This is a genomic window from Paenibacillus sp. J22FR83, from assembly GCF_059691955.1.
In genome coordinates, this window is the sequence record NZ_JCAUAM010000014.1 from 1 (window position 1) to 57,671 (window position 57,671).

Annotated in this window: 43 protein-coding genes and 1 pseudogene (1 of these 44 running past the window's edge); 4 read left to right on the forward strand and 40 right to left on the reverse strand. The window is 43.1% G+C overall.

What is annotated here, in order from left to right; translation table 11 throughout:
- The 21 genes from AC58PV_RS23950 to AC58PV_RS24050 form a co-directional block, all read right to left on the reverse strand.
- Window positions 1–1,734, reverse strand: a 1,734-nt coding sequence (locus tag AC58PV_RS23950) for an InlB B-repeat-containing protein (protein ID WP_497435032.1), incomplete at its 3' end; no start/stop codon positions are given.
- 72 nt (window positions 1,735–1,806) lie between these two features.
- Window positions 1,807–2,325, reverse strand: coding sequence for a phage tail protein (locus AC58PV_RS23955; protein ID WP_497435033.1), 519 nt, complete (start codon window positions 2,323–2,325; stop codon window positions 1,807–1,809).
- Window positions 2,326–2,344: 19 nt separating this feature from the next.
- On the reverse strand, window positions 2,345–2,848 hold the full coding sequence (locus tag AC58PV_RS23960) for a phage tail protein (RefSeq protein WP_497435281.1): 504 nt from the start codon (window positions 2,846–2,848) through the stop codon (window positions 2,345–2,347).
- Between the two features lie 15 nt (window positions 2,849–2,863).
- A complete protein-coding gene (locus tag AC58PV_RS23965) occupies window positions 2,864–3,373 on the reverse strand; it encodes a phage tail protein (protein WP_497435035.1) in 510 nt (169 codons plus the stop codon).
- 37 nt (window positions 3,374–3,410) lie between these two features.
- Complete coding sequence (locus AC58PV_RS23970; RefSeq protein WP_497435036.1) at window positions 3,411–3,701, reverse strand: DUF6916 family protein; 291 nt, start codon at window positions 3,699–3,701, stop codon at window positions 3,411–3,413.
- Window positions 3,702–3,722: 21 nt separating this feature from the next.
- The gene (locus tag AC58PV_RS23975) at window positions 3,723–4,211 is read right to left on the reverse strand and encodes a GNAT family N-acetyltransferase (RefSeq protein ID WP_497435037.1); all 489 of its coding nucleotides are present in this window, start codon (window positions 4,209–4,211) and stop codon (window positions 3,723–3,725) included.
- Window positions 4,212–4,626: 415 nt separating this feature from the next.
- Complete coding sequence (locus AC58PV_RS23980; protein ID WP_497435038.1) at window positions 4,627–6,105, reverse strand: sensor histidine kinase; 1,479 nt, start codon at window positions 6,103–6,105, stop codon at window positions 4,627–4,629.
- Window positions 6,096–6,800 (reverse strand): response regulator transcription factor, encoded by a 705-nt coding sequence (locus AC58PV_RS23985; protein ID WP_497435039.1) that lies wholly within the window; start codon window positions 6,798–6,800, stop codon window positions 6,096–6,098. The genes AC58PV_RS23980 and AC58PV_RS23985 overlap by 10 nt, the downstream gene beginning before the upstream one ends.
- Window positions 6,801–7,043: 243 nt before the next feature.
- A complete protein-coding gene (locus tag AC58PV_RS23990) occupies window positions 7,044–7,925 on the reverse strand; it encodes a hypothetical protein (RefSeq protein WP_497435041.1) in 882 nt (293 codons plus the stop codon).
- Between the two features lie 35 nt (window positions 7,926–7,960).
- A complete protein-coding gene (locus AC58PV_RS23995; RefSeq protein ID WP_497435042.1) occupies window positions 7,961–9,247 on the reverse strand; it encodes a copper amine oxidase N-terminal domain-containing protein in 1,287 nt (428 codons plus the stop codon).
- Entirely contained in the window at window positions 9,228–10,586 is a 1,359-nt protein-coding gene (gene glmM / locus AC58PV_RS24000) for a phosphoglucosamine mutase (protein WP_497435043.1), read from the reverse strand. The genes AC58PV_RS23995 and glmM overlap by 20 nt, the downstream gene beginning before the upstream one ends.
- A 24-nt stretch (window positions 10,587–10,610) precedes the next feature.
- Complete coding sequence (locus AC58PV_RS24005) at window positions 10,611–11,372, reverse strand: sugar phosphate nucleotidyltransferase (RefSeq protein WP_497435044.1); 762 nt, start codon at window positions 11,370–11,372, stop codon at window positions 10,611–10,613.
- A gap of 28 nt (window positions 11,373–11,400) precedes the next feature.
- Window positions 11,401–13,230 (reverse strand): glutamine--fructose-6-phosphate transaminase (isomerizing), encoded by a 1,830-nt coding sequence (gene glmS / locus AC58PV_RS24010; RefSeq protein ID WP_497435045.1) that lies wholly within the window; start codon window positions 13,228–13,230, stop codon window positions 11,401–11,403.
- 32 nt (window positions 13,231–13,262) lie between these two features.
- Entirely contained in the window at window positions 13,263–14,618 is a 1,356-nt protein-coding gene (locus AC58PV_RS24015; RefSeq protein ID WP_497435047.1) for a nucleotide sugar dehydrogenase, read from the reverse strand.
- A 30-nt stretch (window positions 14,619–14,648) separates the two neighbouring features.
- Window positions 14,649–15,464: a response regulator transcription factor gene (locus AC58PV_RS24020; RefSeq protein WP_497435048.1), complete on the reverse strand. Its 816-nt coding sequence runs from the start codon at window positions 15,462–15,464 to the stop codon at window positions 14,649–14,651.
- Between the two features lie 33 nt (window positions 15,465–15,497).
- Window positions 15,498–16,946 carry a glycosyltransferase family 2 protein gene (locus tag AC58PV_RS24025; RefSeq protein WP_497435049.1) on the reverse strand — a complete coding sequence of 483 codons (1,449 nt, stop codon included), beginning with the start codon at window positions 16,944–16,946 and terminating at the stop codon, window positions 15,498–15,500.
- 15 nt (window positions 16,947–16,961) lie between these two features.
- On the reverse strand, window positions 16,962–18,131 hold the full coding sequence (locus AC58PV_RS24030; protein WP_497435050.1) for a HEAT repeat domain-containing protein: 1,170 nt from the start codon (window positions 18,129–18,131) through the stop codon (window positions 16,962–16,964).
- Window positions 18,132–18,150: 19 nt separating this feature from the next.
- On the reverse strand, window positions 18,151–20,388 hold the full coding sequence (locus AC58PV_RS24035; RefSeq protein WP_497435052.1) for a hypothetical protein: 2,238 nt from the start codon (window positions 20,386–20,388) through the stop codon (window positions 18,151–18,153).
- A 293-nt stretch (window positions 20,389–20,681) separates the two neighbouring features.
- A complete protein-coding gene (locus AC58PV_RS24040) occupies window positions 20,682–21,326 on the reverse strand; it encodes a peroxiredoxin-like family protein (RefSeq protein WP_497435053.1) in 645 nt (214 codons plus the stop codon).
- A 126-nt stretch (window positions 21,327–21,452) separates the two neighbouring features.
- A complete protein-coding gene (locus AC58PV_RS24045; protein WP_497435054.1) occupies window positions 21,453–22,145 on the reverse strand; it encodes a cytochrome c biogenesis CcdA family protein in 693 nt (230 codons plus the stop codon).
- A gap of 32 nt (window positions 22,146–22,177) precedes the next feature.
- Window positions 22,178–22,429: a thioredoxin family protein gene (locus AC58PV_RS24050; protein WP_497435056.1), complete on the reverse strand. Its 252-nt coding sequence runs from the start codon at window positions 22,427–22,429 to the stop codon at window positions 22,178–22,180.
- Between the two features lie 181 nt (window positions 22,430–22,610).
- Here AC58PV_RS24050 and AC58PV_RS24055 point away from each other — a divergent pair, with 181 nt between their 5' ends.
- Both AC58PV_RS24055 and AC58PV_RS24060 read left to right on the forward strand, forming a co-directional pair.
- Window positions 22,611–23,324: a response regulator transcription factor gene (locus AC58PV_RS24055; RefSeq protein ID WP_497435057.1), complete on the forward strand. Its 714-nt coding sequence runs from the start codon at window positions 22,611–22,613 to the stop codon at window positions 23,322–23,324.
- Window positions 23,321–24,355 carry a sensor histidine kinase gene (locus AC58PV_RS24060; protein WP_497435059.1) on the forward strand — a complete coding sequence of 345 codons (1,035 nt, stop codon included), beginning with the start codon at window positions 23,321–23,323 and terminating at the stop codon, window positions 24,353–24,355. The genes AC58PV_RS24055 and AC58PV_RS24060 overlap by 4 nt, the downstream gene beginning before the upstream one ends.
- A gap of 175 nt (window positions 24,356–24,530) precedes the next feature.
- Here the strand turns inward: AC58PV_RS24060 and AC58PV_RS24065 are convergent, their stop codons facing one another.
- Both AC58PV_RS24065 and AC58PV_RS24070 read right to left on the reverse strand, forming a co-directional pair.
- Window positions 24,531–27,803, reverse strand: a complete 3,273-nt coding sequence (locus tag AC58PV_RS24065; RefSeq protein ID WP_497435060.1) for a X2-like carbohydrate binding domain-containing protein — start codon at window positions 27,801–27,803, stop codon at window positions 24,531–24,533.
- 372 nt (window positions 27,804–28,175) lie between these two features.
- Entirely contained in the window at window positions 28,176–28,514 is a 339-nt protein-coding gene (locus AC58PV_RS24070) for a hypothetical protein (RefSeq protein WP_497435061.1), read from the reverse strand.
- 29 nt (window positions 28,515–28,543) lie between these two features.
- Here AC58PV_RS24070 and AC58PV_RS24075 point away from each other — a divergent pair, with 29 nt between their 5' ends.
- A complete protein-coding gene (locus AC58PV_RS24075; protein ID WP_497435062.1) occupies window positions 28,544–28,774 on the forward strand; it encodes a helix-turn-helix domain-containing protein in 231 nt (76 codons plus the stop codon).
- A 66-nt stretch (window positions 28,775–28,840) separates the two neighbouring features.
- Here AC58PV_RS24075 and AC58PV_RS24080 read toward each other — a convergent pair whose 3' ends face one another.
- From AC58PV_RS24080 to AC58PV_RS24155, 16 genes and pseudogenes are all read right to left on the reverse strand, one after another.
- Complete coding sequence (locus tag AC58PV_RS24080; RefSeq protein WP_497435064.1) at window positions 28,841–29,824, reverse strand: restriction endonuclease; 984 nt, start codon at window positions 29,822–29,824, stop codon at window positions 28,841–28,843.
- A 780-nt stretch (window positions 29,825–30,604) separates the two neighbouring features.
- A complete protein-coding gene (locus tag AC58PV_RS24085) occupies window positions 30,605–31,270 on the reverse strand; it encodes a hypothetical protein (protein WP_497435065.1) in 666 nt (221 codons plus the stop codon).
- Between the two features lie 227 nt (window positions 31,271–31,497).
- Window positions 31,498–32,034, reverse strand: a complete 537-nt coding sequence (locus AC58PV_RS24090; RefSeq protein ID WP_497435066.1) for a hypothetical protein — start codon at window positions 32,032–32,034, stop codon at window positions 31,498–31,500.
- A 2-nt stretch (window positions 32,035–32,036) separates the two neighbouring features.
- On the reverse strand, window positions 32,037–32,810 hold the full coding sequence (locus AC58PV_RS24095; protein WP_497435067.1) for a hypothetical protein: 774 nt from the start codon (window positions 32,808–32,810) through the stop codon (window positions 32,037–32,039).
- Window positions 32,811–33,001: 191 nt separating this feature from the next.
- Window positions 33,002–34,474 (reverse strand): DUF2357 domain-containing protein, encoded by a 1,473-nt coding sequence (locus AC58PV_RS24100; RefSeq protein WP_497435068.1) that lies wholly within the window; start codon window positions 34,472–34,474, stop codon window positions 33,002–33,004.
- 55 nt (window positions 34,475–34,529) lie between these two features.
- A pseudogene (locus tag AC58PV_RS24105) lies at window positions 34,530–37,514 on the reverse strand (McrB family protein); the annotation flags it as partial.
- Between the two features lie 318 nt (window positions 37,515–37,832).
- Window positions 37,833–38,117: a hypothetical protein gene (locus AC58PV_RS24110; protein ID WP_497435070.1), complete on the reverse strand. Its 285-nt coding sequence runs from the start codon at window positions 38,115–38,117 to the stop codon at window positions 37,833–37,835.
- Between the two features lie 267 nt (window positions 38,118–38,384).
- Entirely contained in the window at window positions 38,385–40,790 is a 2,406-nt protein-coding gene (locus AC58PV_RS24115; protein ID WP_497435071.1) for a DUF2357 domain-containing protein, read from the reverse strand.
- Complete coding sequence (locus tag AC58PV_RS24120) at window positions 40,762–43,290, reverse strand: MrcB family domain-containing protein (protein ID WP_497435072.1); 2,529 nt, start codon at window positions 43,288–43,290, stop codon at window positions 40,762–40,764. Before AC58PV_RS24120 ends, AC58PV_RS24115 begins: the two co-directional genes overlap by 29 nt.
- A 1,292-nt stretch (window positions 43,291–44,582) precedes the next feature.
- Window positions 44,583–45,374 (reverse strand): hypothetical protein, encoded by a 792-nt coding sequence (locus AC58PV_RS24125; RefSeq protein WP_497435074.1) that lies wholly within the window; start codon window positions 45,372–45,374, stop codon window positions 44,583–44,585.
- Window positions 45,361–46,869: an AAA family ATPase gene (locus AC58PV_RS24130; RefSeq protein ID WP_497435075.1), complete on the reverse strand. Its 1,509-nt coding sequence runs from the start codon at window positions 46,867–46,869 to the stop codon at window positions 45,361–45,363. The genes AC58PV_RS24125 and AC58PV_RS24130 overlap by 14 nt, the downstream gene beginning before the upstream one ends.
- Window positions 46,866–48,494 carry a restriction endonuclease subunit S gene (locus AC58PV_RS24135; RefSeq protein ID WP_497435076.1) on the reverse strand — a complete coding sequence of 543 codons (1,629 nt, stop codon included), beginning with the start codon at window positions 48,492–48,494 and terminating at the stop codon, window positions 46,866–46,868. Before AC58PV_RS24135 ends, AC58PV_RS24130 begins: the two co-directional genes overlap by 4 nt.
- Window positions 48,494–49,915: a class I SAM-dependent DNA methyltransferase gene (locus AC58PV_RS24140; RefSeq protein ID WP_497435077.1), complete on the reverse strand. Its 1,422-nt coding sequence runs from the start codon at window positions 49,913–49,915 to the stop codon at window positions 48,494–48,496. Before AC58PV_RS24140 ends, AC58PV_RS24135 begins: the two co-directional genes overlap by 1 nt.
- A 2-nt stretch (window positions 49,916–49,917) precedes the next feature.
- On the reverse strand, window positions 49,918–53,145 hold the full coding sequence (gene hsdR, locus AC58PV_RS24145; protein ID WP_497435078.1) for a type I restriction-modification system endonuclease: 3,228 nt from the start codon (window positions 53,143–53,145) through the stop codon (window positions 49,918–49,920).
- A 989-nt stretch (window positions 53,146–54,134) separates the two neighbouring features.
- The gene (locus tag AC58PV_RS24150; RefSeq protein WP_497435080.1) at window positions 54,135–55,661 is read right to left on the reverse strand and encodes a recombinase family protein; all 1,527 of its coding nucleotides are present in this window, start codon (window positions 55,659–55,661) and stop codon (window positions 54,135–54,137) included.
- Window positions 55,658–55,960 (reverse strand): hypothetical protein, encoded by a 303-nt coding sequence (locus tag AC58PV_RS24155; protein WP_497435081.1) that lies wholly within the window; start codon window positions 55,958–55,960, stop codon window positions 55,658–55,660. The genes AC58PV_RS24150 and AC58PV_RS24155 overlap by 4 nt, the downstream gene beginning before the upstream one ends.
- A gap of 355 nt (window positions 55,961–56,315) precedes the next feature.
- On the opposite strand from AC58PV_RS24155, the gene AC58PV_RS24160 reads away from it, so the two are divergent.
- A complete protein-coding gene (locus tag AC58PV_RS24160) occupies window positions 56,316–57,533 on the forward strand; it encodes a hypothetical protein (RefSeq protein ID WP_497435082.1) in 1,218 nt (405 codons plus the stop codon).
- A 17-nt stretch (window positions 57,534–57,550) separates the two neighbouring features.
- Here AC58PV_RS24160 and AC58PV_RS24165 read toward each other — a convergent pair whose 3' ends face one another.
- Window positions 57,551–57,671, reverse strand: partial view of a hypothetical protein gene (locus AC58PV_RS24165; protein ID WP_497435083.1) — the 3' portion only. 623 nt of this gene lie beyond the right edge of the window; the window shows 121 of its 744 coding nt (coding positions 624–744); the start codon falls outside the window, past its right edge — the gene reads right to left on this strand; it ends in the stop codon at window positions 57,551–57,553.

A 57,671-nucleotide genomic window follows, 5' to 3' on the forward strand; every position in this document is an offset into this window, starting at 1 on the left:
AACGGTCTGTGGCGTCGTACCTGTTATTGTCCCGTTCGCACCTGCCGTATACGTCAACGTGTACTCGTTAATGGCAAACGTAGCTGTTAGGTTTTTATTTGCCGTTACGTTAGTGTCCGTACGTGTTGCTGTGGTCTCACCGTCGCTCCAGTTCACAAAGTGATAGCCCGTATTCGGCACTGCGGTGACTGCCGTTCCATCTGCTCCACGATCGATCGTCTGCGACGGGGTGCCTGTCAATGTGCCATTCGCGCCTGCTGTGTAGGTCAAGGCATACGTGTCAATCGCAAAAGTAGCTGTCACGTTCAGTCCACCCTGCACATTCGTATCCATGCGAGTTGCCGTTGTTACATGGTCACTCCATTTGACAAAATGGTAGCCCGTTGCCGGAACTGCTGTGACTGCCGTCCCATCCGAACCATGATTAACGGTCTGTGGCGTCGTACCTGTTATTGTCCCGTTCGCACCTGCCGTATACGTCAACGTGTACTCGTTAATGGCAAACGTAGCTGTTAGGTTTTTATTTGCCGTTACGTTGGTGTCCGTACGTGTTGCTGTCGTTACACCGTCGCTCCAGTTCACGAAGCGATAGTTCGTATTCGGGACTGCGGTTACCGCGCTTCCGCTCAGATTGTAGCCAACTGTCTGTATCGCAGTACCCGTCAATGTGCCATTCGCTCCAGCAGCGTACGACAACGTGTACGTATCGAGCGCGAAATTCGCCGTCACATTCAGATCACTCTGTACGTTCGTATCCGTACGCGTAGCTGTCATCACATCGTCGCTCCAGTTCACGAAGTGGTAGTGAGCAGCCGGATTTGCCGTGACTGCCGTTCCATCCGAACCAGGATTAACCGTCTGTGGCGTCATACCTGTCAGCGTCCCGTTCGCACCTGCTGTATACGTCAAGGTGTACTCGTTAAGCGCAAACGTAGCCGTTAGGCTCTTATTTCCCGTTACGTTAGTGTCCGTACGCGTTGCCGTCGTCACACCGTCGCTCCAGTTCACGAAGCGGTAGTTCATATTCGGCACAGCTGTCACAGCTGTACCACTTCCACCGCTGGCTACCGTTTGCGAAAGCGTTCCAGTTAAAGTCCCACCAGAGCCTGCAGCGTACGTTAGTGTGTAATTTGTTATTGTTGGTGGAGCTGGAAAGCTATCAATAACAAAGTCTACGATTGAGGCATTACTGCCCACAAATTTTACAGCAGAGTTATCTGTAATCGTTATATCTACACTTTTCACCGAGGTAGGGGCAGAAAACGTAATTCGTTTATAATTGAAACCACCGGATGTTGAATCGTTACTACTACTATTACTAATAGTTATGGTTTCTACAGGACTACCTGTGTTATTAAAACGCACTTCAAAAGTAACGTTTTTCCCCACTTGTGCATTGACATAAATCGACCGAATCGTAAATTCATTGCTCGCATTCTTGGAATTAATATGAACTACTCCTGAAGCTCCGTTCGAAGGGTTACCATTACTACCCGTCAAGTAAATTCCGTCTTCATCGATCCCAATAGTATTATTACCCAAAGAGTCTCCACCAGTAAAAGTAAAATGACTGTCAGATAGACTTGCACCACTGCTATTAATTGCGCCAAACTGCGAGGAGCCATATGTAATCGAACTGCTAGCTGTAACCTCTACATTAGATGTTCCGACAAAGCTAGCAAATACTATAATGAGAGCTATCACCAATTTTAGACTTCTTGCCACAATAGACATAACTGTTCTTCCCTCCTAAAAAAATACCCCCGCCTTATCAGCAGAAGCAGGGGATTCGTCTATGCACTAGTTTTAAGGTTTCGGAGGATAATTACCTTCCAGAGAAATAATAAAACTCATTGCAACGAACGGTTGCATATTGTTGTGTGGAAGGCTGTTGCCTGTAACTCCTAAAGCCAACGGATTCATTGGCGTATCCAGATTCTTGGAATAAATGTTAGAACCCCGCTTTGCTGCAGTACTCGACCAAATCGTCTGCGTCGGTTCCGCTCCTGTCGGTATAAGTTCAGCATTAATCTCATGCGTATGATTTGGAATTTGCGTTTCTAACAGCGTGACATCGGGCTCTCCTCCTACCTCTCCAACAATCCGAGGCGTTAAGCCAGGGCCTGTACCTTGATGAATAGGAACGCTGCCCATCAGATTCGGTAATGCAAAGGTCGTTGTGCCATTTCCGCCATATAAACCGCCAATAATTGAATAAAGAGCTGAATTCTGCGAAACAGGCAGCACCGTACCGTCACAAAAAGCCCAGCCTGACGGCGCATAATTACCAGCAAAAATTCGAATTTCTCCTAAATACGGATCCATCTCGTTCAATCCTCCTTCATTATGAGCGTGGCGGGAAGATGCCCGTCAGCGCGATGCAAAAATTCACAACCGTGTAAGGCTGCATGTTGTTATGCGACTGACTGCCTCCGCTAAGCCCCAATGCATCGCTGTTCATCGTCACATTGGCTGTTGGCTGGTATATGTTATAGCCGTTAGAATTCGTTCCCCATGTAACACCAGTAGGTTTAAAAGATGTCGCTTCGTCACTTCCCCCAGTGACGTCATGCGTATGCATCGGCATCTCATTAATCGTCAGCGTATGTGCGGCCTCTCCCCCCGATGTACCGTAAGCGATGGAACTGCTGCGATGAAGCGGCGCTTTGCCCTGAAGATTAGGCAGCGCAAAGGTCGTTCGACCATCCCCACCGTAAGTTGTGCCCAGCAAAGAGAAAAGCGCAGTATTTTGTTGAATCGGCAATAATTGCCCATTACAGAACGCCCAGCCGCGCGGAGCGAAATTAAAAGAAAAAGCTCGAATTTCGGCCAAAAAAGGTTCCATGATCGTCCCTCCTTAAATTTAGTATTGACTAGGGAATACGCCTTCGGTTGCAATAATGAACGAAACCGTCACAAACGGCATCATATTGTCATGCGATTGATTTCCCCCAACAGAACTGATTGCCGCTGGGTTCATCGTCGTGTTCGGCGCAGTTGTCGAATAAGGTTGTACAGAAGCCGCAGAGCTGGTAGCCCAAACAGCATTAGCTGGGCTAGCACTAGTTCCTACAACGTTGGATGCGTTTGGAACATGCGTATGAGCAGGCAATTGCGTCTCATCTAGTGTTACCTGCTCGGTACCTGCCTTCTGACCCAGCACATACCCAGTACCCATATGAACAGGAACGCGTCCCCGTAAATCCGGCACTGCAAAAGTCGTACGTCCATCTCCCCCGTAGGTTGTGCCGATTAAAGTGTACAAGGCCTCATATTGACTGATACTTAGCACCTGACCATTGCACAGCAACCATCCGATCGGTGCATAGGTTCCGCTAAACATACGAATTTCTCCTACATATTGATCGCTCATTGTTCTGCCTCCTTCAAATTAAAATTGCTAGTTCACTCTAATTTTTCAACAAATTAAACACAGCCTCATAGATATAGCCATCCGCATCTCTAGCAACTGGAACGAGCATCCAATCTACAACACCTGCGATCTCATGCTCTAGCCGATAGATTCCCTGGATGAGAGGCACTTGCAGCGAGCCTTTCAACAACAAGGTGAATTGTTCAAAACGGTCGTTGCTGCCCCTGTCCTGCACTTCCGTTAATTTCAGCGTTAGCTGCACCCCATGTAAAGCGGCAAGATGGAAGTCACTGCCGTGCATAGAAGCTGCTTCTGCAAAGGATCGCATTCTCTTCCCTCCCGTCTCCAATTACCTGATTGGAAAATTTGCATGTACATCGTCATCCCATTCCATGGCTATGTAAGGAAATCGCTCAGCAGTTACTTGGAATCCCAGACGATGATAGAGCCGCGCTGCAGGACTCATCTGGAGGACATGGAGTCGAACTTTCTTGCCTTGCTGTTTGGCAGCATCTTGAAGTTCACGAATTAACTTCCCTCCAATACCCTGGCAGCGATGACTAGAAGTGATCGTAATATCTACTAGAAGGATAGCGTCTTCCGCGGAAGCTTTCGAAATTTGCCCTATCGCCTCTGAACCTAGGCACACGATATTTTGTTCGAAATCGGCGTATTGCATCCGATAGGAGCGCCTTTGTGCATCAAACTGCATGCGCATAAGGGCATTTCTCTGTGCATCGTCCCAATCTAGTACATGTAGTTCATCCGTTCTCGTTTTTGCGTATAAATCATACAAAAACCTATCATCTGCTGGCGATGCCTGTACAAGGTTAAACATAGAATCCCTCTTTACCTCAAAAATGTGAATATCTAAGATGAATGGAATATAGTTCTAATTTCCTATTTTATTATCACAGATCATAGCAAAATTTGTCAATTGTTGTATATAATCTATTAGTGCAAATGATTTTAGGAATTAACTGGAATTTCTACATCTATTTCCGGGAGAAACTAGCATTTGAGGACTATTACTGGATTTTCTACATCTATTTCACCTCAAAATGTCACAATCGGGGATGCTAACCTGAAATAGCAGGAGAAAATCCAGTTATTTTGCAAAATGATAGGATTTCGCTTGAATTAGCTACAGAAAATCCAGTTATTCACTTTGGCAGGATACCCCGTGGTTGGCTTCCCCAACGCCAAAAAGACCCCAGAAAAGGAACCTCCCTTCTCTGCGGTCTTTCTATAAACTAACTAACACCTGCCAAACTCACCATCGGCTGCACATACGGGCGGCTCTCATAAAGCGGAATTCTCACCTCGAAGGTGCTTCCGATCCCGAGCTCGCTTCTCACACGTATGCTTCCATTGTGAAGCTCGACAAGCTCTCGCACAATGGCGAGACCCAACCCGGATGAGCCTTTGTGCTTCACGGGTCTGCCTCTCTCCACTTTGAAGAAACGCTCCCAGATGAGTCCCTGATCCTCGGGTGATATACCAATTCCCGTATCGGTAACCGTGATGAGGACACATTCCTCCGATGGAATCACCATTGCCTTCAATTCGATCGTCCCGTTCTCGGTGAATTTAACAGCATTTTTGATCAAATTGTTTAAAATTTGTTCTAGCCGATCCGGATCAGCGTGAGCCTGTGGTGAGTTATCATCCTCATAGCAGTGAATGAACGTTCCACGGAGTTCCGCTTCCGGTTGGAATTTGAAGGCTAGCTTGGACAACATCGCCTGAACATCGACGGCCACCCACATCAGATCGATCTCTTTATTTTCCAACTTCATGAGATCCGTAATATCATCGACCAACCGATTCATATGTAAAGTTTCGTTATACAGGATTTCGTAATACCTTTCCCGCGCTCCTTCTTCAATCAGACCATCTTGAAGCGCCTCTAGAAAACCCCGCATCGCCGTAAGCGGCGTGCGCAACTCATGAGAAACATTAGCCAAAAAGTCGTGCCGCATCTGATTCAGCTGTCTCTTCTCCAGATCCACGCGCGCAATCTGCTCCACCATGTGATTAATGGTCGTCGCCAGTTCGCCGATCTCGTCTTTGGAATCGATTTGGATGCGTTCACTATAATCTCCGATGGCAATCTTGGCTGCTGCCTTGTCGATCTGTTGGATAGGCCGGGTAATGGACCAGGAAAAATAGGAGGATACACCAAATGAAAAGAAGATACCAAGCAGGGTTACCCAAAGGATGGTTTCTCGGAGCTGAGCGATCGTTTCATTCATCCCTTTAAGTGGCGAATGCAAGACGATTCCACCATATACATCGTTGTCTTTGCCCCAAGGGACGGCAACCGAAAGCATGCCTTCCTTAAATCCCTCGGACTGATTCCATACCGCGGGTTCACCACTCAAGACACCGTTGATCACTTCTGTGCTAACGACTTTACCTATGTTTACCTCATCCTTGGAAGAGGTCGTCACGATGTTTCCCTTTAAGTCAAATATCCAAATACGCGAATCGAAGGCTTGATCGAAAAAGCGCAGCTGTTCCTTAAATCTGTCACTCGGATCCGTTTGATCTTGAATGGCAAGATTCACCTGCTTAGCTTGGCGGATCATCTCATTACTTTTGGAATTAACGATATAATCCTTGGCAAAAAGCGAAATAACGAGCCCCACCGCGCATAGCCCGAGAAGCACCGTAACCATGGAGCTTGTCAGCATTTTGCGGAGAATGCTCTTATTTGGATTTAAGTACATGCGGCTACCTCAAATTTATAACCCACTCCCCAAACTGTATGAATGCACACATGATGACACGGGCTTAATCTTTCACGAAGTTTTTTAATATGGACATCCACCGTTCGCATATCACCTAAAAAATCATAACCCCACACCTGCTCCAGCAGCTGCTCTCTCGTAAACACGTCGCCTGGGGATTTCGCAAAAAATGCGAGCAATTCAAACTCCTTGGGACGCATGTCAATCTTCGTGCTCCCCGCGAGCACCTCTCGTCGAGTCACATGGATGACTAAATTATCAAACTCATATTGGACTGGTGCGTCCACCTCAATAACGGGCTGTCCCTTCTGCATCCTGCGAAAAATCGCTTTAATGCGCGCCACGAGCTCCCTCGGACTGAAAGGTTTGGTCATATAATCGTCGGCGCCCAGCTCAAGGCCTAGCACCCGATCGAATTCATCGTTCTTCGCTGTCAGCATAATAACTGGCACATCTTCATAACGCTTAGTAATCTCACGGCACGTTTCATACCCGTCAAGTCCGGGCATCATCACATCTAATATCACAATATCAGGCTTAACTTCCGCTAACATGTTCAGGGCCGCGACACCGTCAGGGGCTTCGATTAATTCAATGAGCTGCTGACGGAAATAGAGCCGGATGATTTCTCTCACATTCGGATCATCATCCGCAATCAACACTTTCCAAGGCACAAGCGGTCACACCTTTCTATGATCCTCCCATAGTTTTCTACAATCTTTTCCATTTTAAGGGGGTACCCTGGTTTGTATTCTTTATATGACACAAAAGGAATCACATGACACCGCTTACAAAAAATAGAAAATCTTCACTTCATGAACAAGCTTTACGCGTCTAATCCCGCGCCCCACAGGGCATCTCTCGCTTTACACTAAAAAAAGCCCTCTATGAGATAGAGGACTTTAAAAAAATTATTTTTACCACGAAGATAATGCCGTTCTCTTCCAGGTATTGGGTGCCACACACACATAAACAAATCCGTCATCCCACGCCATCTCGCCAACTTCTCCAGGAGCAGTAGCCGAGGCCGGCGTCATAGACTTCCTGATGCGAATGCTGTCATCATTGACGTCCAGCTTAGTCTTGGCGTCCGAGTTGCCAATTCCGATATTGCCGCTGCTGCGGTTAATCGATAACGGATTGTCCAAGGCTTTACCATCATCCGAATAGCGGATGATCTGCAGATTGGAACCGGCATTACCTCCCGTTTCCTCGGAGTTATCTGCACGCATGGCCCAGCGGGGCGTCGTCGCATTCCCGTCGTCAGCTTTGGCCCAAGTCAGATCGCGATTGACGCCAACGGTTCCAGCAACCCTCAGAACCCCGTCCATCACATTGAAATTAGAGGAATGGGTACGAATTTCAGCCACATCCTGATCGAACGGAATTTCCAGACGTGTGAACAGTTCATTCGGGTTTTTGCCGTCAGGTGCCATCGTCGTTTCGAACGACATATGGTTGTGATCGTGCTGCTCGGGGTTATTCGCTTTGGCATGCGCGATGATTGCCGCTTTGTCTTTGCCATTCTCATCCAGCCAAGCGATCGCCGGCTTCGCTCGGTCTTTCGTCCACTGCAGCCGGATAAGATCCGACAAGTGGCCTTCTGAGGAGATCCACTGCTTATCGGTAGAGAGATGAATTCGATCATTATGAGGGACCTCCAGGCCTCCCCCAGGTAAAGCCGATTCCTGAAAAGTACTGCCCGTGTTAGCTGCTTCATTGCCGCCTGCAAAGGCCATGCCTGAGACACCCAGCGCCGCACCAGCCAATAGCGAGATCACTAAACCAATTTTCTTCATCTTGCATCCTCCTCCTTCTTGTTCATCGAACCCGATTAACGATTAGCGTTCAATAGTTCGATCCATCTCACGTAATCATGGACAGCGATGCCGATATAGCTCGGATAAAGGGAGAGGCTTTCCTTGACCTGTTTCAGTTCCGACTCCATAAGCGAAGAATTTGACGTATAGAAGGTCGTATAATCGGCTTCCTTGCTAGGCACCGTATCCACAGCAATGACGGCCTGTTTCTTCAACGTTGCTGCCTCTAAAATAATGGACTTGGCTCTGGCAATAATGCCATTGCTGCCGAGTGCCTTATTCCGATAAGCCATTATGACGACACTATCCGCCTTCTCTATCAGCCATGCGCTAAAGGAGTAATTAGATCCGGGAACCTTACTGCTGTTGATCCAAAAAGGAATATCGAAAGCCATCGTCATGCTGCGATCCGAGCTCTTCACTTGAGACTCAATGAGCCTGATCGTATTCATCCACTGTTCGAGCACCAAGGTCTGATTGGTCTTCCACATCTCCAAGGTGTAGGGTTCAATATCAAAATGGAAGCCCTGGAAGCGCTCCAGAGCGCCTACCGAAGCGTTATATTGCGTAACCGCTGCGATCCACTGCCGGATATAGATATGGTTATACTCAAAAATCCAATCCGATTGGCCAGCCAGCGCCTCCACCTTGATGCCCAGCTCATTCGCTCTGCGGATGAAATTTCGGTAAACATCCAGACTTGGATACGTTTTTTCATAGCGTAGATACAGGGACGTCAGCTTCTGGTTCACCGCAAACTGGAGAACGCGCTCACCATCCGTCTCAATTAACTTGCTATCCCAGATCCAAGTGGATCTCTGCGCTTTGTCCACCGAAGTAATCAGCACCAAATTTCGTTCTCCCACCCAATCCACATCAGCTCCGAGGCTTTCACTGACCGCTCTCAGCGGAACCATGGTTCGGTCATTTCTCAGGACAGCCGGAGCGTCTATTTCCACCTGCTTGCCGTCCACCAACACAAATTTTTGACCAATGATCAATAATGATGTGGCATATTTACTGCGAAAAGTTACCTGTTCCAGGGAACGATTCCATCCCACTTCAGCACCCAACTTCTCAGCTATCTCCCTTACCGGCACCATTGTACTGCCTGTCGTCTCATCCATATAGGGCTGAGCATCGGCAAAGACGATCTTCTCCCCATTGACCTCCACGCCAAGCCCAGTGTCCAGCGAGTACACCGGGAAAAACAAAGGAATACTTACTATTATTTGAATAATAATCAAGCAGACAATCGTCTTTCTCAAAGAAACTAAAGGTTTATACCATGCTATATTCAAGCTCTTCCTTGACCACCTCTACAATGCCTTCCACATAACCGGACAATTCCCGTTCATCCGGTCCTTCTGCCATCACCCGCACCAGTGATTCCGTGCCGGAAGGCCGCACTAATACACGTCCGCGACCGGCCATCTCACTCTCCACCTGACGGATGACGGCATCAATACGACGATTGCCTTCTAGCTTGTATTTATTCATCACGCGTACATTCACAACCAGCTGAGGGAATTTGACGACAGGGGATACGAGTTCGGATAGTGGCTTGCCTTCTTGAATCATTACCTGCAACAACTGAAGGGCGGATAACAGACCGTCTCCAGTCGTGGAATGATCCAGCAGAATGATATGCCCGGACGACTCACCACCCAAGTTGTACCCGCCGCTGCGCATCGTTTCCATGACATGTCGGTCTCCTACCTTGCTTTTTAACGAGTCGAGGCCAATAGTATGCAGCGCTTGATGAAAGCCAAGGTTACTCATGACAGTAGAAACGACAGTGTTCTGACGCAGCCGTCCCTGCTTGGCCAGATGAGCGGCAAGGATATAGAGGATGTGATCCCCATCCAATATTTCACCCCGCTCATCAACTGCAATCAGCCGGTCCGCATCGCCGTCGAACGAAAGCCCCGCATGTGCCTGATGGTCCAGTACAGCCTTACGCAGATGCTCTGGATGCGTCGATCCGCAATCCAGATTAATATTTAAACCATCCGGGAGATGATGCATCAGAATGGTCTCCGCACCCAACTCAGCGAACAGCTGCGGAGCTAACACGGAGGCTGCCCCGTTGGCACAATCGAGCACAATTTTACAGCCTACCAGCGGCATCGAAGCTGTTGACTTCAAATAGCTCAAATAGTCTTGCGCACCCTGCGGATCATCACGCAGCGTACCAATCCCCGCTCCCGTAGGGCGGGAACTCCGATGCTCGTCACCCTGCAAGCGGCTCTCGACTTCCGCTTCCCAAGCATCCGGCATTTTGAAGCCGTCCCTTGCAAAAAATTTGATCCCATTATCCTCCACCGGATTATGAGAGGCAGAGATCATTACCCCTGCGTCCATGCCTGACTGTCGTGTGACATAAGCCACACCCGGCGTCGGTAGGACGCCTAGTCTTACGACATCCGCCCCGGCGGATAATAACCCAGCAGACAAAGCCGCTTCTAGCATATGCCCGGAGATGCGGGTATCCCGTCCAATGGCGACGGATGGCCGAATCCCCTCACAGCTGCGAATAAGCATATAGCCAACAATTAGCCCTAGTTCATAAGCCAGCTCTGGCGTTAACTCACGGTTGGCAACACCTCTGACGCCATCCGTACCGAAAATAGCTCCCATATCAACACTCCTCCCTATGGCTTGTTAGGCAAATATCCCCATGTGTTCATAAAAGATCCGATTCGCTTCCTCCAATTGTTCCGGGGTATTAATCCCCATCACCTCTGCCCCATCCTCGAGAATCATCGCATCAAAGCGCTTCTCGCCACTGGAAATACCCCTCTGCCGCATCACCTTCACGATATCGGTCAAGTAGTACTCTCCTTGCGCATTGTGATTAGTAATGCTAGGGAGTGCTTGGAACAAGCTGTCATTATCGAAACAGAAAATCCCTGTGTTAATCTCGTTAATGGCTCTCTGCTCAGGCGTCGCGTCTTTCTCTTCAACGATATCGACCACTTCGCCGCTTGCAGCATCTCGAATAATTCGGCCATAGCCGGTTGGATCCTTCACAATCGCAGTCAGCACCACACCCGCGCTTGCATGTGCCCGCTGAGCCGCCAGCAGCCGCTCGATGGTCGATTGCCGGATAAGCGGCGTATCGCCCGTCAGCACCAAGGTCGAGCCGCTGCGGTTATGTAGCAGCCGCTCTGCCTGGAGAACGGCGTGTGCCGTTCCCAGCTGATTCTCCTGCTGAGCGTAGGTAACCCGCGTTCCCAAGCACTTCTTCACCAGCTCTCCCCGATGGCCGATCACAGCCACAATTCGGGTGATCGGCATCGCTTCCAGCTTGTCCACCAAACGGCCGATCATCGGTATGCCGCCGATAGGATGAAGCACTTTGGGCAGCTCCGACTTCATCCGTGTGCCCTTCCCTGCTCCTAACAGAATAGCGAATGCTTCCATGTAAGTGATTCAGCTCCCTTCCGGTTCGTTATTCTACCGTCACGCTTTTGGCTAAGTTGCGCGGTTTATCAATATCGTTATCTAACGCCAGGGAGGCGTAGTAGGAAATTAACTGCAACGGTACCACGGCCAAAATCGGTGCCAAGAGCCCATGGGACGGTGGAATGAAGCAGATTTCATCAACTGCGTTGAGAAGCCCTACATTGCCTTCTACCGTAATTCCCATGACGTGCGCTCCGCGCGCCTTGACCTCTTTGATATTGCTCACCGTTTTCTCGTACAGATCCATCTGTGTAGCCAGCGCAATCACCGGCGTATCCTTCTCGATCAGCGCCAATGTGCCATGCTTAAGCTCTCCGGCTGCATAAGCCTCCGAATGGATGTAAGAGATCTCTTTCAGTTTGAGGGAACCCTCAAGCGCAACAGCGTAGTCCAAGCCTCTTCCGATAAAGAATAAGCTCTCCGCATCCTTGATCGATTCTGCATACAGCTTCACTTCGTTCGCATTCTCCAGCACCTTCTCCACCTGAACGGGAAGTGACTTCAAGCCTCTGATCAGCTCCGCATGAAGCTCGGCAGAGAGCGTCTGTCTTTCCTGGGCCAAGTAAATGCCGAACAAATAGAAAGCGAGCAACTGAGCGGTATATGCTTTGGTCGATGCTACCGCAATTTCCGGGCCGGCCTTCGTTGCAATGACATAGTCCGCATCTCGTGCAACAGAACTGGTTGGCACATTCGTAATAGCCAATACTTTGGCGCCTTGCCTTCTGCTCTCCTGCAGCGCAGCCAGCGTATCTGCCGTCTCCCCAGATTGGCTTACAACGATGACGAGCGTTCGTTCTGTAACGATGGGGTCCCGATATCGGAATTCCGATGCGATATCGCACTGCACGGGGATTCGCGTCAGCTTCTCCAGAACCGTGCTGCCGACAAGGCCGGCGTGATAGGCGGTACCGCAAGCCACGATGAAGATTTTGTCCACCTGTTGAAACGCTCCTGCTGCATGTGCCAATTCCGGGAAACTCACTTGGTCCGCATCGTTAATACGCCCAAGCATCGTACCCCGCAGCGTTAACGGCTGTTCGTGAATTTCCTTCAGCATGAAATGCTCGAACGGTCCCTTCTCCACCTGATCCGCGCTCCAATCGATATGCATCAGCTTACATGCCGCCGGCAGCCCTGTCTCGATCTTCGTAATAGAGATACCCTCATGTGTAAGGATGGCCAAATCGCCATCCTCCAGAATATAAACTTCACGCGTATGCTCAATAAGCGCAGAAATATCTGAAGCCATGAAGTATTCTCCTTGACCCACGCCAATAACTAGCGGACTTGCTTGTCTGACTGCGACAAGTTTATCCGGCTCATACTCGGTCATGACACCGAGGGAATAAGCCCCTTGCAGTCTCTGAATGACCGCAAGCATAGCGGTGTAAATATCGCCATCGTAATGCTCAGCAAGCAAGTGAGCAATCACCTCAGTGTCGGTCTCAGAAGTAAAGGTAACACCTTTATCCTCCAACTCTTGCTTGAGTTCCATATAGTTTTCCACGATGCCGTTATGCACGACCGTGAACTTACCCGACATATCCGTATGGGGATGGGAGTTAACATCCGACGGTCGGCCGTGCGTCGCCCAGCGCGTATGCCCGATACCGATCGATCCTTTCAACGGCTGCTTATCCAGCTGACCCGATAAATTAGCCAGACGTCCTTCCGCCTTGCTAACCTTGAGCCGATCCTGCACTAGGACCGCGATCCCCGCAGAATCATACCCTCTATACTCCAGCTTGCTTAAACCGTTCAACAGAATCGGCTGCACATCACGTTTTCCAATATATCCCACAATGCCACACATCGTTAGTTACTCCTCTCTCTTCTAAGCTAAGTCTATACGCCAACAGCGAGCCTTACTTCTTGCTGACGAATACCTGTTCCCAATTTATAAATATTATCCCTTTGAATGTCTACAAACGCGTTGCGTGTATCAATGATCGGCACATCAAGCTCTGCTAACTCACGATTATTGAAGATGCGGTGATTCGTGATTAATACCATGCAGTCATAATTAGCAAAAGTAGACAGATCATATTTCACAGAGTGTACTGTAGCCCCTTCTTTATCAAGGAAAGAAACCGCATGCGGATCGTAATAGTCCACTTGCGCTCCGCTCTCGCGAAGAAGCTCGTACAACTCTAGTCCTGGCGATTCACGGAGATCATCCACATCCGGCTTATACGCCATTCCTAGAATAAGAATTTTCGAATTCCGAATGGATTTGGCATACATATTAAGAACCTGCGAAGCTTTATACCGAACATATTCCGGCATATTATCATTGATGGATTGCGCCAGTTCGATAAATTTACTATAAAAACGGAATTCCTTGGCTTTCCACGATAAATACATCGGATCCAGCGGAATGCAGTGACCGCCGATACCAGGTCCCGGATGGAACGGCATGAAACCAAAAGGCTTCGTCGACGCCGCTTTAATAACCTCCCAGACGTCAATGTCCATTTTGTCGCACATCATGGCCATTTCGTTAATGAAAGCAATGTTAATACTGCGGAACGTATTTTCAAGCAGCTTGGACATCTCCGCTACTTTCGGCGAGGAAACAGGTACGACATCTTTCACGACATGGCTGTATAACGTAACGCCGAGATCGATGCACGATTCTGTTGTACCGCCGATTACCTTAGGCGTATTATAAGTGTTGAATTTGGGATTGCCTGGATCAACCCGCTCCGGCGAGAAGCAGAGGAAGAAATCCTTACCCACCTTAAGTCCTTGTGCTTCCAACTCAAACTGGATAAGCTCTTCCGTCGTTCCCGGATAGGTGGTGCTTTCCAGGATGATTAAAGCTCCGCGCTTGAGATTTTTCTTAATTTCCCGGACAACACTCTGAATATAAGAGGTATCGGGATCTTGGTTTTCACTAAGCGGCGTCGGTACGCAGATGGAGATCGCATCCAGCCTTTGAACCGTATGGTAGTCATCGGTCGGAATAAACCGCCCAGACTCGATCACTTTCGCCACTTCTTCGCTCGGAACGTCTTGAATGTACGATTGACCGTTTTGAAGCGACTCTACCTTCCGGAAATCGAGATCGATACCGTATACCGTAAACCCGCCTTTTGCCATCTCCATGCAGAGAGGCAGTCCTACATAACCGAGGCCGATGACCCCGATTTCTGCTGTTTTTGCCTGAAATTTATATTTTAATTGGTTATATGCATTCATGATGATTCTCCTCCTATGTTTCCAAGTGTATTAGCCGAGACGGGGAACTAGCTTCTTGATTCGCCACTCTAACTCCGAAATGGAGAAGGGCTTCGTCACATAATCGGATGCGCCTAATTCGAAGGCACGATCCATGCTTTTGGGCAGCTGTTTATCCGTAAGAACGATAACTTGTCCTTCGCCGCCATGCTCCCGCTGAATTTTGTCAATCAACTGGTAGCCGTCAAGAATGGGGAGGTTCAGCTCTGTAATCACCAAATCTGGCATTGATTTCTCGAATTTCTCAAGCGCTTCACTGCCATCCTTAGCCTCTTCTACCTTGTAACCATTGATCTCTAAGCGCAGCTTGACGAACTCTCTGCTCACCTCGTCCGGATCGGCAATAAGAATCGAAGTAATACCTTGTTGAGCCCCATGATTCATGAAAAGGTGAATATCTCTGCTCTCCCCTTTTCCTTGGAGTGTTGTATGAAGCATCTGTGACATCGACTGTTCCGTCAGCTCTCCGCTCTCAGGGAAACTGGCGACGACCATCTGACCTTCGAGCATATTCTGCTGTTCGAGGAACTCTTTGAGCACGAGCGATGCATAATGGGTGTTAATCAGTTTCTGCCCGGACAGAACAATTCCGATAAGTCCGCTGGCATCCAAGTAGAAGCACTGAAGGGGCATTTCTGGCTCAAAGCCGCTTACATAGGACTGCATTTGTTCCAATACCTTTGGGCCCACCGCTGCACATGGCACAAGGATCATCCCGTATGGAGCACCCTTTTTATACGAAGCCTGAACTTTTTCTGCTACCTGCAAAATTGCTTCTTGAATCGGATCATGCACTAATACAGCCATCTTCTCCACTCCTCTTGTCTTTGTTTAGAATTGCTATTTATTAAAGTTGGTACGGACCATCGTACCCCACGAGTTGTTATTCCGCAGGAATTGGACATGTCCGTTTAACCTCCACCAAACACCGATTTGCCGATACCCCGCAAACATTAAGAGCGAATACAAGATCATTTTGCTCAAGTCACTCAGCTTGGGATATCGGCTGAAGGCCGTCTCTTCAATAAACAGGGCCCCCAGGCTTAAGGCAAAGCAGGAAAATAAATTGACTAATGAAAAAATCACCACGGTGTGCCAATCTGTCATATTCAGCATCCAGTAGCCCAATATCGCCAACAGACCACTGAGACGGAAATACGGATTCAACGTTTCGAAAATAATGTTATAGGGAAGTGTCAGCATGCCGAAAATTTTGTATTTCGGGCGCATCACCATGTGAATCCCTTCCTCAATCATGTTCTTCAGATTCCCCCGCCCCCAGCGCTTGCGCTGGCTGCTCAAGATGCGGTACGAATCAGGGGCTTGCGTCCAACAAACCGCATCTGGGCAGAAGGCTACCCGGTACGGGATTTTATTCTCCAAACAGTGACGGTGAAGCTTAATGACAATGTTCATATCCTCACCGGGGTAGCCCCCACGGTAACCGCCGACGGCGATGACCATCCTCTTTTGAAACACGCCGAAGGCTCCTGAGATAATAATGAGGCCATTGACAGCGCTCCAGCCGATCCTGCCGCCTAGGAAAGCTTTCGTATATTCGACGTGTTGCAGTGCCGGCAGCAGCTTGCGAGGAAACTGAACATCCTTCACAATACCGTCTTCCACCTTGCAACTGTTTACGATACGAACATTGCCCCCAACGGCGATCGTCTCCTCAGGGTTCTCCATGTACACCCGGGCAATCCGCGTTAAGGCATCCTTTTCAAGCAAAGAGTCTGCATCAATCGTGGAAATTAACGCATAATGGGAGAGGTTAATGCCTGCGTTTAGCGAATCGGCCTTCCCGCCATTTACTTTATCTATAAAATATAGATTGGGATACTCGGGATTGTGGTACACGCCTCTGACTTTTCCGGTTTTAATCGAGCTGGAGAGCACCGGATGAATAAGTTCCATCTTGAATTCTTCAAGCATGCATTTCAATGTCCCATCTTGCGAACCGTCGTTGACGACGATCACCTCATATTCGGCATAATTGAGCGCGAGCAGCGACCTGACGTTCTCAATAATCGTTAACTCCTCGTTATAGGCCGGCACCAAGAGAGAAACCGGCGGGAGTTGACTGGAACTGGATAGCTTATTGATCCGATTGTACTGAATTCCCCGCTTAATCGAGAATATATGCCGAATCGAGAAGCCGAAGATAAAATAATAGAGCAATGTGACGAGAACAACATAAAAGAGCGCAGCATAGCTGTAATAGAGCAAAAACTCCCTTAATCCATTCAGAAATGAATCCCAAATTACTTGATATCCGAAAACCCACATGTTTACGCAACCCTCCTATACGACACGATAAATACGTTTTGATTTGCGAAATATTTTGTCATAGGTATACACCAGTGTGTTATATTGCATGAGCTTATTCCAATTGTGCAGCCCCATGGACAGATGCTTGATTTCATCCTCAATCAGCTGCATCATAAACTGACCGCGTTCTGTGCCTTGAATCGCTGCTGCACTTTCACAAAGCGCCACCATACCTTCTTCACCCATACGAAGCAGCCCCTTGCCTGACGCATGCACGATGCGTTGATCAGGGTCGTTCAGACTGAAAGTCATGAGTTCGACGTAAGCTGTGTTCTTCATATCAGCCAAAGCCTCTATCGTCAATTGGCGAATGCTCAGATTGGAATGATTCAGCAGCTTGCTAACGATATTTCTAGGCAGTAGACGGGAGCTTTTCAGGTACAAATCCACCGCTTTAAGCTGAATGTCTTCCTGCTCGGCATCCATGAGTCGGTAAACCGCAGAGGCCGCTGCCGGATCGGTGTAGACATTCAGTCCGATGAGCCCAATGCGAATGTAAGCTGGATTCTTATGACTCACATAGCTCGTGTACAAGGCACCGGCATCCACATCCGAATCGGCGATCATATTCACGATCAGCTCGTAGCATTTCTTATTGTGCCCCAGCACAGTCTCAACCATGGCTTGGAGCTCTTGCTGGCTGCGGGCACACTTAGCGACCGCTCGGGCGACGACAAACAGCGACGAATCGAGCGGGTGCTTCTGTAACATTTCTAATAATCCCGGGACTGCTTCCTTCACCCGCATGCATCCCAAATGATAGGCAGCGTCCAGCTTCACCCGATAAGATCGGCTGTTAAATCGCTCCTGATGGTGCTGCACAAGCCCCAGATCTAGGCAAAGCTGCACAAGCTTGTGCCGCTGTTCGCCGGAGAAGATTTCCATCATATCATTCAGCTTCTCCTGCATGGCTTCCCTTTCCACCGAATTCATCGTCCAGGGAGGAACCCTTAATGGCTCCACCCCATCCAGATTAGCTTGCACATACGTCAGATAATCCTTAAACTTCGTCTGGAATCGGTCATTCAGCCCTCTCCTTCTAATACTTCTCACCTTAATGGCATAAATGATAACCACACAGATGAGATTAAAAGCCAAAATAATATATAACGCTTGTATGGCTGCATTCAGATTGGTGTACACGCCTGCACTCTCCTTATTTTCAGCTCCCCGGTTGATCGTTAGTCGTTATGGGGCCATTGATCTTATGCAACGCCTCTTTCAGCATGTAGTAACTTTGTTTCGGCCGTTCCACGTAATTCACCTTATCCTCCCAGCCCTGCCAGGTGTATAGCGGCATAGCGGACACTGCTACTGGCTGCGCCGCAGCGGGGTTTTCCTGACCGACGACTTGGTTTTCCTTCACAATCCAAGGAACTAGGCGAACGCCTTTCACGTGCGTCATTTCAAATTTATTTTTGCTTGGCTGGGTGTAGTTGATCACACTAAGAGAGCTTGGGTCGCTGAATCCTAGCAGCATCCACGGGATGCGCATTTCGAGCACCTGTCCCTGAACCTGCCACATCGCCTTCGAATTGTATTCAGGACGCGCCGGATCACTGTAGCCTCTCTCTAAAATCCCAACCTCGACATCCCCGAAGGGGTGGTTCACCCGGGAGTCGGGATATTCCAGCAGATAATTGACCGCTAGCTTCCAAGGTTTGAAAATCCCCGAATCCTCCAGCTTCTCCTTCGGATCGACTGCCGGCAGTCCGGCACGCTCATAAAGCCGTGCATGAATATCGTAATTGGAAGCGATCGTTATACGGCTTCGAGTGTCATCTGACAGCCCAATTAATGTTTCTAATCCTTCATCAAGCACCATGCCGTGAAGCTCTGGTCCATGACGATTGCCACCGGGCAGCGTATCTACCCCGAAATTGATACTTTCCTTCGACGGGTCGAACGGCTCAGAGAGCTTGGCTTGCAAGTAAAGGTAGCCCTCGTCATGCGTGGCCCAGATTTCCTCAAAGCCAGGAGCTTGTATATCGAGCTTCGTCTTATCCTTCAATTTGTCCCAATCCGAGGCGTCCCCATCAATGTGAATTGCTTCATCCTTACCTGGGAACATGCCGACCACCCCGAAGAAAGACTCATTCGTCAGCGTGTTATACCAGTACGCCCTTCGATCCGCTTCATCGTAACGCTGCGTGTTCCACGTCTTCTTGAACCATTCGTCCTGCCATGTGAACAAAATCGCCCCGGCATAGCCAGTTTCGTGAATCTGCCCTAGCAATTCCGCATCGATCTCTCCCTGCGCCTTCTCACTATGACCACCTTGGTTCCGTCCAAGGGTGCCCACGTGGGCTACGCCTAAGGAAGCCGGTACGCCATATTCAGTGACCATCACCGGCATATTCGGATGCGCTGCTTTTAGCTTATTCAGGTAGGTGAGGTAACTATCTGGCTCCCCCTTGCTATTGGTCATTTCCTGGAACGACTTATCAAAAGCGAAGAAATCTGGATAGTACGGATAGATATGATACGAGGCAAAATAGCCCGCTTCCCAATTCACCGCCTCAATATGCGTCGGATCGACACTGACCATATCCTCTTCAACTAGAGGTTCCCCCGGATGTGCAATCGGATCTGTCGTTACCCAATTGGCGAAAGCCATCGGATGTTGCCAGCCATACTGAATCTCTGTTTGCGCCGCCGTGTCGACCATCAAGGCCAACCACTTCTCAAAAGCGTTCGCACCCGGTGTACTGCTGAAATATTTTCCCGCGTAGTCCGGGGTGTCCGCATGCAATTCATTGGTCCCCTTCACCATCTTCGGATCCCATTCCGTCCCAACAATCCAGCCCATGAGATACGGACCTGCATTATATTTATAGGCACCGCCCGCTTTGCCCGAGTGAGGTTCGGGTGTGAGGGTGGTTTTGCCATAAACCGCCGCAACTGCGTCTTTAATCTCTTGCTCGAATTTCTCCTTGATCTTGGGATCGAAGGCATCCTGCCCTTCAATTAGTTGTTCCTCGGGGCTCCATACGCCCTGAAGGAAGAATAGCGGGTCTTTCTGATGTTTCATGTTGTATTTGGCAAGCGCCTCGTAAAACTCGGGCATCATGATCGTATACACCCGAATCACATTCGCTCCCATGTCCTGAATCATGCCAAACCATCTCTCATATTCATCTTCGGAAATGGCCAGTTCACCAGGATAATGCCCGGGGATTGTCGCCCCCATATTAATTCCCTTGGCGAAATATGGCTGCCAGGCATCATTCGTGTATTCTTCAACATTCATTCCTTGTGTCTTAAACTTCACATGTATGCCGTCAGCCAGCGTCGTACTTTCAATTCTGACCAACAACGGACGCAGCCAATAATAAAAAGCTCCGGCTACAATTGCCATGACAAGACTTATTTTTAACAACAATTTGGGCCACTTGCGCATCCTATTCACCTTCGATAATTTGCTAATTTCATCTGTCTATTGCCATGGTACGACAGGAAAGTGCAATTGTCTGTTTTCAAAGTGTTAAACATTGTGAGCGAATTTAGGGCTTTGTGTTCGGGATTTGAATTGTGTGATTAGAGAGTTAAAAGATTATGATCAAAATGTTAAAAGGGGATAATTTTGTGTAAATGGGGGCATTTTGAGGGATATAAGGGGCATAAATCTTAACAGACGAAGACCCATGCGTCTTCATCGCATGGGTCTTTGCTTTAATTCGAGTCGATGGCAGTTCACAACTTTCTTAACTCAACCAGAATATCCTCTGGCTCCAAACGCTTCATAAAATCCGGGTTGACGTACGCGGAACGGATAATGCCGGACTCGTCGATCATGAATGTGGAAGGAATGGGGAGAATCCATCGCTCCGTTGCGTTATATTCTGCAAGATTCAGCTTGAACAGGTTCGTCATGATCTCCTGAATGTAAGGCGGTACGTCGTACAAAATATTGTAAAAGGCGGCCACTAGACCGTTCGTATCGCTCAGTACTTGGAACTGCAGCTCTTCCTTCTCCTGATGAGAAAGCGTGTTATCTGGGCTTTGCGGGCTAACGGCGATGAGCCTGGCACCTAACGCTTCAATCTCCGGCAGCACTCTCTGATATGCCCGGAGCTGCGAGTTGCAGTACGGGCACCAGCCACCACGGTAGAAGGTGAGAACGACAGGACCTTTGGCCAGTTCATCGTACAAGTGAATGGGGACGCCCATCGCGTTTTTCAGCGTAAAGTCCTTCGCCTTCTGCCCTTCCTGCAGGCCGTATTGTACTCCCGACTCCTGTTGTTCTCGGATCGAACGAAACATCGCAGCCTGAACTTCTGCTGGCGAATGGGCGATAAACTGTTGTTTCATTTCTTCTAGCGCTTTATTTAATGACATGAATAATTCTCCTCCTATTATATGTAATAATAAATTCTTCTGTACGCTCACTCATTCTTAGTTTTCCAATGTGGACACCTGTCTTGTTCCAAGTGTATCAGGACACGAAGCAGTTTTCCAAGGCAATTATTTAATAAACCCAATTACCAGAAAAGCAATACCAATTACGATTGATAGGTAGCCGGCAATTTTTTTTACAGGACCGCCCCATTTTGCCAATTTGCGTAGAATAGTAATGGAAAAGACTGCAACAGCTGCGAGTACCGCGCTCTTCCCTAACGTATAAGTAGTCATGAGCAACGCTCCGTGAAGCGGACTTCCCTGAAGTGCAATATAGCTAATCAGAGCAAAAAAGATTGGGATTGCACAGGGCGAAATGACAAGTCCATAAGGAATCCCTAGTCTGAAAGCAGCCACGGTGCCTTGTGGGCCTTCTGGGCGGCTCAAGGGCTTTTGGAAAGTAGGCATTGCGAATGAAATGACACCAAGCAACTGCAGACCAGCCAAAATGTCAAAGAGCGGCGGAACCCAGTTTAGCAAACGATATTTCTCAACAAAGGGCAGGAACTGTTGGCCAAGCAGCGCGAAGATCAAACCAGTTATCAGTGAAGTGACAACCATACCCAAGATAAAGTTGATGGATATCCGAATGGCTTTTCTTTTATCACCGGCTGCTCCTCTCTGGACATAATTCGCAAACATAGCAAGCACAGGCAAATAGCATGCCAAAACCGCGCTCACGATTCCGACGACGAACACAAGGATATAGGTAGAGCCGGAAATTCCGCCTGTGATCGTAAAATGATATAAATCTTCCATTAGTTTCTCCTTGGATTTAGTAGATTTTCTTCCTAATTGAGCAATTCGTATACACGATTACGAAGCTTAGGCAACGAAGGTAAAGAGCCAAATTCAGCTTTCCCATTGATGAGAATCGCTCCAGCACTGAAAATGTTCAATTCTTGGAGACGTTCAAACTGTTCGACCACATGTAACTCACGAGTCTCAACTTGCGGAAATTCTACCGCTACTAGCTTAACTAGCTTTAGCGCTTTTTGACAAATCGAACACCCCGGTCCAGCGGATACAACCTCAATTAACAAAGAAACTCCTCCTTCTTATCATTCTGTCCAACACCCTCCATGCAAAAGGAAGATATGCCTTGATTATAAGGGCCGAGCTGTTAAATCCTTGTTAAGTAAGCTACGAAAGATACGATTATTTTCCTCGCATCGCAAAAATGCGAGTGGTATGCTATTGTCATAAAAGGAAGGGAGTGGTATTATGCGAATCCTCATTGTTGAAGATGAGGAGGACCTTTCACGTGCATTAGCCAAGGGCTTAAAGCGAGAAGGTTATGCAGTGGACAGCGCTGTTGACGGGCTAACGGGATGGGAGTTGGCAGATACCAATGAATATGATGTGATTCTCCTCGACATCAACCTTCCGGAGCTGGATGGCATTTCACTTTGTCAACGAATTCGCCAGTCATCACACCATAACGATGTTTTTATCCTCATGTTGACAGCGCGCAGCCATCCGGACGAGGTGGAAGAAGGGCTCGATTCAGGTGCAGATGACTACCTCCGCAAACCCTTCGTGTTCAATGAATTGCTTGCCCGCATACGGGCGCTCCTTCGCCGGAGTTCTTCCGTGAAAAGCCCAGTCTTGCATTTCGAGCAGCTTACCCTTGATTCGAAAACGAAGCAAGTCTGGTTTGAGAATACGCTTATTTCATTGACGAAAAAAGAATTCGGTTTGCTCGAATATCTGATGCTGCATCCCGGCGAAGTCATTTCATCTGAAAAGCTACTTGAACACGTATGGGATATCCATGCGGACCCACTTACCTCAACGGTCCGGGTTCACATCAATTCCCTGCGCAGAAAGCTCTCGCACCATGATCCAGAGGCAGGAGAAAGGTATATTCAGACCGTTCAAGGTTATGGGTATAAATGGGCTATGCGCACAGCTGAAAAGAAAGAGGAAACGAAATGAGACGATGGAACCGTCTTTCACTGCGTTCAAGATTGACGCTGTTTGCTATTCTTTTTTTGGCGATAATGATTATTCTATATGCGTCCATAGAGTCTTTTTTCTCCGCATACAGGATTGTATCCGAGATACAAGGGCGAATCATAAGCTTGCTTGTAGCTTTAGCAGGCATGGTTCTCAGCGCGCAATGGCTCGCAGTGATTATCCTGAAGCCTGTGAAACAGATGAGTGAAACAGCTGCTGGTATAACGGCAACCACCCTGCACAACCGGTTAGAGATTGACCAACTACATGATGAATTGAAGAAGCTCGGGATCGCATTTAATACGATGCTGGATGGGCTGGAGCACTCTTTTAAACAGCAGGCTCGGTTTGTTTCCGCCGCCGCTCATGAATTAAGAACACCGCTTTCCATCCTGCGCACGAATCTTGAAGTGGCCGGAGACAGCTCTGGTATTGATCCAAGCGAATGGAGAGATTACAGGGAGACAACGGAGCGGACGCTTTCGCGACTAGAGTCATTAACGGAGGATTTGCTGCTGCTGGCTGACGGAACGTACGATCGGACGCATGATGCGCACAATGTTGTTGAGCTTGCAACCCTTCTCGCAGATGCAACTTCATTTATGGAACCGATGGCAGTCAAATACGGAGTGACGCTTCATCTGACGGAGCCCTTATCTGGTTTGGTTAAGGGAGAAGAAAGCTTCTTATTCCTGGTCTTTCGAAACCTGCTGGACAACGCCATCCGGTATAATCGGCCAAATGGGAGCGTTACGCTGCAGGTTTTGCATGAAGACGAACGGGTTGTGATTCGGGTTTCGGATACGGGGAGGGGAATATCTCCTACATCCAGGGAACTGGTTTTTGAGCGGTTTTATCGAATCGACTCATCACGGGCACGTAGGAATGGCGGGGCTGGTCTTGGCCTGTCGATAGTCCGCCATTTGCTTGCATTATTCCAGGGGACCGTTGAACTGGAGACAAGTTCCGAGTCAGGAAGTGTGTTTAAGGTCACGTTGATTCGGGGTTAAGAATACATAATTAGGGCTTGTTGTACAAGTCCCTTTTTCTGCTAGGGATCGTCTACGCGCTGCTTCAACTGTTCCAACACAATTTCATTAAAATATTCACTAATAAATAAGGGCTGCCCACCTATCGCCAGATGACGATAAATGGACAACCCAGGCTACAATTGCTTCATCTCATTCAGTTAATCAAGCCAGACATTTGCAGCAGACGCTGCACAAGCGTTGAAATCTCTGCTCGGGACACTGCATCTTTCGGCGCAAGGTTGCTGCCGTCGCGGCCGGTCACGAGTCCGGCTTTCAGCAGGTCCGTGACACTACTCGCTGCCCAATCCGCCAGCATGGCGCTGTCTGTGAAGTCGCTCACCGCTGGCGTCCAAGCGGTTGCAGGCTTCAGCTTCGTTATCTTCATCGCCTTGGCGATCACGACCATGGCCTGCTCGCGTGTAATGCTCTCTTGCGGACGGAACGTACCGTCCTCGAACCCGCTGATCAAGCCGTACGCATGTGCCGTCTGCACAGCTCCGCTGAACCAATCACTGCTCTTCACATCTTTGAACGGCGATGTAGCGCTGCTTTCCGGCTTCAAACCGAGCGCACGTACTATAGCTGCTGCGAATTCCACGCGAGTCATGCTTTGATCCGGGTTAAACAAGCCATTACCCACGCCGTTCACGATCATCCGCGAACCTAGATTATTTACGGCTTCCTTCGCCCAGTGCGTCTCTACATCTTTAAATGTAATCGGATGATAGATCAACGTATAAAGGCTGTTCGTCAAGCTGTTTACTTTAGCGTAAAATTTGCCATCGATCTGCACGACCTGCGTTGGCACATGGCGCGTTACGCCTTGCGGGTCTACGACAATCGCTGTCGTAATCTTCGATGCGTCAACATCATCTGGGATCGCGATCGTACGCTCCACATACGAGTCGAACTTGGAAATCTCAAATGAATTGCCGTTGTAGATACCGCGAACCGTAAACTTCAACGGTGGCAGCACGATGCTGAATTCTTCCGTTTTCGCTGCGTTCGGTACGATTGATTCTTCCAACGTTGAAGGTTTGGCGATCTCGATCTGGATTTTGATATCCGACAGCTTCACGTCTTGTCCATACTGTGCCAAGATGGCATCAATGTCGATCTGCTCAGCTGGAATCGTGTATGTGGCTCCATCGGTTTTGATCTCGAGGATCGCTTGCTTCTTCTCCAAATTGCTAAGCATTTGCCCAGTCAACTCACCCACCGCTACATCCGATGTTGTCGTGATCGGAACCGTAATGACTGCCTTTGGTCCGGCTGCATTCAGCCTCTCTTCCAACTTCACTGGGTCGATAGCGACCGTAGTGACCTTCTGCCCATCCACCGTCGTCATCGACGCTGAGCCAATTTGCTCGGCTTTGCCATTCACGAGTACGATTACACCGGTATTCGGCGTACTGCCGCTGCCACTGTCTGTCGAATTGTCGACAGGGCTAACTGGCCGAGCGCTCAGCTCATTCGATGCCAAGCTTTCACCCGAGCTGTTGGTCGCTTTCACGATGTAGTAATATGTGGTGTCGTTCGTTAATTCACTGAACGTATAGCTATACACCTCGCCCGATACAGTAATCGGCGTAGCGCTTTCGTACGTACCTGATGCTACTGTTTGGTACAAGTTGTATCCTGTCGCTCCGCTTACCGAGCTCCATCCCAAAGTCACTTGCCGGTTGGCCGGTACGGCCGACTGCAGCACTGGAGCGTCCGGAGCTGGAATAACGGTCGAATCGACCACCGTGATCGTATATGTCTGCGGCGCACCGGCACTAAAGTTGAACGTCAGCGTTTTCGTGCCGATCGGCAAACTCGCCAAATACGTGCTGTTCAGCGTGACCGTGCTGTCATTGATGCTGTACTGCACTCCCCCGACTAGAGGAGTCGAGCCATCAGCGATGCTCACCAGCGTATTTCCATAGGTAGCCATCCTTACATTCAACGGGGATTGCAGCGTCATGTTTTTATCAAATGTGCCGGATTCCGGCGTAATCTTGCTGTTTTGCGGGCCAGACGTATCGATAATCGATAGCGTCAGCGTCCGAGGCGGACTGATGCCAAAATTGAACGTCAGTGTCTTCGTTCCAAGCGGCAGCTGGTTCAAGTACGAGCTGTTAATCGTTACGATTTTGCCATTTAGTGTGTAATCCGCTCCCAATACAAGAGGCGTAGAATCATCCGTGATGCTTGTCAGTCCTAATCCGTTCGCCGATAACACTACTGCAACAGGCTCTGGCACATTTTTATCAAATTCTGCCGTAGTTGGGCTAATGGTTCGCAATTCTGACGAATAGAAATTCACAGAGACTCCCTTTCGATAGGCGATATACATCTCATTATTATAGAAGCCTATTTCAAATTGACCGTTAGGGATTGGCACTAAGTCACTTTCCGTTACCCATTCGGAACCTTCGTACCGCTTTAAGACGATCCCGTTATTCCCTTTCAAATAGGCCGCATACAATTTCCCATTCGAAACGGTCATGACCGGGTATAAATCACTTGGCCCGTTACTCAAGCCGGTATCTGCAGCATCCCAAGAGGATTCATTGTATCTTTTGGACTTAATTTGCCCAGAGTCTGTCCAGATCATAAAAAGCCCGCTATCCAGCGCTCGTAAGCTTGGATTCGCCAAGAGCGTTGCGCTAAGACCGCCATTATCGACAAACTGCCAACCGCTGCTATCCAAACGTTTGACTCGAACAAGCGTATTAGAATCCTGTTTCCAGCTTACATATAACGCATTATTATAAACATCGGCAGAAATCGAGGCGTGCAAGTAGCTCGGTGTGCTGCCCAGCGATGTACCGCCGTCCGCAGTTACCCAGGTACCGCCCACTAGCTTTTTGGCGCGAATTTGGGCACTGCCGGATTGCTCTTCAGTCCAAAATGCGTAGAGAACGCCGTTAAAACTTATCAAAAATGCGCCATCTGCGTATTCGTCGGGATTGTAGTTCAATCTGTCTCCGCCGTCCGCCCATGACCAACTGTTATTTTGGTACTTTTTCACCCGTAATTTTGATTCGAATTCTCTTTCTGACCAGTAGGCATATAAAGCGCCATCGTGTACAACCAATTTAGGGTGTGCATTAATAAAGAGATCTACGTTTTCTGAAGGTGATTGAATACCTGAGCCAGAGATATCGTCCCATGTCGATCCATTATACTTGTACACCTTTACGATGTCCCCATGTTCTCCTGCAGCTTTCACCGTTATATATAACTCGTTGTTGTATTCTATGATATCGGGTGGTAACACGCTACTAATCGGCCCTACGATACTCTCGAGCGGTGCGAATATGAACGAAGCCGACGCTTTCTGTCCCCCAAATGGAATGGTCAGCCCGAACGCCAAAATAACACATACTAGCAGTGAAACCCATCTTCCTCCAAATCGTGCAGCTTTCCCCTTCAATCCCATTGCCGACAACCATCCTCTGAAGTTATTTTTCAGTTTCTATAAACGTAACCCATGTAACCCCCCTCCTTAGGACTACATTTTCACCTAATATTATCCATCTATCGTTTTAATTCGACATATTTTGCGGAATTCCCTCCTGAAAAGTTACTAAAACTAAATGTTGTACCTTCGAGACATTTAATTCTAAGGTGAGTTTGGATTCACTTCTTGGTAGGGCAAACGGGGGAATGTATGGGTCGTAGTTGAAGATGGAGAATACAAAATAAAAACAGCCAAGGAAGGGTTTGTGAACCTTCGTTGGCTGTTAATCACGCTATCCATAGTCTCCCAGATGAGGATGAGAGTAGAATACACCTAATCTCTCCGAACAAGTTATGTTTGATGTGAATTAAACTTTCTTTCCAATAAACTCTTTTCTAACCTGACATGCAGTAATTCTGTATCTAGGTCCTGACCTATCTGATGAATCGCGGTTATAATATCTTCTGCCGTTAGAATATGAATAGGATCTACCTTATCAGATACATACTTTAAAATAACTTCAATACAGTCGTTACATACTCCGATTCTTTGAATGAGTGTATCTTCTTCTACAGCAAATCCATCGTATTTACTCTCTATATCTTGAATAACAATCCCCTCCTCATTGTTACTTATATGCGTACCAGTAATAGAAATATTATATGGTACGTTATTGCGTATAGTCAACATTAATTATGGTTCCTTAAAGGTGGCTCTACATGGCAAAAAAAATAGTAGTTAAAATTGCGAGTCTTACCAAACAACATAAGATATCCTTACGTGAATTATCTAGATTGTCTGATGTAAGACATGCAGCATTAAGTGAGTTATCCAATGGGAAAAGGGAAAATGTGAATTTCTCTCATATTGTTAGGATTGCTGAGGCTTTAAATATTGAGGATATACGGGAGATTATTGATCTTGTCGAGGATGATCAAGAAGATGGGTAGTACCGCGAACACAAAATAAGCCTACTTGAGTCTGACTGAACTCGAGTAGGCTTTGTTATTTTTATATTATTGAATCGACTTCGTCTGCCTACACTTAGGAAATGTGGAACAACCCAAGAACGGTTTCCCCTCCCTCCCTTTCCTAGTAACCATAGGAGCGCCACAGGTACATATTGTTTCTTTGGAAGCTGAGACTTGCGCTTGAGATCTTTGCACTTCGTTTTGAACTGTATCGTTCACTGGTTGTGCCTTTTGCTTCTTATTCGTTGGTTGCCATTTTCCCCATGATTTTAATTTCTGCTCTACAACCGCCCCATGCCAATAATCAACTTTGAACTGCTCAGCTTCTTTCTTCGCAGGTTCCGTTAAATCCGAAGTAGTAATTAGTAACGATAAAATACAATCATGATTCCTTTTAGCTCCAACCAATTCGCGCACAGTTTGTACACCAATAGTGTTATGGTTTGCGTAGCACTTGGCTTGTACGGCTGTTTTCTCACCACGTTGGTCAATAATGACAAGATCCACGCCACCATCCTTACCACCTATACCAACTTCCTTAACCTCATAGCCTTTATCTCGAAAATACAACGCAAGCAATCGTTCGAACTCCGCTCCCGATAAGCTTTCCAGCGAACTACTTAGAATTTCTTGATCCGATCTATTTTGTGTAGAAGAGTGTGGTCGTTGCACTTTGCTGCTGCTAGATTTCACTTTCGTTTTTCTGACTTTCCCCTTTTTCTTACTAGGAAGTAGGGCAACTACAACACCCAGTACGACAGCAGAGCTTATCATCCCTATAATCATGCCTGTAACAGTCCAGTCTTTAACGAAAACCTTTATTTCATTAAATTTCTCGGAGCTTGTAAATAGAATAAAGACAGCTCCAATGAACCAGACTAGTGTCGCAAGCTTCTCATGTAACCACTTACTTAAGAAACGATAATAAAATAATGCTCCTATAAATGTAAATAATGCAATACACATAGCAATGAAATAAAACGGGGCAGCAAAGCTTTGAATTGCCAATTGAGATAGTTCGTTATTCATAGGTAGTAATTCCTTTCCAATCTTCAGTAGGTTAACAGTCCTTTTAAATGGATAAATTCGACAATAAGTTACATAAATCCTTCCAATTTGTAATATAGAAAAACACCCTGAAATTGGGTGCTTCTGAGCTCCTCGGAAATAATCTCATCCAAGAACTTATCCAATATAGGCCACATAGCCAAAAACACTTATTGAATGCAAAAAGCGCTGGCACTTCCCTGGCCAACGCTTCTCACTTATTTTCTTCTATAGAATTTCTCCCAATTTCTAAGTATTCTTTCTTTCGAAAATCTTGACTGAAGTTTTGCATTCGTTTCCCACTCGAGAATGGCTTTTTCATTTGTCTGGTAAAAAACTCAGCAATAAAATAGCAGACAGATTTATTGCAGTCTTTGAGCAGTACGGCCTCATTCTTATCGCCGTTTGAAATTACTTCTAAAATGCATTACCTTCAGTCTCCAACCGAGATCTCTCTACCTAACTTATTCCAGTTTAAGTATGTTTTCAATTCTAAATTAATTAAAAATAGTACATAGTCTGGTTGTGTTACAAAACCCTTAAATTTAGGTACGCTAACCTTAGAAATAGAACTAACTAAGTAATGAAGAACGTAAAGCTTATACAGAGTTTATTTGATGACATTAAGATTATTAGAATCGAAATATATAGTGAATTAAGGAACAAAATTTAATATTTTGTGTTGTTGAACCATGCAAAAACACTATAAATAGTTTCTAGCTTAACTAAATCTAAAGATGCACTGTATAAGTACTTGCTTGCCTATTGTTGGCCTTCCTTTGTAAATTGAGCCTCTCTGACTCTCCTGCACTCGTCAAATAAATCAGTGAATATATCTCGAAGTTCTCCATAGGTGATAATGGCGACTTGATCCTTCGTTGTACCTTTATTTGCGTAAAGCGTTTTTAGACCTTCGTTAACTAGCCATACAGGAACATGTACATCTCCATCATAAATGTTGTTATCTAGGTGCTTAATATTATTGTCAAACTTATTTAAACGGTCGAAAATAGATCCATCACCACTATCAAAAAAATTTTTAAACCCCTTTACTCCGAGGTTTAATGTTCTATATGACTGGTATAATAATGAAAGAGAAAGCTCAAAGTAGTTTAATGCCCTTACATATTGCAGAAATTTTTTCTCTGTTCTAAAAAATTCATCTAGCTCTTCTTTGCCATTCTTATATTGGGAATAGGCTTGATCTGCTCGGCGTAAGAAGTTGAATATTTTAAAATCAAGATCTTTATTATTTCCCACTCTAAAAATAGTTTCGAGTATATAGCTGACCTCTTGGTGCTCTTTTATTACTTCTTCTCTCAAGGAAAAGGTTTGATTTTCGGTAAGAGATGAAAACTCTGGAGCGAAATACTTATCCTTAGAATATGCACCTGTTATTAATGTGACTGACGGTTCGTCTTTATTCATATTGAATATACCTCCATACTTTAGTTGTTATTAAAGGGAATTCATAATTTGGTGTTCACAAAAAAAGAGCTAGATAAATAACAACTTGGATTCGAAGAATCTACTATCGTTTCCGCGCTTTTATTCTTAATGTTATTACCCCGGGCAATAAATTTTATAGTTAATTATAAAGGAAGTCCTAGATATCATTTGATTAGGGGAAATATGTTATCAAAATAACATTTAATTTATTTCGATTCCTTCTCATAAATCTTATCTGTTAGGATACGTAATAGTTTTTTTATTTGATCTCGGTATTCATGGCTTATAATTACTTTATTAGTGTAAATTTTCCCTTCAATAGTTCCAAGGCTTGTGAAATGAAAATAACCCATTATATGAGATAATGTAAAGTTGTACTGAATCTCAAGAAACTCGTTTATTTCCTTAGTGTCCAAAGTAAAATTTGAAGATTTGACATTGAAAGGCTTCCAATTAAATGGAGGTATAACTCTTGCCCTTAATTTTATGATCATTAAATCACTACGATAAATCACTCCAGACACTGACTTAAATTTAAAAAGACTGAATACGTCTTTATCTATCGAATCTAGTGTTAAAATTTCTGTATTATTAATTGCTTGATTTAGTTGGTTCATAATAAGAAAATCATGGTTCTCATGTTCTAAAATACTTAAGAAATAATTTTTACTCTCCTTACAATTTTCGTAATCAAGGGACCATTGGGATAATAAATGATTATTTAAATCAAATAAAATGTTCATACTTATAAGAATAACCTCCCAGTTGCCTCAAGAATTATTTGTTGTTTTGACTTTCTAATTTTTGCATTCTTGAATGTATCTTTTTTAATTAAGTTATTACTATAGGCTATTTTTCTAAAAAGCTTTAGATTAAATGGTTTTCTTCTTGGTATAAATAAATAAAAGCGAATTGTTCCAGGTTCTAAATTAACTCTAGCAATTATACCATACCCTTTTAAATCCTCAGGGCATTGACTCCAATAGCTCTCTAGCTGTTGAAGCGCTTCAAATGGATAGTAATTATCTGACTCAAGACAGGTTTTTACTTCCACTGGCATATCAGGAGCTATTCGAGTCAAAAGAGATACTAATGGTGAAGGCCACAATGATGATAGCTCAGTAGAGGTCAAAGATACTCTGTAGTCTGGGCATTTATTTACTGATTTAATTCTATGAAACGGAATATTAGCCATACTTGTTCTTAAGTTTGCTGCAATAGCAGGTATTATTATTACTTCTCCAATATTGCCTGAAATGACCTGTGCCTTGTGCTTGTTATCTTGCATTTCAATAGTTCCTACTTTTACTCCCCAACTAGTTTTATATACTTCCCATAGGTTTGGAAATGAAGAAGAATTAATATATGGATTGAAATGTTGACCTAAATGTTTAACTAGATTACTTGAGAATAGTTGTCCAAAACTTCCTATGAGAGTTGTCGATATATTAAATGTGTCATCATTAATACTATGTACTAGATCCGAAGCAACATAGTAGCGAGTTTGGAATGTTGGCATCCGTTTATCCTTCCATAATCATTTAATAGGATTAACAATAGATTGAATAAGAAATTCGAAAGCAGCATAAGCCTCTTTAACCACGGACTCAAGCATATAAGATTATTAACAGCGTAGCAAAATCCGACTGAACCGAGATAGTCTCCCAACTCATAATCGTTTAAAGTAAGAATAACCACTTTAGAAGGTTCCTATATATTTTTCATAAACCCATTAATGACCCTTTCCAAAGCTGGATTACTAGGTTCCCCAGGAACCATTACTATAGCCCCCATACGATACTGATCATGAAACCACTCCTGAAAGTATCGTGGTTCTTCCTCTCCCTTTGAAGGAGTAAGAATAAATACATTCTTTACTGCAGGAATCTCTAAATCTTTTACAAGAATCCCATCTCGATATTTATGCATTTCTCCTAAAGCTGTGCTCAAATTAGTTGGAATACGATACTTAGGATCAAAAATGAGAATTCCTTCATTACTCTCCAAAGTAATATCCGGTTCCATTCGTTGTGTGAACGAATAAAAAGGATGAGAATTATATTGAAAAACTCTTTGATAATATAGATGATGGCCGTTAGCAAGCGATACATGACTTTCTTTATGTTTAGCAAGCGATAAAAAGAAACGATCCAATGTAGACTTATAAAGATTTGCAGAATTCTTAATCAAACTCTTTTCCCTCAACAATCTTAATACCTGCATGTAACACCATATTTCATACAAAGCAAACGTATCCTTAAGTGGGAAGGGATACTCGAATCCAATTCGCTCGTTACCATGTTGATATAAACGATCAAACCACCTGTAACATAAACGATAAATAGGATGCTTACGAAAAATTGTAGAGACCTGTATAGGTCCCTGATACGAAGTAATCTCTTGGAAAATGCCCTGTCTCAACCAATATCTCACCAGATCCCCGTACTTTGCAGCCTTCTTTGAAACATCGCTTAAACTGCAGTGTATATATGTAACTAAAAGGCTTTGAAGATCTAAAAGATATCTTTTTATGACCCTATTTTCATACATTTCGTAAGTGTCTATTCGAACATGTGTTAATACGTTAGCTGGAATTACACTCGAAGGATCTTTAGCATAATGTCTTTCTAGCCATTGCGATGTTCTGTTCGTAACGACTTTCATTTGTTCCCGCTTCAGTAAAGTATCTTTCTGAGACAGTCGCTTTAACGGATGTTCCAAAAAACGCCGAATATAGGAAGCAAGATCCTTAAACCCATGATCGATATAACTCCATTGTGCCCATGAGACATCCCTTGCTCTGTCCTGAGTGCTAATTGGAATCGTAAGCCCTGCATGATCAAAGCATACCGCTGCTTCATCCAAAATTTCAAGAAGCATAATGTCATATTGCTCTGCAGTCATTTTTCGATCATCTGGGTATACGTAGGTCTCGTATGCCTGATGTTCTAATGTAAAAGTCAACTGCCCACTTTGAAATGGAGTCATAAAATGACCTGTAACTCCACCATCTACTTTCCGATAAGTTAGAGGAATACCCTGCATCAGCAAAATAGAAATGTCTATATGTTCCCATTGCCATTCAAATTCTGTTGCCTCGGTTAAATAAGCTTTTTCAATCGGGAGCCATTCACCGCCTCTTGAACGGACTAAAAAGCTATCTCCAAAACTGAGCGGCTCCATATCGCGCAATCTCCTTTTCCATCCGCTCTACGATACTTAAGGCAGCAGAATCCGATCCGAACTCTGCTTCAAAAACCTGATGAAGTTTAGTTAACATTTCTGAAATGGAGTCATCGCCGCGAACTTTAGGGAGCACTTTTTCAATAATGACCTTTTCAAGAGCCTCCATTTCATTCATTTGAATATTAGCTTCCAGGTCTTTATTATGTGATAATTTTTGGAGCATCTCATTCATAGAACGATAACCAAAATGAAGATAATAGGGCTTTAGAATATTATGTACTTGTTTCAAAAAGTCAAACTCTATCTGAAGCTTAACCCTTACATTCTCAGCGGATCTTTTCCAGAACGTATCGAAATCCACTTCACTTAGCGTCATAACAAATGCACGGTCCAAGACTTTATCAGAAATTGAATGAGTCGTCTCGTCTACATTTACCGTCCCAATTACATACAAGTTCGGTGGAATTGTAACAGTCTTTGGAATATCAATAAGATCAGCTCGGTTATGTAAAGGAATTTCCTTCCTCGACTCCACGCCGCTCAAGTAATCACTAAGATAATATTCCACTCTCGCCAAATTCATTTCATCGAAGACCACAAAATGCGGTTTCTCACGTTCTTGATGAGCTTTCAACACCATTCTCAAAAACTCAGGAATGACATACCGATTTTCGAATGAGCTGTAATAACCGAATAAAGAACTAGAATCCGTCCAATCAGGCCGTACTGGAATAACAGACATGTAAGGGTTGTCCGCCTCATATTCCATACCGTATACCGCGTTAGCATATAGCCGTGCCAGTTGAGTTTTCCCAGTACCAGATATGCCGCTCAAAATTACAAAATGCTTATCGTCTAGTGCCGTTAAATTTAAATGAAGATCCCGAATGATTTCTTTTGCAAAAGTAAAGCTGCTATTTGCGATTAGCTCCAGAATGGACGTAAGTTGGAAACTCGCGGTGTATTCTTCTTCCTCTGAGTCTCCTCCTTGTTCATCAGCCTCATCAATAATAGGCCCCATATCATCTACAGTTGGAAGCTGTAGCTTCTCACTAGCATGAGCAAATAGTAGTGCTGCAGTGATCAGCCTTTTTTTGACAACATCCACAGCCTCTGTAAAGGCTTCAGAGACATTGTCATAAGTACCTGCGAGATATTCGCTCTCTTTAACTTCCAAACCGTGTTGCCTTAATAAAGACTTTCCCGTTTCCAGCACCTCAGCATTATTCAAAGACTGCGTGGCAAACAGCTTACGAATCCACCAATCCTTCGTTCCTCTACCGAGCAGGTTGCGAACGTTTGTATATATGTGGCTATGTCCATCTAATTTAACTGCCAAGACTTGGTGCGGCGATTGTTTTTCCTGAAATTGATAATAAACTACGTAACCCTTTACAATCAGCTGCTCTTGATCTTTCAAAGAAAATTGCTGCCTGCAGACACCCGATTTTACTTGCTCAACGGAACCGTACTGCAGTTGATACGATCTGTGGAACAAAGTCATTTCCTGGTTTGCATCTTCAACCTGCACAAGTGTTAAAATATGTGCTGCTTGGATACTGACTTTCTTCTCTTCCTGCAAATAATTACGAATAGGTTCTAAGTAATGCCATGCTTCTTTCAATTCATCAAGAAGTTTTTCTACAGACCATTCGCCTTCTAGCGAAATACATTTGGCAAAATACAGCCATGGTCTTTTCCTAGGCTTAATACAAGACTTAATAAAATCCTCTAGCTCTTGTCGTTTAAGAAGTTCTCGAATTGTTGATTCCTTGGATTGGCTCGAAACAAGTACATCTACAACGGGATTCAGCTCATTGACAATACCATTAATCCTATTCAGTCGGACTGCTTCCCAAATCGGATAAAAATTCGTTTCAACTGAAAGTAAGACTTTCCTCTCCATCCCATTAAACTCAAGCGTAAGTGCATTTACCTCAGAATCCCCGATTTTCTTCATGATCTGAATAAAATACTTTCGACCGATATTGCTTTCTTTTCTTTGTTCAGCATATTTAGGATTCAATGCATCGTGATAAGTAGTTGTTAAGGTGACACCATATGTATGGAGGTATAGACTAGGATCGTTAAGGCTATCCATAAATTGTTGCACGATTGGCTTTAAGGGAGCTTCAATTTGATCAAGAACTTGCTTACAACGTTCGTGTGTGATGTCGTGGTTGAAGATTGTTTGATATTCATTAAGATTTATCTTGGTTGTTACTCCTCTTAGAGAATGAGTATTGCCAAGTTCATCAATAGAATTTTGCTTCGCTTGTAATTTACTTATTATTTCTTGATATATTTCTTTCACTTCTTCACTTGTGTCCTTCACCCACGGCTTATCGCCATTACGATCAGCCTTATAGTGTACCATCATAGAATGATTGAAGTCAGCGGAAGGATACCGATTAAGAAGCATACTTATTCCCTCAATTTTTGCTCCACGAAGCCTGTTGCTCACTACCCTTTTCTCATGAAGTAACTCATCTTCCATAAATCGAACTTCGTAGTGATCGACATCTCTTTTAACTGTCAACAGATAAAATTTCGTTGGTTCGCCAATTATATATTCTTTATTAGCAATACTTCTCTCTAGTTGTATATCTTCAATGCTTTGGACTTGTAGAGTTTCAGACTGTTTATATTGATCAATTTGCTTTTCATATTTGGGATTAAAATTAAATGCCTTTACTCTCTCTCTTCCAATATTCCATGGAAATTCCAATAGATCTTTTAAACTAAAAATGAAACAACATGTTCTTCCATTTTTAGGTGCCAGAATTGCAAAGTATGCCTCACATTTATATTTTGCTTTTAACTGTTCGATCAATTCTAGTTTGTCATCGTTATCAATAATATTGATTTCAGGCTGTTCACTTTGTCGCGTTATAACATTAATAAAAAGATGTTCACCTAATTGATTGCGCCCGAAAACCCACTTACTTTTGCTATCTTCTGTTTGAATTGTTGTATAACCCTGAGAATTCAACCAATTAATTATCCTAACATCTAACTCATTAAATTGAAGTGTCATCTTTAATCCATCCTGACTAATTATTAGATTCGTAGTATCTCAAAGTATATAATCTCTAATTTAAACTCCGTTTAAAAGTAATAATAAGTCACATCATTTGCCCACGTTATTAAGTCTTTAAATGGATAATTTCGACAAAACACAACATAATCCTTCCATTTTGTAATATAAAAAAAACACTTTGTAATCTAATGTCTCCTAGACCCGCAGGAATAGCTGTCTTAATCTAATCCAAGAATTTCTCCATTATAGCCACTGGGTTAAAATTGCTTATTAAACACAAAAAGCGCTGGCACTTCCCTGGCCAACGCTTCTCACTTATTTTCTTCTATAGAAGTTCTCCCAATTTCTAAGTATTCTTTCTTTCGAAAATCTTGACTGAAGTTTTGCATTCGTTTCCCACTCGAGAATGGCTTTTTCTTTTGTCTGATAAGACCTATAATCACAAATATTCCAGGAACAAAATACCTTTCTGTAAGATCTGCCATTTTCGATAATCCCGTCATGTCGTCTTACAGCTTTAGCAGCTTGACGTTTAGCCCACCTGGTTCCTGGTGAAGTATGATCGGTACATATTGGTGATTTTTTGTAACTTCTGCTCATTGGTCTAACCTCCTTGGGGGAAGTTAGAGGCCGTCCAGCTTCTTCATCTGCTCACCACTTTCATTTTCATGTTTTAACTATTTATATATACTGAGTTACTGCGAAATATGTTTCTTAATATGTCCTAATAATTTTGGAATAGCTCCAGTGCTTGCACCGGGGGGGGGGACTATTATCTTAATCCATTAATTTGGGTGTATTATCCAATTACGATCTCATTTAAGCTTCCATATCAGGACAATAGCATCCATATCGTTATCCTCCATCCTACTCCACCTCAATCCCCACAACCAAACTCCCTTGATCCACATGCTCCCGATCCAGCTTCACGCGAACCTTACCAACACGCCTTTTCTCTCGCCAATCGCGCAGCTGCTCTTCCGTTTCCAAACGTAACTCCGACACTTCCTTAGCCCTATTAAATATATAATCCGTCGTATATAAAATCCGATAAATCCCATGCCCCGCGGGAACAATAGCCGTCTCTCTTTGGAGCCACTTGTCCACTTCAAAAACAACATAAAGCTCATCCGTCGCACCCCGACTTGAGGGAATCGCTGTTATGGCAGAACGTGGAACAACCTTCCAACCCATCACTTTTCCATACCAAGAGATACCCGCTGCTTCTGTACCAAACAATCGAATGGACTGATACAACGCCACGTACTCTATGTGAGTCAATACCTTATGGTCTGTAATGTTCCGCAAAGGGGTATGATAAAATCCATGCTCCAAAGCAGCCTCCAGCTGAGGCTTTTTACTCAAAGCACCAACCAAGACATTCTTACCAGACATTTTATGCTTGTAATACTCCTTCGTGCCTCTCGGTCTAGTCGTCCGTTCATATGCTTTCTCTGGGCTATCCATAATAATCTCATCCAAGAACTTTTCCATCAAGCTCGTTGAATTCGGCAAAAAGGGAAAAGCCCCAATGTTGATAAGCTCTACACTTTTATAAAACTTATGCTGCTGGAACTGCTCTTCATCATGATAGGGAAACAACACATAAGCCCCGAACATGCTCCGCTCGTACTCTTGGCCTTGCCCCTCCGAATACACAATTGCATCCCGATAACGATGCATCGTGTTAATATCATCTTCTTCCGGTCCCGGCATCCGGTACCTTTCAAAATACGGAGTCCCCTCATATGCCGGATTAATCCGGTATTTCGCATCGAAAATATATTTATACTCTGCCGCGGCATCGTTCTTCTTCAAAGTCAGGACATTATCTGGCCGCTGAGAAAGCGTCGGACTCTTATCTCCCTTAGGCAGCGCATTATAAAATAGTGTGAAAAGCTCACCATTAACAGGATTCCTATACTCCATCTTAGCCTGCTGCGACTTATCAAGTGTGACGAATAGCCCACTCCGATTAAGTTTAATAATATCTTGTTTCAGTAGTTCATATTTTTTGCTTAAAAGGTGGTGAATCTTCAAGAAGCACCAATATTCATAGAGTTGAGCCAAATCTTTCATCGATAGTCGAAATAGATCATTCTGGATCGACAAACCTTTTAATAGCATTAAGTAATATCGATACACCTCTCGGTACCCTGAAGCCATCTGTAATACTAAGGAAATCGACAGTTGCCTCATCTCACCTACATTCAGAAAATCATGCTGCAACAACCGTTGTACATGACTTTGCATTAAATTCAGTTTCCTTGTAAGTTCAGGATCTTCCACGCGGCTTTTCTGTGCCAAACGTGTTTTAATGTCCTTAAGCTTTTGCCCAATACGTAAAAGAACCCATTTTACAAAACGGTTCTCAGCCGTATCATAATTTACATGACGCCTGCTCTCTAGCAAGTGAGTCGGGGTATATCGCTCTCCATTTACTGAAATAACCCCGTTCGTCGAATCTTTCATTAATAGATGAGGACGTTTTGTTAGAAAGCTAATGTTCTCTTTGCCAGCTCTTTTGACACGTGCAGCGTCTACCAGGCGATTCTCGCTCTGCAGCTTGGAATGAGGTGAGAGCTTAATGCGTTCAACAGCTTGAACAAGCTGCGTAAAGATATGCTGAAGGATCGTAAAATACTCCGTCAAACTCTGATGGTTCGTCTCTTTCAACCCGGTCATGTTAAACGTTTTGCGCAGAAAATCAAAAGATAGATTATAAATCTGAGCATTAACGTCGTTAAGAATCATTTGATAGTCGTTCTTATAATCAATTTTGGCCGGAAATATCTCCAGTTGAAGACGGAAAATAGCCTCCCCATTCAAACGAAGCTCCAGTTCGGACTGACCCACTTCATTTTGAAAATTAAGGATCCCAGACAAAATCATCTTCCCTAGCGGCTTAACCGCTTGCCTCAAATGAATATTCTCATGGAAAAAGGATAAAGAAACATCCTCCTTCTTTTCGATCACCAGCTCATACGCCTGCGTCTCATAAAAAGTTGGCGCACACACATCCCCCGAGCTCCAACTCTTTACAGCCCCTTGCTCATGGGAGAAAACAGCAATCGTCTCAATTGTTAGTGTATCCGCAAGCGGAGCAGCATAAAAATGTGCATCCACCCACTCCTGATCCACGTTACGATGAAGATTCAAAGTCTCAACAGTAGGATGGAACGGCTTGCCCTGTATATAGAGATTAAACAGATTCGTCTCAATCCGCAGCAATTCCCTGCTCTGATTAAGAGATCCAGTATGAGGTAAATCCATCTTCTTCTAACCTCCGTAGCATGAAGGCAATTTTCCGTGCACTATGTGGATATTTGGACGCTGCCAATGTCTCCAGCGAAAGATAAAGCTTAGAAGCATCTTCTCTGTATTCCGAAAGAGGTAGGGTGCGATCCTGAGCCACTTGCATTAATTGTAGCAAAGTATTTTTCACAGAAGAATTACTACCTTGTATACGAGGCAAAATCTTCTGAAGCAACTGCATATCAAATGCGGATTCCTTGCTTAGCAGTCCAAATCGTTCGTTATAAACCATATAGAAACATACAGCATCCCGAATACGAAATCCTACATGTGAATGGATCTGCTCCAAAATCCCATTAATTTTAACCAATATCTCCGTCGTATCTTCCGTTAGCTGCTTATAGTCCCTATACACATCTACAAGCTGCAAATACTCGCTCCGTAATAAAGAATTAGGAGGCATAGGAATATCCGTACGATCTGCGAGATCCTCCAACGACGGATATTGACCAAGCTCAATATAATTGAACTCGATTGTGTTCGCACGGTCTAATACCTTTTTGCTAAAAGGATGCGTCGTCTCATCCATATTTACCGTTCCTACGATGTACACATTGTCTGGCAAATAGAGATTGCCGTACATCTGTTTATCTGACTCATTTTGTAAGGAGTCTATATGTATAAGCGGCGTTGTCACAATCCTTTGGTTATTCCACTCCTGTGTCTCAAGCACGCTCAATAGATCACTAAAATAATGCTCAACCCTAGCCAAATTCATCTCATCCAAGCAGATAAAATAAGGCTTATGCTGGTTACCCAGCTTTGAAGCTTTAACCAGTATCTCCGTTAACTTCCCAGGGCGAAAAGTCCCCGATAAATCCTTGTACCCCAACAGATCCGAAGGATCGCTCCAATCTGGTCTGACAGGAACTAGTGAAAATTGGCCGTTACTCGCCGTGGCTCCAACAGCCTCAGCGAACAGCTTCACTAGCTTCGTTTTCCCTGTGCCTGACACCCCTGCAAGGATGACGAATGGTTTTGTTTTTAGAGATAAAAAGAAGTTCTCGATCCAATGGTCAGGATACATAAAGCCTTTATTAGCAATGAAATTCTTGATTGTGGCTACTCGTTCAATTACCGTTAGTGAATCCACCAGAGGTGTCTCCTCCCACTCCGTATACGTGTACTGCTGGCTTGATTTATCAACAAACTTCAATATTTCTAACCAGTTAAGCATGAAAATAGAGCGTTGCTTCTGGGTGACTTCTCCCCAAGTCTCCAGTGTGCCAAGTGCTTCGTTAAATTTTCGGGAGAATTGGTCTAATGTGAAGGACGCTAGTTCTTTGCATATTTGGATAGCTCTATTGATGCTTTTAATAAGAGTGGTTTGGAGATCAGCGTCGGTTAAATTGCTTCGAATCAGCCTGACTTGTGTTTCACTGAGGATCCACTTATTTTCATTAAAATGGTTTGCGTATTCCTGACCTAGCTCAGTTAATGAGAATTGGTTCTCATTTATTGTGATTAAACCTAGATCTCGCAAAGCTTGTCCCAGATGCTTAACTCTCTCCTTGGGGTGCTTTACATCATCTCCAGAAAGAAGAACTGTAGCTTGATTGGCTGTTAAAGTGTCTAACGAGATCGGGGTTGGTCCGTGGTCGTGAAGGTATTTTATAATGCCTTGTCCAGCATACAAATGACTGATCGTATAGTTAAAGCTGATTGACTGCTCAGGTTGCTCAGTCGGATTGACGACTCTACGAACGTATTCGTTGTAGTTGGTGACAGCATTGTTTAAGTCTGCGATCAGCTGCTCATCATCAGGTAACTGATCCAATTCGTAGCGATAATAAGCTATCGTGGATACTTGATAGTCTTGACCTAGACCGCCAGATGTTAGATAAATAGCATCATCCTTGATCATGCCTTCCAAGGGAAGCATGTTTCTAATTTCTTTTACTTTTTGTTTGAAATATTGATAGGCTGCTGGTTTACCTTTCTCAGCAACTGGGATCGTAACCCCTTGCATGAATGTAAGATAAACAGACTGCATATCTTCTGCGAAAAGGTACACAAGATACTCGCCTTGGCGAGTAGTCTCTGTAATACGCTTATCCATAATCGAGATCCATGGGATAGTTGCCCAGTTTCCTTGTCCAACAGATCCTTGGATCTTTAATTCAGAGTGAATAAATGGGAGTTTCCTTAGCGCTAAGGGGATTTCTTGGCGTACAAGATTGCCAAGTCTGTGTCCTGCAAAGGTTTCTCTCTTTGCGGTTAAGTAGGTGGAAAGGATATCAGAAAGGGCTTCTTTTAGGGAGAAAGTATCGTTATTTTGCTGATTATAGTAGTTTGTTAGTTCCGATTGTGCATACTCATAAAGCTCACTTTGTACTTCAATGGACCATGATTCCAATAACTCTTCCTTGAAGCTAATTGAATCGTCTCTTTGGTTCAGAATAGCGGAAAGTGCTGCAATTGGTGTGGATATAACTGATTGAACGTTGTTTACAGTCATGCTGTTCCAGCTAGATCCAGCTTTCTCAGGTGGTTGGTCAACAATAAGACCGTTAGACTCTCTTTCTTGGAGTAGGGAGAGAAAACGTCGTTTTAAATTAAGTAGAGATACAAGCCTTGACCCACTTGATTGCATCTCGGTTAAGAGCGCTAAGATGAGGACCATTTTGTAGGATTTTTGTTTGTTTGAGAATATATTTTGGAGCACTACAGGTAGAGACACATACATCACCTATTTCATACAAGAGTTTATAGAGAATTTCGCCAAATTGTATAGATATTCGTTCTATCTATTCGACAATCAGAATACCCTACCTTCTTTTGAAATGATTATAAAGGTGATAAGGAGCGAAACCAATTACTAATGTCCCCCTATTAATTATTATTGAAATACATATACCCAGTTCTGTATTTTGATGATATCCTTTGCTATGCCTTACTTCTTTCGCCATGGTAGGTAGTATACTTCACATTGTCTGTAATTTTCCCCGACACTATATCCCGTATCGGCGACACGCGTCCTAGGCAGACTACTACGCTCAGAATATATTTTTTAGATATGGGATTGAACAGCCCGTATCTATAGGCTTCTATAGACTGTAGGTGGTACCACTCTGCACATTATACACCAGTATTAGCTGACTGTTTCGCCTGTGCTCTTCTTTCATCAGTTATATATTTAACGTCTTCTGTCATTCTTATTGTGGCCATTTTATTTTCCTAAAATATTATTATGAGATACATATTATTTGGGTAAGGGAGCAAGCCTTTACGGAGATCATACACTTTTCCTTCAGCGACTGTCCTTTTGGAATTTTCTTCAATATTTTATAGTTGTCACTTTACATTTTTAAACTCAAACGCTTCAACGAGCTCATTTCGATTTCACCGAAATATGTACGCTCTTTCTTGATCCTTAAATAATTGCAAACAGCGTAGGCAGTTTCCTTGGAGCTTAACCTTATGTTCTACAACCACTTTACCCAATTAATCGTAGTATTTGCTTCAACTATGGTATCCTCTACAAATCTATGAACGAGTTGAAAGTATTTTTAAAGACCTGTTATTGAAGAACAATAGTAAATACCGTCTCTAGTTCTTCCTTCATTAGTTCGGAACAAAGCCGAGGATTGTACGGAAATTCGGGTGTAATGCTACCCGCGGAGGCTGTTAGGAGTCATAACCGTTACAAACTTTTGAAATGAACTATCCTCTTATTTACTAAAATAGATGCAAAGAAAAGCATATTTTAGGGGAAAGAACTAAAAACGACACTCATGTGAGTGCCGTAAATCATCTTGATAATCTTCTCCTCAAATCAAAGTGCATGTTACTCATGATGTAACATTGTTTCATATTCATATAGCTGCTATCTTTAAACACTAAATCCTTTACAGACTCTACAATAATTTCCATTCCAAGTACATTGCCCGTCTTATAAGCATTAATATAGAATCCGTTTAATTTCTTTAATTGATCTAGGATAATTGCTCTTGCTTGACATAGGTCAATATCACTGTTGAGCCCAAATATATTTATAGTTGTATTTACTCTGGTTTGATCTAAACTGTTTGGTGTTAAACACATAGCCAACGCTACATCATTATAACCTATAATACTAACATCTTTTTCTTTAGTAGGATCTAGAATCATTGGTTGTTCTATTGTTATGTTCCTCTTATTGGATTCTGTCGCCCGATCTGACTCGGGATTTGCTAGTGGGAATTTAGCTCTCTTACCCGCCTTTTTATTTGGGCTATTACAATACGTACAGCTAAGTCTATAATTTTTATGATCATATGCTAACCACCAGTACCCTGTATGGTTACTGTTCTCATTCACTTTACCCTTAGGTCTATAATGATCCATATCACCATGTTGCCTTGCAATTTTACTCTCACAATACCAACATTTATTCTCAGATAATTCTTTATATTGCTCTTTCAGTTCTTTCCAAATGGAAATTCCTGATTTATCAAAATATTCCTTTTTTATTCGGAATTTAAAAAGTTCTTTCATCTTCTCCTTTCTTTTCGTTCTCCATTTTTTAGTTATAACAACCCTATTAATGTCAATGTAGATCATAAGTATCACTCATTAATAATTTTTTCAACAATATAACATCATCTTCTTCGATCGCTCTGTTTGTTAATTTTGTCCTTGCATTGACAAACTTATTATATAACGGATCCCTCAAACTTACTGTTAAGTCGATCTCACCTAAAACATCATTTAACTTTTCTAATCTTATTTCTTCTTCAGAAGTAAGATTGTTTTTAATAACTAACTTTCTTTTCTCTTCCAAGTAGCCTTGCATTTCTTTTCCAAGCAAACTATCTAAGCCAAAAAAATCTTCATTCACTAAAACACCAGCTATGCCCAATCGCCGTGGCTCTTCTTCTATCTCTCTGGAATGTCCCTTCTGTTCTAAGACAATTACATTGTTTGCGCTTTGATTTGCAACAAATATTGGGTCATGAGTGTTTATTAATACTTGCGTATTACTATTTAAATTTACAATATTATCAACAAGTTGAAAGTAATTTGACTTCCATTTAGGATTTAGGTGTGTATCGGGTTCGTCCAATAAAAACAAAGTATCTTCAGAATTCGTAAATTTCATTAAGCCTAAAACTGTAAGAAGTTGTTGTTCTCCTTCACTCAATTCGGAAAATACCAGTTTATTACCATCCTGAGTTTGTACAGTTATTCTAATTTCATGAACTAGATCGGAGATATAAGTACTCTCCAAAATTCTAAAAAAACTAAGGTTATCTTTATATTTTTTTGCTAACTTTTGTAATGTCTTATCATCTTTCAAGAATAAGTATAACAATTCAACTTTTTTTGTTTCGTTATACCCAATATTAATTAATTCTTCTCTCTCTATTGGAGCCAATGAATGTTCTTGAAGGTCATAGAGAAAATCCTTCACTATACCTTCGGCACCCCAAAATTTCTTGTTTTTATGAATTTTGGGTTTATACCACTTAGGTTTTTTTAGTATAAATAACACAGAATCTAGTTTTTTTATTCTAAAGTATCTATTGATAAGTATTTTTGTCATTTCAATTTGCTTATCAATGAACGAGAATAAAGATAACATAATAAATTGACTATGAAAGTTTTCAGTATAAAACAATTTGCGCATTTCCAATTGCTCATTATTTACGCCTGGTTTAATTATTTTGTTGTAGTAATTTTGCTTGTGTTTATCAAATATTCTCATTAATCTATCATTATTTCCTGAATAGTAGGCTACGATATATTTTGGAAGATAAGCATTAAACATTTTTTTCGAGATGTTCTCGTCATCTTTTTTAAATTCATACTTACCTGAGAGACTATCCCCCATAATTTCCAATAAACTATTCTTTAAGAGGTAAATAATTTTAAATGAAAACAATGGAACTTCGTCTAAATGTACATTTCTAAAAAGTAAAGATATCGCTTCAAGTAAGTTAGACTTACCAGTACCGTTATCACCGATAACTATAAACCAGCTAGTATGATCATTAAAACTGATAGAAGAATTTTCTAAATTCTTGTATTTCTCAATATATAGCGATATTATTTTCATTTGACATACACCAAAATTGCATCACTTAGATCTTTCGAATTGTCCCCTGTTTGTCTCACCTTACCCTGTAATTCCAATATTTTAAGTTCTGAAAAAAAATGATTGATATCAAGACCTGATTCAACTAATAGTTTTGATGCAGGAATAGATCTATACATTTTTAATAGGGAATGCAAATCATTATTATGCATAGTATTGGTGGTAGGAACATTCTTCACAGATTTTGTTGATTTTACTTTCGGTATTTGAGTAGCTTCACTAATAATATTTTCAATTAAATTTAATGAACTTACTTCTTCTGGGTCATTAGTGCCAAGCTCACCACGAAAGGCACGGGCTAGGATTGACTTTTTCATAATTTCAATCTTACTGATTACATCAGTAAGATTCTTTGCTCTTTTTTCTTTGCTAAGAGTCCTATTTAAGATTCGTGCTATCTCTTGTTGTTCTTCAAGTGAAGGAACAGGAAGTTCAAAGGCTGCTATTTTTTTTGCATTTATGTTAGATTGGTTAACTCCATCACTCTTTACAGCATTACAGTAATCTTTAGCTTGGACTGAGTTCATAACAAAATTAAGGTATTCACCACTAATCTGGCTATTGTACTTTAATCTAATAATGTAACCTGCAAAAATAGCAGGGTGTTCCCCTCTATAAATCGATGTTTTTCCAACTAACTCCGGGCTGTTCGTTCTATTAAAAAGAACATCTCCAGGTTGAAGTAAATACTTATCAATATCCACTTCATCATCTGTATAGGCCAAACTATCCCACACAATCTCCCCATCCTGTAAATTCCCCATCCGTACTACTATCGCTTTCCCCCTATTAGAAGATTTCTTTGATGTACCGTACTGTAAAGATACACAAACTTCACCAACTGTCTTTATACTCCAACTATCTATTCCTATCTCATGTTGTTTACGCCAATTAGCAGTAAGTTCACCTGTAAGAGCTTTTTGTAGAATAGCTGCTTTTCGTTTCCCAAAATTGTCTACAGCATTTTGCACTAATTGTTTTGCCTTGTCAAGTTTAGTAAATAATCTTTCAATACGATCAACAATACGTTGTTGTTCAGTAAGAGGAGGAAGTGGAATTTTGGTTTCATTGGCATTTATGATGGTATAAGTATCAACCGTTGTTCCTGAAGAAAAATTCTGCAATTGATTTTTCATAAAGAAACTTTTGAAAAGATAAAAGATATATTTGGCGATAAACAAACCTTTGTTTTGAAACCAAATGATATTACCATCTTTAAAGTAAATTTGATCGGTACTTTCTATAACAAATGGAATCCCGATTGTCCCTACTCCACTTATAAGTAGATCACTTACTTTGGGAACACCGTAAGTTGTTCTAAATTCCTCGTACATATCTTTACTAATAAAGAGTTCGTTATTTACAACTCCTTTTTCTGACAGAACCACTAATTCTCTTGTTCGATAGAATGGAACACCTTCACTTTTCCAATCTTCTTTAAGAACACGTTTACTCGAAGTTACATCAAATCCGACTTTAACTTTTGTCCATACCCAATTAACTGGAATCTCATATGGCTGTTCTTCTTCGGGTAATACCACCTGTTCTAAGTATTCATCCGTCGCTATATTTTGCTTTTTAGCCATCAACGGCTACCCTCCAATGACTTCAGTTCCTTCACGACACTCATAATCAAATCAACCGCTTCTTCAAGCTGTGCTACTACTTCTTCACCGCTCTCGATAGGATCAGGCAAATCTTCAAAAATTGACTGGGATTCATCTTTAAGCCATGTTAAGTCTAAATTGTCTTCTCTTGCCTTTAACTTTTCCCTCGAAAAGTATCGGAACCTACCCTCTTCACCCTGGTCTACTCGGGGAGAGTTACCGTTAGGATCTCCTCCATATAATCTCTGGAACTCGGAAAAATGCTCTCTTAATAAGGGAGTCCTTTTTCCAAACTTCGGCATATTTGACCTCATATCATAGACCCAAACACCTTCAGTAGGTTTTCCAGATTGGAAGAACAAGACATTGGTTTTAACTCCTTGTGCGTAAAAAATACCGGTAGGAAGTCTAAGAATTGTATGAAGGTTACATTTGTACATCAAGTCAGTTCTAATGTTTGCACCGACGTTATCCTCGAATAAAACATTATCAGGTAGTACGACTGCAGCTCTTCCACCCGGTTTTAGCGTCCTGTAAATATGTTGTAAAAAAGCTAATTGCTTATTAGATGTCTCAAAGGTAAAGTCATCACGAGTTGGACCACCGCCACCTTTTTTGGTACCAAAAGGTGGATTTGTAATAATCACTTCTACTTTGGGAAGTTGTTTACCTGCTTCCGAAAGAGTGTCTCCTGAACGTAAGTCCGCCTCAACATCATGAAGCATACAGTTCATCAATGCTAATCTGTGAGTATCTGGAACCAGCTCCATACCCACGTATCCATTGGTCCTCTGTTTCTCGTATTTCTCAATTGAAATCGAAGAAAAATTGTTAGTACTTTCTTTAAGATACTGCCATGCTGCAACTAAAAACCCCGCAGTTCCAGCAGCAGGATCTTGTACAGCCTCACCGATTTGAGGTTTAATAATATGAACAATGGAATCAATAAGAGGCCGCGGTGTAAAATATTGACCAGCACCAGATTTAACCTCACTTGCATTTTTCTCAAGAAGTCCCTCGTATAAGTTCCCTAGGCCTTCCTCTTTTGCTGAAAACCAATCAAGTTGATCAATTTCCGAAACAAGTTGCGATAAATTTTTGGGTTGACGAAGTGAAGTATTTGCACCAGAGAAAATATCACGAACACGATGAGAACCATTATTTCCAAGATAAATAAGCAATGTACGATAATAATCAAGTTGCACCGTTCCACCAATATTAAGAACATCTTCCCAACGGTATCCTTCAGGCAGCTCATCCTCGTGTCCAGTTTCCTGCATCATCTTAAGGAAGAGCAAATATGTTAATTCAGTAACATATTGCTGATAAGTAATACCATCATCACGTAGTGTGTGGCATAAATTCCAGAGCTTTGAAACAATATCTTGTGTTGTAGCCACGATTAAACAACATCCTCCCAAATAGCCTCTTGGAGATCACCAAGGATCTCTTCAACCTGGCCTTCAAATATTTTATTAATACGTTGTAAACCACCTTTAGTACGAAATTGTCCCTCATTTAAAGCCTCGACATCTAAAATAACATTACCCTTAATGCCGTCGGCCAATGCCCGCAGCCAACCTTTTTGTGCATCCGTCCAACTTCTAGAAGCAAGAATTCGTTGAAGTCCCCTTTCAACTCGTGCTTCTAATGATTCCAATGCACTTCCTAATGCTTGCTGACGAATATAAGCAATGATAGACGCTGCCATTGAATAATTTGTTTCGGAATATGCCGTGTATAAGTATTGCTCAGAAAAACCAGCTTCATCCAGAATGCGTTTTACTTCTTTTAGGTCTTTTCGCTTTAGTTCTCGAGGACGGGAACAAATTACTTGAAGTGACGGTATTGCATTAATATTTGCGCGTATCCATGCTTTAAATGATTCAAGATAGTCTTCAGGTCGCTTAGCAGCTCCATAACCGCGACTTGTCTCTGCTATACGATCAGCGTGCTCAGAAATATATGGCAAGCGAGGATCCCCCACTTTTATCTCGTCCAAAAAACTAATTACTCCTTGATTATTGCTCAAGTACTCAGCTAACTGCTCGTGAGTCCATTTCTTCATTGTTGCTGCTAGTTGTTTAGCATTCATTCCTGCAGTATAAGTAAAGCCCTCCTGCTCTACAAGTCGTGAAGTCCTTCTATGTAGTTTAGCTAAAAATTGATCCCTTGCTAACTTCTTAATTTCTTCACTTCCAGATCCAGCCAACTCATTTGCCAATTGTTCAAAAGTAATACTGGGATTAACAACCACAGGTTTCATTGTATTCACTTGTTGTAATACCTCATAGAGACGGACAAAGTCAAATATCCTAAAACTTTCTTTTTCTATCTCAGGACACAACCTAGTTGCCCGACCCAGCATTTGTTCATAGAGAATCCGAGAACGAACCTGACGAATAAATACTAAGTTAGTTATTGCTGGCACATCAATACCAGTTGACAAGAGATCCACAGTTACAGCTATTTTAGGGAAATCTTCGTTTTTGTAACGTCGGATTAATTCATTTGGTTTATCTGAAGCTCCTGTAATCTTTTGAATTGCCGCGTCAACTTCAGTAACACCCATTTCGCTGTAGGTTTCCCTGAGGATTCGTATTAACGTATCGCAATGATGATCAGTTACACAGAAAATCAGTGTCTTACCAACATTACTAAGTAGATCGTATGTTATAGCTAATTCTTCTGCTACGGCTTTGTTAAAACCTTTAGCTAATACAGCTCTGTTGAATTTTTCAACATCAAGATCGACTTCATCTTCAAGCTCAATTGAGTCAATTGTTCCATTTAAAGTTTTAAAAACTGAAACAACGTCCCCCTTATCCCAATGGATTCCATGCTCTGATAAGTCCGTTTTAATTTGAACTGGTGGCCCATGATCAACCAAGTACCCATCTACAACAGCTTGTCTATATGAGTACTGATAAACTGGATGGCCGAAGATCTGAGTTGTATGGAGAGCAGGCGTTGCTGTTAAACCTATTGATACTGCATCAAAATGCTCAATAACTCGCCTATACCGCGAGAGGTACTCCTCCTCATTACGATATTCGAGCTCAGCTTCCCCCATTTGACGGTCTAAAGTGTAGCCGCGGTGACATTCATCAACAACAATACAATCATAGAGTCCAACTGCTGGATGTCCAATTTCTCCTGATGATAAGATTCGCCGGCTTAATGTTTGCACAGTTTCAACGTCTAGACGAGTTGCAGCTTCTGGCGCATCATCTTTAAGGCCCTTTACATCATAAATCTGAGTCAAAGAGAGATTGCCTTCCAAATGGGTTGCTTGAAATGTTGCTAATGCTTGCTCCCCTAGAGCCTCACGATCGACCATGAAAAGAATTCTACGAAACCTTCCTGATTTCAATAAGCGATAAACTAGCCCCAGTGCAGTTCTAGTTTTACCTGTTCCTGTCGCCATTGCTAGTAAAATTCGTCTTTCATTTTGATAAAGAGCGTTTTCTACGGCTCGAATTGCTTGATATTGATAATCACGCAGTTTCAATGATTCTAGTGGTTCTAAGGTTAATTTATCATGAGCCTCCAACAAGTCTAATTTTAGAATCGATGATAGGTCTTCTGGTGTATGAAAACTTGGTAGTGCCCGACTACCACCTAAATGATTACGGACATCCCTAAACCAAATGCCAGAACTCTCCTCAAGTTGTTTTAGAAATCCTCGACCATTGGTGCTAAAGAGGAATGGAATTTTATTAACCCCCCATGGTCCTCCAGGACATATCATGTCAGCGGTGAGTTCGATTTTTCTACAATATCGCTCGGCTTGTTCCAGCGCGGTCATTACGTTTTTAGTTCTTCTCTTTGCTTCAACCACTGCAACAGGCATTTGACCAACAAATAGTACATAATCAGCTCGATCTTTTCCACAGGGCCATTCAGCAATAGCAATATTTTTACCGGTTTGTGGCCGACTTCCTCTTCTATAGGTTATAGCCGAACTATTTACTTCCCATCCCTGGTCTCGTAACATCTGGTCAATGATTTGTCTTGTTTCTGCCTCAGTCAATTCTACCTTCTCAGACTGTTTCGTTGCATTGGAAATTAATTGATTAACCTGATTTTGTGATAATTTTGCCGTTTCTTTTTTTAGAGACTCAATTTCTTCTCTTGCTTTTTGAAGATCTTCTAATAGTTGAGATTGCTCCTCTGTTTTCTCAGCAACAAGGTCTGTAGGTTTTTGCGGCATTTTAAAAGTTTGTGCTTGAAAAGTTGGTTCTCCACCATAAGAACGAATAAACCAAACTGCGAGAGTATGAGCCATTCGGAGAGTCGTCTCTGCCTCTTCCCTGTCACCAGCATTACCATGAACAGCTGCATTACCAGTCTTACGGATAGAGTGAAACAGGCGTGATACCTCTCCAGTAATCGTACCAGAATTTTCTAGTTTCTTAAGTGATTCTAATTGCGTGTCATTAGATTCTATTACAAGACCAACTTTTGCGGCAAGAAGCTTTGCAAGGATTTCAGCCCATTGCCTAGTTTTAGTTAAAGAGCCATTGGGATCCTCTACTAGATATGCCTCTGCGAAGCCTGAAATTTTTTCAAGCATTGGCGATACACTTAGTAAAAAAGTAAAGTTCTGGGATCTTGGGGTTAAGGTCATCCTATAACCTCCTTTACGCTACTGGTTTCAATTATTTGGTTATTTCTTACCATTTTTAACTCGAAATATTATATATTCGACAAATATAGCATAGGTCCTCCCTAAACATTGCTTTGAAACATATTACAAATAATTTAAAAATCAATGTCAACGATAATTAAGAGCTGATTTCTCAGCTCCTTAAATCTTGTAACCATATACATGTTCACCTTTCACGATTATTAGTCTCTACTTTCAAAAACTTCTCGCACATTCAATGAAAAAGCTGGTATTAAAGGCTGTTCAGGATCTGTTTCATTTGTCCCCCATGCAAATAAGCCTGTCTCTCTTCTCCCCACCTCTAACCATCAAACCCTATCCTCACAAGGCTCGCTCTACTTTCCCCCCTCCCCTCTCTTCATAACACTAAACCACTAAAAGTTTGACATGAAACAATAAAATAAAAGGATGCGACTGAACTAAACAAGATCGTAATAGCATTTTAAATTTGATGTAGACCCGAAGGAAAAACCGGAAAAATCCGAGAAAAATGATTGAGCAAAAGCGTTTTGGATTGATTGAACAGAGAAATTGATATGGCAGTAGAGTGTGAAAAGCAGAATTGGAATGAATTTTTGTTCCGCGGAAAGTGGTTCGGGATGAACATACCGTTGAAATATCAAGGTTTATTGAACCACGGTGATAAAATCACGGAATTCTTGCATTGTCTCCTCTTTTTCAATCTCATCACAAGAAAAACCGAGTGATCCCAGGTGAGGTCCTGATCTTTCACTCGGCATTTTTTAGTGTTATTCTCGATTCCTACTCATGTCATTCCCCCGTCTTAGCAGGACTTTTTATTACAAAATAGCATGGTTTATTTTGTTCGTTGCACTATTCCTGAACAACAAAGCTACCGACTCCACGTGTGTTGAGTAAGTAGAGTCAACACATAAAAGGTATAAAAAAAAGCGGGGACGATGAAGCGTCGTCCCATTATGAATGCTAAATTAAACTTTGAAGTTATAAACGACCTTAATATGACCATCTTCCCGTACTTCAATGCGCTTAACAAGCATAAGTAACAGCTCACGATCCAGTTGCTCAAATGAAGTGAGTTTCCCAATGTCTGGCAAAGTCGGCTTACTGCTCTCCTGATCTTTTTGTAAATCAGATAGTTTCTGTCGAACGTCTGATAATTGACCACTAATCCGATCAAGCATTTGATGGTACTCTTCCTTGGTACTTTCTCCATCGAGCCATTTATCTTCCGCCGCTTGTTTACGCCGCTCGAACTTTTCAACGTCCTTTTTTAAAGTTGCTACTTCCTTTAATTTTGACTTAGCGCCGTTATTGGCTTCTTTCTGAATTTCTTTGATAATGGCATCATTATCTACGTGCTCACCAACCAATTTCCCAATGTCACACAAAATGAGATCGACTAGACCTTGTTCGTAAACAGAATGGCGGGAGCAGAATGTTTTTCCTCTCAGCTTATAATTACCACACATATAATGTGTTTTACCATAAGAGCGTTTGACACAGTGCATTCCTCCACCGCAATCGGCGCAGTAAAGCACTTGTGTAAAGAGGTTAGGCATGCCACAAGATTTGGTCCGCCCTTTACGATGGATCAAATTCTGTACAACTTGAAATTGCTCTCTAGAAATTATCGGAGGATGGTTATTCTCAATAAAAACCTGTTCTTCCTGATCTTTTTTCTTTCGCTTCGTACTACCTAAAGCAGCTGCTTGCTCCTTTTGTGCGACTAGATCTCCGACATATACTGGGTTCGTTAGTATATACTCAATGGAACTTTGACACCAGTACTGACTTCCATTTTTACGAAGTTGAGTTTGTGCGGGAGTAGGTACTCCTTCCTCATTTAAGCGATTGGCGATAGCCTGCATACCCAAGATACCCTCTTGATACCTATCAAATATACTTTGAACTACATCGGGAGTGTTATCATCTGCGATGGCTAGCTTTTTATCTACCTTCTGATAGCCATAAGGCGTGAATGAACCTGTAAACTCCCCACGCTTCGCTCTTTGTTTCTCAGCCAGTCGAATCCAATCCGAAGTCGTTTGGCTCGACATGTGATACACCATTGAGTACATTGCAATCTTACTTTGCCAGTCATGATGATCTGTATCAATCGTTTCTGAGAGAGCAATAAAACGAATCCCCTTTTCGACAAGCTTGGGAACAATGGTGTTGAGCTCACCAGCACTCCGTCCAAATCTACTTAGAGATTTTACTAAAATGACATCAAACTTCTTTGCCATTGCATCATCGATCATACGTTTAAACTTTGCTCTCTTTTTGAAACTCGACTGCCTCTCGCTATATGATTCATATAAGACCCAGTTGTCTTTTTTACGAATATAATCGAGCAGCCCCTCCTCCTGATTAATGACTGAGGAATCCTGCTCCTCAAAAACCGTTGATACACGAACATAGGTGGCTACTTTCACTTCGAATCCCCCAATGGAGGGAACACCTAAACCGTAGTTGACTGTCACATTATAGCTCATTCTCTATCTCCTTTGAACTCGTTTTTGAGCCAAGTACTCATAATTACTTGAAGCGTTTGTACTCCATCGAACTGTCTCTCAACAGTTGCGATAATGGACTCATCACAAAAAGTAATACCTTTCGGAACAGGCTCTTTCGTTCTCTTTATTGATTTATTTCCCGTTTTAGTGAACTCTTCATTGCCATATTTGATATCCAATCTCTGAGCTTCCTTTATTAAATCCGAAGTGAAACCCTCGATGATATCCCTTTCTATATCAGCATCACTTTTGATAAGTTTTTCGGCAGCATTATACATGTGATTCAACCCCGCATCGGTTAATTTGGAGTTTGACCTCCATGCTCTGAGGGCGGGAACCTCTTGCCTACTTAAATCTCAACACCATAATGACTTGCTCCAACTCCCCCAAACAACATTCCATATCACCGACTGTGGTTCATCTCTTTAAATGAGTTTGTAAAAACCAATCACAGTCGTGATGCTACGAGTAAATGATAGGAACACGAAATAGAGGTGTCGTTTTTATCGACACCTCTAAAGATGAACCCCGTGAGATTAATACTGAGAAAGTTTTGCTGATTTGTTATAATGAGACCATTATCGATACCGTAATGAGCTATTACAACAAGCTCAGTCATAAGGGGAATACGTCATGTCCATACATATAAATGAACTGATACCGAAAGAGGTTAGCATCAAGGAGTTTACGACCGGATCGGAACTACTTTTGGCTTGTGAGTTAGGGAAATATACGAAAATACTGTTACAGAAAGACTTATCGGTAACGGGCATTAATATTTCAGATAACCTCAAAAAGACAAGTCATTTTAGCTTTGTAGTTCAATCTAAATTTGTAAATGACCTACCTCACGATGGCATCCAATTAGTGAAGTTTAATCTTGGTGACTTCTTACTCAAAACACAAAATGTCTTGAAAGCAGATATAAAGTTTGAAGATCATCATGCTTATTTCAACTACAACTCCGATGTAAAAGCTAACAGGGATTTTCGTGGTAAAAGTCGTTCAGCTGCCTATGTAAGTCTAATGGCTTTTGTCTTGGTGAAGAACTTCATCGACGACAAACCTAATCGTAAACTGATCATCGACCAAGAAAGCCACGATCAGAAAAATGACGAGTATACAGACCTTATCGCTTTACAGACAAGCGGAATCCTGCCTGAACCTATTCTCGAGATCAAATTTCAAAGTCAGGGTGTAGTTCAGCTGCCTTGGGAAACCTTTGTGAAATACAATCAGGATATAGAGTTAATGAATAGGGAATATTCCTCGAAGGAGAAGTATGCTTATCTGTTGGAGGAAGGGTTGGAGGTTGGGGATGTAGTTCTACTGTACTTTAGAATCTTCAATGTCAAAAACTCAACAGGCAAAAAGATAAGCACTATAGGAAGCTTACAATCCTGTTACCCCGCTGTGATCGAGAGTAGCAACGAGAAATTTATCACTTTGAGATACTACGGTAGTGTCGAGACTAAGCTGACGCAAAGAACAAGGATGGAACAACTTGTCGACAAGATCGAAGATCTTAAAGAATGGTTTTCTCCGGATGACTTCGAACGCACCTCAAGCAATGTGGAAACCTATTCTTTAAATTCAATCGGGGTTGGCACATGCACATACCTGGAGGAAACCTTTATCTTCAAACCAGTTGAAGGAGACTCCACTGAGCAGTTATTCAAAGATAACAGCAACGGTGAACTGATCTCAGAAAAACTAGATACACTGGATACGATTTATGCCGTCTTCGAAGAACGCGGTGTAACATACAATAGAAAAAAGTTCCTTCATGAGTACTTCACCTTAAAGGGCAGAACACCAATATATGATAAATACACGAAAAGAGCCGAATAACATCGGCTCTTCTTAGTTCAGTTAGCATGTTTATCGATTAGAGCCTGAAAGCGACTAATATCATTACTATCCATGTACTTCGCTTTTATCTTCCAACCATCCTTAGTCTTCTCATCAATAGCCTCTAGGTAATCACGA

Coding starts and splice junctions, on each gene's coding strand:
- AC58PV_RS23955 (WP_497435033.1), bottom strand. CDS start 2,325: ATGGATCCGTATTTAGGAGAAATTCGAATTTTTGCTGGTAATTATGCG.
- AC58PV_RS23965 (WP_497435035.1), bottom strand. CDS start 3,373: ATGAGCGATCAATATGTAGGAGAAATTCGTATGTTTAGCGGAACCTAT.
- AC58PV_RS23970 (WP_497435036.1), bottom strand. CDS start 3,701: ATGCGATCCTTTGCAGAAGCAGCTTCTATGCACGGCAGTGACTTCCAT.
- AC58PV_RS23975 (WP_497435037.1), bottom strand. CDS start 4,211: ATGTTTAACCTTGTACAGGCATCGCCAGCAGATGATAGGTTTTTGTAT.
- AC58PV_RS23980 (WP_497435038.1), bottom strand. CDS start 6,105: ATGTACTTAAATCCAAATAAGAGCATTCTCCGCAAAATGCTGACAAGC.
- AC58PV_RS23990 (WP_497435041.1), bottom strand. CDS start 7,925: ATGAAGAAAATTGGTTTAGTGATCTCGCTATTGGCTGGTGCGGCGCTG.
- glmM (WP_497435043.1), bottom strand. CDS start 10,586: ATGGGAGCTATTTTCGGTACGGATGGCGTCAGAGGTGTTGCCAACCGT.
- AC58PV_RS24005 (WP_497435044.1), bottom strand. CDS start 11,372: ATGGAAGCATTCGCTATTCTGTTAGGAGCAGGGAAGGGCACACGGATG.
- glmS (WP_497435045.1), bottom strand. CDS start 13,230: ATGTGTGGCATTGTGGGATATATTGGAAAACGTGATGTGCAGCCGATT.
- AC58PV_RS24015 (WP_497435047.1), bottom strand. CDS start 14,618: ATGAATGCATATAACCAATTAAAATATAAATTTCAGGCAAAAACAGCA.
- AC58PV_RS24020 (WP_497435048.1), bottom strand. CDS start 15,464: ATGGCTGTATTAGTGCATGATCCGATTCAAGAAGCAATTTTGCAGGTA.
- AC58PV_RS24025 (WP_497435049.1), bottom strand. CDS start 16,946: ATGTGGGTTTTCGGATATCAAGTAATTTGGGATTCATTTCTGAATGGA.
- AC58PV_RS24035 (WP_497435052.1), bottom strand. CDS start 20,388: ATGCGCAAGTGGCCCAAATTGTTGTTAAAAATAAGTCTTGTCATGGCA.
- AC58PV_RS24040 (WP_497435053.1), bottom strand. CDS start 21,326: ATGTCATTAAATAAAGCGCTAGAAGAAATGAAACAACAGTTTATCGCC.
- AC58PV_RS24045 (WP_497435054.1), bottom strand. CDS start 22,145: ATGGAAGATTTATATCATTTTACGATCACAGGCGGAATTTCCGGCTCT.
- AC58PV_RS24055 (WP_497435057.1), top strand. CDS start 22,611: ATGCGAATCCTCATTGTTGAAGATGAGGAGGACCTTTCACGTGCATTA.
- AC58PV_RS24060 (WP_497435059.1), top strand. CDS start 23,321: ATGAGACGATGGAACCGTCTTTCACTGCGTTCAAGATTGACGCTGTTT.
- AC58PV_RS24065 (WP_497435060.1), bottom strand. CDS start 27,803: ATGGGATTGAAGGGGAAAGCTGCACGATTTGGAGGAAGATGGGTTTCA.
- AC58PV_RS24070 (WP_497435061.1), bottom strand. CDS start 28,514: ATGTTGACTATACGCAATAACGTACCATATAATATTTCTATTACTGGT.
- AC58PV_RS24075 (WP_497435062.1), top strand. CDS start 28,544: ATGGCAAAAAAAATAGTAGTTAAAATTGCGAGTCTTACCAAACAACAT.
- AC58PV_RS24080 (WP_497435064.1), bottom strand. CDS start 29,824: ATGAATAACGAACTATCTCAATTGGCAATTCAAAGCTTTGCTGCCCCG.
- AC58PV_RS24085 (WP_497435065.1), bottom strand. CDS start 31,270: ATGAATAAAGACGAACCGTCAGTCACATTAATAACAGGTGCATATTCT.
- AC58PV_RS24090 (WP_497435066.1), bottom strand. CDS start 32,034: ATGAACATTTTATTTGATTTAAATAATCATTTATTATCCCAATGGTCC.
- AC58PV_RS24095 (WP_497435067.1), bottom strand. CDS start 32,810: ATGCCAACATTCCAAACTCGCTACTATGTTGCTTCGGATCTAGTACAT.
- AC58PV_RS24100 (WP_497435068.1), bottom strand. CDS start 34,474: ATGGAGCCGCTCAGTTTTGGAGATAGCTTTTTAGTCCGTTCAAGAGGC.
- AC58PV_RS24110 (WP_497435070.1), bottom strand. CDS start 38,117: ATGAGCAGAAGTTACAAAAAATCACCAATATGTACCGATCATACTTCA.
- AC58PV_RS24115 (WP_497435071.1), bottom strand. CDS start 40,790: ATGGATTTACCTCATACTGGATCTCTTAATCAGAGCAGGGAATTGCTG.
- AC58PV_RS24120 (WP_497435072.1), bottom strand. CDS start 43,290: ATGACTGTAAACAACGTTCAATCAGTTATATCCACACCAATTGCAGCA.
- AC58PV_RS24125 (WP_497435074.1), bottom strand. CDS start 45,374: ATGATCTACATTGACATTAATAGGGTTGTTATAACTAAAAAATGGAGA.
- AC58PV_RS24130 (WP_497435075.1), bottom strand. CDS start 46,869: ATGAAAATAATATCGCTATATATTGAGAAATACAAGAATTTAGAAAAT.
- AC58PV_RS24135 (WP_497435076.1), bottom strand. CDS start 48,494: ATGGCTAAAAAGCAAAATATAGCGACGGATGAATACTTAGAACAGGTG.
- hsdR (WP_497435078.1), bottom strand. CDS start 53,145: ATGACCTTAACCCCAAGATCCCAGAACTTTACTTTTTTACTAAGTGTA.
- AC58PV_RS24150 (WP_497435080.1), bottom strand. CDS start 55,661: ATGAGCTATAATGTGACAGTCAACTACGGTTTAGGTGTTCCCTCCATT.
- AC58PV_RS24155 (WP_497435081.1), bottom strand. CDS start 55,960: ATGTATAATGCTGCCGAAAAACTTATCAAAAGTGATGCTGATATAGAA.
- AC58PV_RS24160 (WP_497435082.1), top strand. CDS start 56,316: ATGTCCATACATATAAATGAACTGATACCGAAAGAGGTTAGCATCAAG.